Here is a 56,036-nt window from a genome sequence, read left to right on the forward strand (position 1 = left end):
ACAGCATCAGCGCGACCGGCGCCAACACCGGCCCGTTGGTCAGCAACAACGTCGGCACTGCACTCACCAACCTCAATACCGGCCTGACCAACACCGCTGCGGTGGCCGTGAAATACGACGATGCCGCGACGAAAACCCAAGTGACTCTCAACCCGGCAGGCACAGCGGTGAAGTTGACCAATGTCGCTGTCGGTGCGTTGAACGCTGCCAGCACCGATGCCGTGACTGGTTCGCAGTTGTTCGCGAACAGCCAGAACACGGCGACGGCATTGGGCGGTGGCGCGACTGTCAATGCGACAACCGGTGTTTGGACGGCCCCGAACTATTCCACCAACAGCATCAGCGCGACCGGCGCCAACACCGGCCCGTTGGTCAGCAACAACGTCGGCACTGCACTCACCAACCTCAATACCGGTCTGACCAACACCGCTGCGGTGGCCGTGAAATACGACGATGCCACGACCAAAAATCAGGTGACCTTCAACCCTGCGGGCACCGCTGTGAAATTGACCAACGTCGCGGCTGGAACCTTGAACGCTACCAGTACCGACGCGGTGAACGGCTCGCAGTTGTTCTCGACCAATCAGGCCGTCGACAACATTGTCAACAACGGCACCGGCATCAAGTATTTCCACAGCAATTCGGTTCTCGCCGACAGCACCGCGAGCGGCCAGGACAGCGTAGCCATCGGCCCGCTTGCGAGCGCGACCGTTGCCAATGGTGTGGCGTTGGGCTCCAACTCGTCCGCCACTGGCACGACTTTGGCCAATGCGGCTTACGGCGTCGGCGGTGCTGCGACCGGAGGCGAAGTGAATATCGCCAACGGCGCCAACGGCCGTCGCATCACCGGTCTTGCCGCCGGTTCCAACGCAACTGATGCAGTCAACGTCAGCCAGTTGAATAAAGCAGGTCAGGACACGGCGGTCGCTCTGGGTGGCGGCGCTGCCGTGGATGCAACCACCGGTGTGTGGACAGCCCCGAGCTATTCCACCAACAGCATCAGCGCGACCGGTGCCAACACCGGCCCGTTGGTCAGCAACAACGTCGGCGCTGCACTGACCAATCTCAACACCAGCCTGACCAACACCGCTGCGGTGGCGGTGAAATACGACGATGCCACGACCAAAAATCAGGTGACCTTCAACCCGGCGGGCACCGCTGTGAAATTGGCCAACGTCGCGGCTGGAACCTTGAACACTACCAGCACCGACGCTGTTAACGGCTCGCAGTTGTTCTCGACCAATCAGGCCGTCGACAACATCGTCAACAACGGTACCGGCATCAAGTACTTCCACAGCAATTCGGTTCTCGCCGACAGCAGCGCGAGCGGCCAGGACAGTGTTGCCATCGGCCCGCTCGCGAGTGCGACCGTTGCCAATGGTGTGGCGCTGGGCGCCAACTCGTCCGCCACTGGCACGACTTTGGCCAATGCGGCTTACGGCGTCGGCAGTGCTGCGACGGGTGGTGAAGTGAACATCGCCAACGGCGCCAATGGCCGGCGCATCACTGGTTTGGCGGCTGGCAGTTTGGCGACAGACGCTGTGAACGTCAGCCAGTTGAACAAGGCAGGCCAGGACACCGCGACCGCTCTGGGTGGCGGTGCGGCACTCAATGCGACAACTGGTGCATGGACGGCGCCAAGCTATTCCACCAACAGCATCAGCGCAACCGGTGCCAACACCGGCCCGTTGCTCAGCAACAACGTCGGCGCCGCACTGACCAACCTCAACACCAGCCTGACCAACACCGCTGCGGTGGCCGTGAAATACGACGATGCCACGACCAAAAATCAGGTGACCTTCAACCCTGCGGGCACCGCTGTGAAATTGGCCAACGTCGCGGCTGGAACCTTGAACGCTACCAGCACCGACGCTGTTAACGGCTCGCAGTTGTTCTCGACCAATCAGGCCGTCGACAACATCGTCAACAACGGCACCGGCATCAAATATTTCCATAGCAACTCGACTCTCGCCGACAGCAGCGCAACCGGTCAGGACAGCGTCGCGATGGGTCCAGCTGCTGTTTCGGGCGGTGCCAATAGCGTTGCTCTGGGCAATGGCGCCTCGGCCAGCTTCAACAACAGCATTGCTGTGGGCTCCGGCTCATCCGCCACGGGTGCGACTTTGGCGAACGCAGCTTATGGCGTTGGTGGTGCCGCAACCAGCGAAGTAAACATCGCCAACGGCGCAGATGGCCGCCGCATCACAGGCCTCGCTGCCGGCTCCAGCGCAACTGATGCAGTCAACGTCAGCCAACTGAACAAAGCTGGGCAGGACACCGCGACCGCGCTGGGCGGCGGCGCGGCACTCAATACGGCAACCGGTGTCTGGACAGCCCCCAGCTATTCAACCGACAGCATCAGCGTGACCGGTGCCAACACCGGCCCGTTGCTCAGCAACAACGTCGGCGCCGCACTGACCAACCTCAACACCAGCCTGACCAACACCGCTGCCGTGGCCGTGAAATACGACGATGTCGCGACCAAAACCCAAGTGACCTTCAATCCGGCGGGCACTTCGGTCAAGTTGACCAATGTCGCGGCCGGAACCTTGAACGCCACCAGCACCGACGCCGTCAACGGCTCGCAACTGTTCGCGACCAACCAGACCGTCGACGGCCTCGTCAACAATGGCGCTGGCATCAAGTACTTCCATAGCAACTCGACCCTCGCCGACAGCAGTGCAACCGGTCAGGACAGCGTGGCAATGGGGCCGGCTGCCGTGTCCGCAGGCGTCAACAGCGTTGCGCTGGGCAATGGCGCCTCGGCCGGGTTCGCCAACAGTGTTGCGCTGGGCAATGGCTCATCCGCCACCGGCACGACTTTGGCCAACGCGGCGTATGGCGTCGGTGGTGTTGCAACCAGCGAAGTAAACATCGCCAACGGCGCAGATGGCCGCCGCATCACAGGCCTCACTGCCGGCTCCAGCGCAACTGATGCAGTCAACGTCAGCCAACTGAACAAGGCTGGGCAGGACACCGCGACAGCCTTGGGCGGCGGCGCGCAACTTGATCCCGCCACCGGCGTATGGACGGCGCCAAGCTATTCCACCAACAGCATCAGCGCGACCGGCGCCAACACCGGCCCGTTGGTCAGCAACAACGTCGGCGCCGCATTGACCAACCTGAACACCAGCCTGACCAACACCGCTGCGGTGGCCGTGAAATACGACGATGCCACGACCAAAACCCAGGTGACCTTCAATCCGGCGGGCACTTCGGTGAAGCTGACCAATGTCGCAGCTGGAACCCTTAGCGCCACCAGCACCGATGCGGTCAACGGCTCGCAACTGTTCGCCACCAACCAAACTGTCGACAACCTCGTCAACAACGGCACCGGCATCAAGTACTTCCACAGCAACTCCACCCTGGCCGATTCCCAAGCCACAGGTCTGGACAGCATTGCCGTAGGTCCCCAGTCCATTGCCGCTGGCGCCAACTCGTTCTCGGCCGGTTCGGGCGCCAATGCGACGGCAGATGGCAGCCTGGCGCTGGGTCGTTTGAGCCAGGCTCAGGTAGCGGGCGGCATCGCACTGGGCGAAGGCTCGGTTGCCGATCGTGTCCTGGCGCCCACCACCGGCACCATTCCAGCCGGTGGCGGGACGGTCATCTATGACACCTCGGACGCGACCTTGCTCGGCTCGGTTTCGGTGGGCAAGGCCGGTAGCTATCGGCAGATCACCAATGTGGCGGACGCCACCGATGCTCACGACGCCGTTACCCTGCGTCAATTGACCGGTGCGATGGGCTCGCTGAGCTCGACCGGCACGCTGTACTTCCACGCCAACTCGACCAACCCGGTGGACTCGCTCGCCAGCGGTGCGGAGTCGATCGCGGTTGGCCCGGCCACGGTGGTCAACGGTGACAACGGCATCGGGATCGGCAATCAGGCCAGCGTCGGTCAGGCCGCCGCCGGTGGCATCGCCATCGGTCGCAATACTCAGGTGCTGCTGGCGTCCGGCATCGCGGTGGGCAGCGCGGCTCAGGCAGCGGCGGAGCAGTCGGTTGCGCTGGGCGCCGGGGCCAATGCCAGCCATGCCATGAGCGTGGCACTGGGTTCGAGTTCGCTGACCACGGTCGGTGCCGAAACGGGTTACAGCGCCTATCGACTGGCCGCACCGCAGACGTCCGTCGGCGAGATCGGCATCGGAACCGCACTGGGTAGTCGCAAGCTCACCGGGCTGGCGGCCGGCACCCAGGACAACGACGCGGTCAACGTGGCGCAACTGAAAATGGTCGGCGATCAGGTCGATCAGAACACCACGGACATCACCAACCTGAACGGCCGCGTCGGCGGGCTCGAAACCCTGATCGGCTCGGGCGGCGGCATCAAGTACCTGCACGTCAACTCGACCAAGGCCGACTCCGTCGCCACCGGCACGGACGCGATGGCCCTGGGTTCCCAGGCCCTGGCGTCAGGCACCGGCTCGGTGGCGGTGGGCAATGGCGCCACGGCGACAGCCGATGGCAGCGTTGCGGTAGGCAGCGGCTCCAGCGACGACGGGCGCGGTGCAGAAACCTACAGCGGCAAATATTCGGGGGCGAACAACGTAACGTCGGGCACGGTATCGGTGGGCAACGCCACGACGGGTGAAACCCGGACGGTCAGCAACGTGGCCGACGGCAAGAACGCCAATGACGCAGTCAACGTGCGCCAGCTCGACGGCGCGGTCGCCGAATCCAAGCAATACACGGACGACTCGATTGCCAATCTGGGTGCCAATGCCGGTCAACAGGGCGCTCGCATCACCACCGTCGAGGGTGATGTCGCCAACATCAAGAACGGCACCGACGGCATGTTCCAGGTCAACAACAGCGGCGCCGCAGCCAAGCCGAAAGCCACGGGTGCCGACGCTATCGCGGGCGGCACGGGGGCGGTGGCGTCGGGCAAAAACAGCGCGGCGGTCGGCACCCGGTCGCAGGCCTCCGGGGAAAACTCGGTGGCGCTGGGCAACGGGGCCAAGGCATCGGCCAAGAATGCCACGGCGCTGGGCGCCAACGCGGTGGCCGATCGCGACAACAGTGTGTCGGTGGGCAGCGCCGGCAACGAGCGGCAGATCACCAACGTCGCGGCAGGCACTCGCGGCACGGATGCGGTGAACGTGGATCAGTTGAACAAAAGCGTTGCGGACATCACCAGCGGCGCCAATACCTACACCGACCAGCGTTACAGCGAGCTGAAAAATGATCTCAAGGAACAGGACGAAATTCTCAGCGCGGGGATCGCTGGCGCGATGGCCATGGCCAGCCTGCCGCAGTCGTACTCGCCGGGTTCCAGCATGACAACCGTCGCGGCAGGCACCTATCGCGGTCAATCGTCACTGGCCTTCGGCGTGTCGCACATGTCCGCCAACGGCCGGTGGGTGACCAAGTTGCAGGGCAGCACCGACACCCAGCGCAATGTCGGGGTGGCGGTAGGTGTGGGTTATCAGTGGTGACTCGCTGACGGCGCTGGTGCAGGTCTCAATCGAATTTTTCAGGCAACTCTTTCAGGTAAAAGTCTATGAACATGAAATCCATTTTCGTCGCCATCCTGATCCTGCTGGTGGCGCTGGCCGGTTACGACAAGTTTGTGGCCAACAAGCTGACAGATTCCCCACGCGTCTGGCTGCGCGTTCCGGCGTTGCCGGTGATTCAGGATGCGGTTTTTCAGCTCTCGCCCAGGTTCGACGAGCCGCGCAAGGCCTTGATGATGGCGCAGCTGTGCGCATTGGCACGAGGCGAGGTGAAGCAGGATCAGGTCAACGCCGTTCTCAAGCAGCAGGGGATCGACGCGCTGGCATTGCCCAAGCAAGGCAGTCCGTTCTCGTTGTTGGTCAATGGCGACAAGGCCGGTCAGGCCTCGGCCTGTGCGGCGTATCTGGCGACGACCGTGCTGTCGACGGTTAACGTCACCGAATTCATGCGTCCCGTAACCGTACCGGCCACCAATGGACAACCCGAAAAATCTACCCTGCAGATGGACAACACGCTGCTGACCTCGGCGCTGTCGGTAAAGCTGGCCGTGGCCCGGGCCAACGCTGATATTTTCGCCTTGATCGCCGTCGAGTTGCAGCGCAATCCGGGGCTGACGATCCCGCAATTTCGCGAACAGGCCACGCAGTTGTTTACCCGACTGGCCCCGACCTATCTGCAGCACATCAAAGAGCAACTGCCGCCGGCCAACACGCAGTACAAGCTGCTGCAAATGGACGACAGCCGCTTCGCTTTCAGCAGCTCCGTCGGCAGTGTTTTCGAGTTCGGACGCAACGGTCTGGTCCTGAGTCAGGGTGGTATTGTCTGGTACGGCAAGGGGCGGTTGATGGGGCAGGAATACCCGCTGCAGGTGGAGTGCTTTTCGGCGGACGTCAAACGCCTGCTGAAAGCGTCTGCGACGCCACTGACCACTTCAATTCAATGACGACGCGGTCGACCTTGAATTTGTCTAAGGAGGTGGGTGGTGGCTGAGCGCGTCGACAGATTTGTTCTTCGGTTACCTGACGGCTTGCGTCAAACGTTGAAACGCCTTGCGAAGAAGAACCGGCGCAGCCTGAATGCCGAAATCGTCGCGCGCATGGAGCGCTCATTGGCAGGGCTGCATAGCCGGGATCTCGATGATGAAAAAAGACAGGCGTTGATTCGCGAGTTTTTTGGTGTACAGGATCCGCAGGAAAAGGCCTCCTGCGGATCAGATTCGGCGGACACAGGTGCGCCGTAGCGTCACGGCGCGATAAACCCGCTAATCGCTTTGGTGGTTTCCACCGGCGCTTCCTCCATCAGCCAATGCCCCGCGCCGGCAATCACCACTTCGGTGACGTTGTCGGCGGCATTGCGCATCACGATGGCTTCGTTGTTGCCGAAGGACTTCTCGCCGCCAACCGCCAGCACCGGCATTTTCAGTTTGGTTTTCATCGACGCCTCGTTGTCCACCGCGTCCTGGCGGATCGCGCGGAACTGGGCGAACGCCGCGTGCATGGCGCCGGGCCGGGCGTAGAGTTTGGCGTAGTGCTGGCGGGTGGCTTCGTCGACTTTTTTCGGGTCGCCGGCGAACTCGTTCCAGAAGCGGTCGAGGTAAATGCGCTCACGCCCGGCCACCAGCCGTTCTGCATCCGGCCCGCCGAAATCGAAATGCCAGAGCATCGGCGAGCGGACGATTTCGTTCCACGGCGGGATCCCCGGAACGGGCGCGTCCATCACCACCAGGCGATCGGTCTGCTGCGGATACCGCGAGGCGTAGGCGAAAGCGACCATGGTGCCGATGTCATGACCGATCACCACCGAATGCTCGATGCCCAGCGTAGCCAGCACCGTGCGAATGTCACCGGCCTGGGTCTTCTTGTCGTAGCCATCGGGCGGGATCGACGACAGGCCCATGCCTCGCAAATCCGGCACCACCACGGTGTGATCCTTCGCCAGATTTGCCGCCAGAGGCGCCCACATATCCCCGGTGTCGCCAAAGCCATGCAACAGCACCACCGCCGGGCCTTTGCCGCCGATGCGCGTGTGGATTTTCGCGCCGTCCACGGCGATGTCCTGAGTGCGGAACGAGGCGGGGAAGGGCGTCACGTCGGCATGGGCCGGAACACTCAGGGCCAGCAGCAGGGAAGTGGTGAGCAGGGCGCGGATCATGGCGTTCACTCCAGAGGGGGTGGCTGGAGCGTAGACGGCTTTGTCCTGTCCCGACGTGCGTTTTCATCCGAGTTCCGGCGCCGCAGCTTGTTGAACGAAACGCTCGATCAACCAGCGTGCCGCGGGGCCCGGTGGCAGGTCCGAGCGGTAGATGATGCTGAAGGGGTATTTGCCGCTGGTGTACTCCGGCAGGTTCAGTGGCACGAGCCGGCCGCTGTCCAGATCTTCCTGGATCATCGGCGTCGGCATGTTGCCCCAGCCAATGCCTTCACGCAGCAGCATGTGCTTGGCGCCCAGATCCGCCAGCCGCCAGGTGCGGTTGCTGAGTACCGCGAACTCCTTGCCCTTGGTCAATTCCGAGCGATCGGACAACACCAGTTGTGTGAATTCGCGTCCGGCCCCCGGCGCATTCTGCTCGGCCAGGGCCAGCGGATGATTCGGCGCGGCGACGGGGATCAACTCGACGTTGCCGGCACCGACTCTTTCAATACCGTCGATACTTTCATTCATCGGGCCGCTCACGCCAATGACCGCGTTGCGGTTGATCACCCGCTCGGTCACGGCGCCGAGGGCCTCCATGTGCAAGTGCAGGGCGACCGTGGGGAATTCCTCCTGAAAGGCTTTGAGCGCGTCCACGATCCGTTCGGCGGGAAGCATCACGTCGAGTACCACATGAACCTCGGCTTCGAGCCCCTGAAGCAGGCCTTTGACCTTGGCGCGCAGGCCGTGCACGCCGTTGGCGATGGTCCGGGCTTCGGCCAGCACGGTGCGTCCGGCTTCAGTGAGTTGTGGTTTGCGGGTGGTCTGGCGATCAAAAAGCGTCACGCCCAGCTGCATTTCAAGGTTGGCGATCGAATAGCTGATCACCGAAGTGGCCCGGTGAAGCTTGCGGGCGGCCCCTGCAAAACTGCCGACTTCCACGACGGTGAGGAAAACGCGCAGTTGGTCGAGTGTCGGTGTGCCTGGGTCGGAGATCATGCCGGGTTCCTCGAAATTCGATTGAAGTCCTTCGTCTGAGGTGAACAGCTTATCTATTTTGTCGACACTAATGATCTAAATTAGTCGGCTATTCAGATGAGCAGGCCAGGCGCAACATTTCTTCACCCGGGCGGTTCAGGTCGAATCGCACCCTCATTGAAGGAAATGCCCTGATGACGTCTTCTGCAAACCTCACTACTTCCGCCGCTCACCAGAGCCGTTCCGACGTGAAACAGGCTTCGGCCGCACTGATCGGCCGTGTATTGCTCAGCGTGATTTTCATCCTCTCCGGTTTTTCCAAACTGGCCGCGCCCGCCATGATGATCGGCTACATCGGCTCGGTAGGGCTGCCGCTTCCACACGTGGCGCTGGCCGTGGCGATCATTGTCGAAATCGGTGGTGGCCTGGCACTGATCGCCGGATTCCGTACCCGCACCGTCGCTGCCGTCCTGGCGTTGTTCAGCGTGTTCACTGCGCTGGCCTTCCACAGTGCATTGGCCGATCAGAACCAGTTCATCCACTTCTTCAAGAACGTCGCCATGTCCGGTGGCCTGTTGCAGGTCGTGGCCTTCGGCGCGGGCCGCTTCAGCCTCGACGCTCGCCGCGGTTGATATCCGGGCGCGGTGAGAGGACAGGTTCCTTCACCGCGCTTCAGCCTTTTTGTTGACCGCACCCCGCAACAGAATCGAGTAATCATCATGACCGTCCAGCAACAACTCTCTGGCTACACCCGCGAACCCGATACCCTTCGCGCCATCCGCTACCGCACCAGCGGCAACGGGCATGGCTCGATTGTCCGGTTGATGAGCCCTTCGGATCTGGGCCAGTTGATCAAGCCGTTCGTGTTCCTCGATCTGTTTGAAGGTGAAGCCTCGTTCATCAACCGCATGCCCATGCACCCGCACTCCGGGATCGCCACCGTCACGCTGATTACCGAAGGCAACTTGCGTTTCGAGGATGCCGATTCCGGCAAGGGCATGATCGACTATGGCGGCGTCGAGTGGATGCGCGCGGGTGGCGGGGTCTGGCACGGCAAGGAAATGTCGGTCGGTACTTCGCAGCGGATCCAGGGCTTTCAACTGTGGGTGGCGCTGCCGCCAGCGCTGGAAAACGCCAGTGTCGACAGCCAGTACCTGGAGTCCGGCGCGATGCCCGAAGTGGGGCCGGCGCGGGTGATTCTCGGCCTGCACCAGGGTGTCCAGAGCCCGGTTCGGGCGCCGGCGGGAATGAATTATCTGTTGGTCACACTGGGCCTTGGCGAGACCTGGACTTACACGCCGCCCGAAGGCCACGAGTCGTTATGGCTGAGCGTCAGCCGTGGATTGCTCGCGGCGCCGGATCTAGTCAGCGCCGGTGAAATGGCGGTCTTCGAACCCGGCAACGGCGCCGTGACGCTGAAGGCTCTGCGCGAAGACACCGTGTTCGTGATCGGCTCGGCGCAGCCACATCCCTATGAACTGGCGCTGGGGAATTACTCCGTACACACCAATCCGCAAGCCCTGCGAGAGGGCGAGGCGAAGATTGCGGAGATCGGTGGGCGGTTGCGTGAGTATCTCCAGCAGTCGGATGAGTCGGTTGCCGTGCCGGTATTCAAATAACCCGGATCAGGCCTGAGCTGCGTTCAGGCCATGTACCCCTCGACTCCGTCCCACAACAGCTTTAACGCCGTGACCACCAGCAAGCCGTAGCACGCGCGGTACATCTGGCGTTGATCCAGTCGGGCGTGCAACCGCCAACCCAGCCAGACGCCGCTGGGTACGGCGAGCAAGCTGACGAGCATCAGCGTCAGCACATTGCCGGTGGGTTTGGCCAACAGAAGCCACGGTACGGCTTTAAGCAGATTGCCCACCGTGAAAAACATGCTGGTCGTCCCGGCATACATCTGTTTGCTCAAACCCAGCGGCAGCAGATAGATCGCCAGCGGCGGCCCACCGGAGTGTGCAACCATCGTCGTGATGCCCGAGGTAATACCGGCGGCCACCGCTTTGGGCGACGAACGCGGTTTCACATGAACTTCTCCGCCTGCCTTGAACCACAGACCGACGAACAACAGCGTGACCGCGGCCATGACGATGGCGATGGCGCGGTGGTCCAGCACCCGAAAAAGCAGGTAGCCAGCGCCGATGCCGACAATCAATCCCGGCACCAACAACTTCAGGTCCGGTTTTGACCAGGTGGAAGGCTTCCAGTAGCGCAGGCTGAACAGATCCATGGCAACGAACAACGGCGCGAGCAGCCCGCCAGCCGTGATCGGGTCCATCACCAGCGACAGCAGCGGAATTCCGACAATCGCAAAGCCGCCACCAAATGCGCCCTTCATGAAACAGATCAGGAACACACCGGCGAAGGTGACGAGGAGGGTGGTGACGGTCAGGTCCACGGCGTGTGCTCACTTCATTTCGGGCGGGGAGTGGCCTTAATTTCGCTCACGGTCTGCACGATGAACAGTTACAGTTTTGAGGTTGTTCCATGGACCAGTTGCCAATTGGATCTAATGTGGGTCTTGGGATAGGCGTGGTATGGGAAAAGAGGCGCACATGGGGCTTGAAGACATCCTGACCGAAGGCCTGTCCGTGGTGTTCTGCGGAATCAATCCGGGTTTATTGGCGGCAGAGCAGGGCCATCACTTCGCTGGACGCAGCAACCGCTTCTGGCGCACGCTGCACCTGGCCGGTTTCACGCCCCACGAAGTGCGTCCGGAAGACGACCGCTCGATCCTGCAATTCCACTGCGGCCTGACTGCCGTGGTCGAGCGGCCGACGGCGAGTGCGGATCAACTGTCGGCGGAGGAATTCACCGCCGCCGCCGTCAGCTTCGAGCGCAAGATCGCCCGTTACGCACCGCGCTTCGTGGCGTTTCTCGGCAAGGCGGCGTATGCCGGGTTATCCGGCAGGAAGTCGATTGAGTGGGGGCTGCAAGAGGATACGTTCGGCGGCGCTGAAGTCTGGATCCTTCCTAACCCCAGCGGTCGCAACCTGGCGTTCAATCAAGCGCAGTTGGTGACGGCGTATCAGCAACTTCAGCGGGCGTCGAGCGCCACCACATAAGCGCCGAACATGTCGGCCATCCCCTCGGCGCGATCCGTGATTTCCGCATCGGTGCGCGGGCTGAGTGAGAAATCCTTCCCCACCGAACTGAGCGTGGCCAGGATCAGATCGCAGGCCTGCGTGCGAACGGCCTCGCTGGCCTCAGGCAGCAACTCCACCATGAACGTTGCAAAGATCCGCTTGCCCGCCGCCCGCACTTCATGGGCCTCCGGCGCATCGCGATAAAGCGGTGCCGCATCACTCAATGCGCCACGCATCTGTGCCTCCTCGCACTCCGAACGAATGAACGCATGCACCAGCGTGCGCAGGCGCTCCAGCGGCGGCTCGTCATGATCTTCCAGAATCCGCTGCAGCATCCCGGTGGTCTGCAACCACTCATCACTCTGCAAACGAAACAGAATCGCCGCCTTGTTCGGGAAGTACTGATACAGCGAGCCGACACTCACGCCAGCCTTCTCCGCAACCCGCGCCGTGGTGAAACGCGCCGCGCCTTCCTTGGCCAAAACCTGAATAGCCGCCTGCAGAATCGCCGCCACCAACTCGGCGGAGCGTGCCTGCTGCGGCTGTTTGCGTGAGGAAATACGGGCGGTCTGGCGATCAGTCATGGGCGGCTCGGGCGTCGGGGCGGAATGCGAATAGCGAACAGGGCCATTCGCTCGCATCATTTAAATGCGACGAATCATTCGCATATTAGCTCTCAACCCACGGAAAACCATCATGACAACCCTGACCACCGAACCGCTGGCGACCCTGATCGAACGCCTCTACACCCAGGCCAGCGCTGCCACCAGCCCGGCGCTGAACAACGTGTCCGGCGAAGAGCGCGAACGCCTGATGCACAGCAAAACCGAATACCGCGAACTCTACGCCATGCTCAAAGACCTGTGGTTGCCGGTCTCCCGCGACACCGGCAAACTGCTGTACATGTTGGCGCGCAGCACAAAGGCCAAAGCCATCGTCGAATTCGGCACCTCGTTTGGCCTTTCCACCCTGCATCTGGCGGCCGCGCTGCGGGACAACGGTGGCGGTGTGCTGATTGGCAGCGAGTTTGAACCGTCGAAGATTGAACTGGCTCGGCATCATTTTGTTGAGGGCGGGGTGAGTGATTTGATTGAAATTCGCGAAGGGGATGCGCTTGTGACGCTGGCTCGCGATCTGCCATCGACTGTTGATCTGCTTCTGCTCGATGGTGCTAAAGCGCTGTATGGCGACGTGCTGAAAATCGTTGAGAAACACCTGCGGCCTGGCGCTCTGGTGGTAGCGGATAACACCGATTACTGCCCGGAGTATCTGGCGCATGTGCGCTCGCCGGGGAATGGTTACGTGAGCGTGCCGTTTGCGGATGATATTGAGGTGTCGATGCGGTTGGGGTGATAACCGTTGCTGTCCATGCTTCAAAAAAAGGGGACTGATCCATGGATTAATGGATCAGTCCCCATTTTTCGCTACGATCAAGTAATGAAGCGCAAGGAGCGGCCCTTGATGGATTACCTGATTCGAAACGCTACAAATGCAGATGCGCCAGCGATCAGTCGAACGATCCTCAGTGCTTTGCGCGAGTCCAACGTTCAGGACTACTCCGCCGAAATCATCGAGCAAGTGGCGCAAAGTTTTTCTCCCCCGGCGATCCTTCATCTGTTGGCTGAGCGTCAAGTCCTGGTGGCTACAGCCGGCAGCCATATCGTTGCAACCGCGAGTCTGGATCACGACATTGTCCGAAGTGTGTTTGTCGACCCGCGCCATCAAGGAAAGGGTATCGGAAGACATCTGATGGAGAGGATTCAATCACTTGCCATGAATGCAGATCTGAAACGGCTGCGTGTGCCTTCTTCAATCACCGCAGAAGGCTTCTATGCTTCGCTTGGGTTTGAAAAGGTACGAGACGAGTTTCACGGGGCGGAGCGCACGGTCATCATGGCGAAGGCATTGGAGCTGTAGCGCCCCGGAGTGCAGGGCTGCACGAGGCAAAAGAATGGATTACATCCTCGATATCTTGCTCAACCGGTTGGCTCATCGAATCGGTGTCTATGTGCTTGGCTTGCTGAGTGGCGGTCGATTCAAGGGTGAAAGTGGTTTTGCCTGGGGCTGGGCGGTCGCCGTTGGTGGGCTGGTGCTGTTGGCACCGTTCGTGGCGTTCATCGCGTTGCTCATCCAGTCTCCCAGCGGGTAAAAGCCACTGCTCATGGCTCGCCGCGTACGCTTTGCGCCTTCACTGTAAGAAGTAAGGCAGGTCTATTCTCACGCTTTGGATTGATAAATCTTTCCTTTTTTCTTCCGGAAAAGCAGATGATCACCCAGATGAGCTCAATGCTGAAGTCTCGCTCGATACTGTTTTAAGTGCGGGTTTGGGGCATGTTGAACGCAGTCCATCGATATGCTCCATCAAACTATCAGGAATGCTCTGCCACATCGGGTCGAGTATGAAATCAACACCTTCGCGCCGAGCCATCTTCGCCGCAGGTACAAAATCCGCATCACCTGCAATCAGGACGATTTGATCGACCTGTTGTTTGAAAGAAAGTGATGCGACATCGACACCAATTCTCATATCAACACCTTTTTGCCGGGTCTCGATGCTGACATCGGTTTCGGTGAGGTCGGCTATCTGGATTTTTCCCTTGAGTAGCTCGGCAATCCTCGAAGGTTTGATTGTCCATTTCACATCTTTGGAAAGGTGTCCCAGACGCAATGCCAGTTTTCGTTTGCTTCGCAACCGAATGTGCAGCTCTCTTCGAAACACGGCTTCTCTTGATTTGGAGAAATCGACGAGCCTTTTTGTGATGGGGTTGTGTTGCTTAGTGTCCAGAGGAGGGCAGTCGTAAAAGAATATTCTGTAAAGGTCTTTTCTGGAGGGCTGTTGCAGCCTTGAGGCTGGGCAATTTGGACGGGGCGGCATCCTGGCTGTCAGATGCGCCGTCGCCCATCGGTGGACGAGATCAGCGGCCCGTTCGGCATTGAATGCATTATGGGGCTCGATCCTTCGAAATCGCTTGATGAAGTAGGCGCCGTCAACCAGAACTGCTGTGGGCATGCGTTCTTCCTGAAAACAAAAACGCCCAAGGGTTTGGCACGTCCTGGATGATTAGGACGGCTTACTGCCTTGGGCGGGATGTGGGCAGATTAGGGAGCGATGACGATGGCGTCAACCGTTCACTCTTTGAGTCGATCAAGGGATAACCTTCGATCCTGAATGTCTTCTGCGTTCAGTCGATGGGCAGTGACGGAAAAAGGATACGACTTGGGGACGCGTCCTGAAAGCCGGCGCTTTCTGGCAGATTTGTAGGCACTTGCGCAAGGGTTTGTAGGCTCAAGTAGGAAGAATCAGACGTTTAAACGATCGCGTTTAAGTACCTGATGGGGACGGAGCTATTTTCATGTTCAGGATTAATAAGTCGATCCCCATTTTTTCTGATCTGATGCTGACGGCTCCCGATACGCTGCGAGGGTACGCCATGCTTCAGAACAGACCATCGAGGCATTTTTCGATTTGATCCTCCAAACATTCGACAGGATTCGTCTATCGTCTAAAAAATCATCACAGGGTCAAGATCAGGGAGCTGATCATGAATCGTCAGGAAGACCTGAACATCATCTGGAAGCGGATATTCTGGATTTTCATCGCCCTGTTGGTGCTGGCGATCATCGTCACCTACAGTCTGCCCGACTACAAAGTGCCCTTTATCGTTTGTATCGCCGGGAATATCGGGGGCTACGTTGGGTTTCACAGGCGACTGTCGATACTCACTGATCCGGAAATCGAAAACCTCTCCAGATCATGGTTCGCCTTGATCCTGCCTTCATTCATAGGCGGGATATTGGCGGGGCTTCTGTATCTTCTGTTTCTTTCCGGCGTTATCAAGGGCGATCTGTTTCCGGTGATCGTTCCAGACGACGATCCGCAGTGTTTGAGGCAAATCTTCAACGATATTTTTTGCCAGCATGCGGAGGGGTATGCGGCGTATGCCAAGTTGCTGTTCTGGTCATTTGTGGCGGGCTTCAATCAAGACTATGTCGTTGACCTGATCGAGAACATAAAGGGCTCCGACAAAAAGACGGGTTGAAGCAGTAGGGGGCTGTTGCCCCATTTTTAGTACCGCTAAATTCGAGGTCGTTTCAGATTGATCCACTCTTGTACTGTCGGGCGCTGCCATTGGCGCTGCGCGTAATCCTCCAGTTGAGCCGGCACCGTGTCCCCGTTGAGTATCAACCGGTTCAGCATCAAGGCGAGATCAACGTCGGCGATCGACCATTCGCCAAAAAGGTAGTCCGGATTGCCGGTCAACAGCCATTGAGCGACATCAATCAACTTTTGCCTGGCAGCGTCAGCCGACGCTGACAACGGTCCGTATTTCTGACCATAGAACACGACGAGGGTAGAGCGCTCCTGTCGGATCGGAAGCAAATCACTGCGTAGCCACGCTTGAACTTGCCTCGCCGCGGCGCGTTTCTGTGGGTGCCGGGGGTAAACAGCTGTCTGGGGGAACACCTCTTCCAGGTATTCCGTGATCGCCGATGACTCCGACAACGCAAAACCGCCATGCACGAGGGTGGGCACCCTCTGAGTCAGCGAAAGACGGGCGTAATCGCTGGTCTGGTTCTCCAGTTTTTCCAGGTCCAGGGTACTCATTTCGAACTCAATTCCCTTTTCTCGAAGGGTCACAAAGCAGGACATTGCATAGGGACTGGTGAATTGAGCATCGACGTAAAGGCGCAGGTTTGAGTCATTCATGGCGTCATCTCCATATGCAGAATGGACGACGCTAAAAGATTGGGCGCCTTAAATAAAATTCATGTTTTTTATGGGGGCATTCCTGTCAGGAATGCAGTATGGCCGCAGGCGAAAAATGGACGAAAAATGGGGACGGATCTATTTTCACACCACGGATAAACAGATCTGTCCCCATTTTTGATTCATTTTCGACGTACGTCGCGTACAGCTCGTTGATTTGATTTGTACAAGCCTTTGGTCTTTCCATCCAGCGATGAGCAGCGAACGGCAAAACCAAGGTCGAGGACCTTATGAATCATTGTCGCTTCATCAACTTCCTCGCCTGCCTCCAGCGTGTTTCCGTTAGCCCCCCCACGAGAAATTCGATAGGCGACAATTCCGGTACTCCTGCGCTTCATTTGCACTGGAAACAGTTCGGTGCCGTTGTTAAGAACAAAGCTGAACGCGCGTGAAAAACGATCCTGATCCGCAGCCATAGATGACAATCCTTGGAGATGGGTAAAGCAAACTGTAGTTGATCTATGTGCGCGCAGAGGGGGAGTCATTAGTTTGTAGATTCAACCGAGCTTTCGATTCATCGCCGTCATTGAGATTGCGGCAACAGATCCCGAATCTCATACCAGCACGCCTCGGACGCGACCTCGATATGGATTTCGTATTTGATGGCGCGGCAGAGACAACTGCCTTGAAATGTGTCGGCCATGGTGGATGCCGCCTGATCGTGAAAATGAGGCAAACCTGTTATCCCGTTACGGGCTAAAGATCTGCCTCATTCTTATTTGTTCGTATGGGAAATCACACCGCTCATATATTGATTCAAGTCGCGAAAATCGTTAACGCTCCAGGCGTGCGGCGGGATCTTCACGCCATTCTCGCGCAAGGTCTTTGGAATCAAATCCCCGTTGGGGCGAAGAATCACCGAAGACACGATAACGCCCGGGTAATCACTCAGTCGCTTCTTGAACGCAGCGGAGGTCAGGTCAGGTGTCGGGGGATTGCTTTTCCTGGCCAACGGCCCGGTGCCCTTGATATCGGCTCCGTGGCACACGGCGCATCGCTGTGAGTAGAGGTTTTTTCCATTGGCAGTATCCGCGAGGGATATGGCTGTTTGGGGGAGGGCATAGAGCCCTAGCAAGGCGACGAGTAATGTTTTGGCGCTCATGCGCCCCTGCTGGATACCGAGCTGAGCCGCGATGTTTCGACACCGGACGGACACGTCTGCACACGATGTCCCTGTCGCGTAAATCCGCACTTTATTCCTCCATGAATGCACGTCGATTTCGAGGCCGGCACGATATCCCATACCTGCCCGGCTCGCACTTTTTCCTGCAAAAAGTGCGACAGCTCACGCGAGTAGCGCGCTGGCTTTCCCTCATTTTGCGGGGCTGCGTATCGCCCCCTCAATCAACGTGGAAACAAGAACGTCACGGCTGCACGAAAGCCCCAGCCTTGAGGCCCGTCACCCGATCGATCCAGCCAGTACCTCGGGCCTGCCTGAATCGTCAGGGGATGGCCGCCGATCTTCAGCAGTTGGGTGACGTTCAGATTGATCGGCACCGACCACTCGCGCGCCTGCCAGTCGTATGTGGACTCGGTGTTGATGCCGTAAGTGGTGAGCGTTTTGGTGGTGTAGGACAGGAAGGGTTGCAGGAATGTCTGGTTGACCTTTTCCTTGTCGTCCGGCGGGCTGCCGTCCAGGCCCCAGATGTGGTTGGCGAGTATGCCGCGGGTCCAGCCATTGGATTGCTTGAGCGCCACGGCGGTCGGGCCCAGGCCCCATTGCTTGTTGCTCAGCAGGTCGTCACTGCCGGTTGGAATCAACAGGGCAGGGCCGGCCCCCAGAATCCAGCCACTGTCGGTGGGTTTGCGGGGGGAGAAGAAAAAGCTTTGTGTGATATCCCCGACACCCGATTTGTCTGCCGCACCATTGGGGGCCAGGCCGTGCTGGTCGATGACCGGCAGGATGGTGCGCGAAATGAGGTTCCAGTCCTCGTTCAATGTGAACGGCAGCACCGGCTGGATATTGGTCACGCTGTGCATGCCCTCGCCGGTAGGCCCCATCTTCTGATCCCAGTTGTACTGCACCGGCAGGCTGTACATGGCGGCGACCGGGTTGAGCGCTGCCTTGGCCAGTTCTGCGGAATCCTGAGCCTGTGCAATTGCGGCCTGCGTGGCGATCACCATGGCTGAAAAGTGTGCGAGATGAGCGCGTTGCATGGGCTTCCCCTGTTGGCGGGTCTCGAGTGCAAACGATAAAAAGTTGAACCCCTGTCAGCCATTGCCCTTCCTTGTGGGAGGGCAATTGCGAAAGTGCTGGCACTTTGTCTGGCGACAACTTGTAGCTTCTGATCAAGCCTTCACTTCACTTGGACGACCGCAGGGGGTGTCCACTGTCCATTGAGTACCTCTGCCTTTGGCCAGTAGGTGCGGATGGTGACTTCAAACTCGCTTTGCGGGGCCGGCAACCAATTGCTTTCCTTGTCCTTGCCGGGGGAGTTGTGTTGCACATAAAGAGTCAGCGAACCGTCATTGTTGAACTTCATGTTCTTCTCATTCTTGGTACCCAACGAGTAGCGCTTCATGGCGTTAGGGGCGAAGAAGTGTTGAGAGTCGTACAGGGTCAGCGACCAGAAGCCGTCCACAGGCGGTGTTTGCCCCTTGGCGAAGGTCAAGGTGTATTTGTGTTTTCCATCAAGTCGCTGACCACTTTGATCCACCTCCTGGAAGAAATAGCGAGTTTCTTCCGGTTGGTTGGTATACATGTTCGATTTGGAAGTGGCGGTGCGCGTCAAGTAGTCGTTACCCCAACGTGCAACGTTGGTCGGTGAGTTCCAGCCATCGGGCAGGCGCGAACCATTGGTGCGGAAGGAAAACAGCGGTGCGATCACGTCCTTCTCGGTTTGGACTGCGGCCTTGACCAAGACATCCTTGATCGCCGGATCCTTCGCAGCGGCATCAAGCAGTGCGCGCATCATCGCGTAGCGGCTTTCCTCACCCGCCAGCGGTGGCACCTTGTCGAGAACTTCCGGTAGCAGGTCAAAGAATGTGTTCGGGTCCACCCAGCGGGTTTCGGTGGACGAGTTCTGTGCGGCCGGGAAATGTGGCGTTTTGGTCCAGTCCTTGGTAACCGAGTTGCCGGTGTACTTGCTCAATGGATAAACCACGACCTGCTGGAGCAGCTTGACGACTGCCGCATGGTCTTCCTCGCTATCACCCATGAACACCCGTGGCCCCATGGCAACAAGCTCGGTAGGCGAATTGATCACTTCGGTGATGCCCTGAGGGACGGTGCCTTTCCAGTTCGGCCCCACCACCAGATAGTTGCCAGGCTTGGTTCCATATTGCTTGCCAAGTTTGGAGAACTCCTCGCTGCGTGCGTCGTACAACGCATAAACCCAGAATCGGTCGCCAAAGTCAGGCACTTGCAATACGACTGGATCGTCGTCAGTCGCACCGTAACCGAAGCCGTAAACCACGTCCTGATTCGGGTGAGCTACCCATCGTTGTTCCGGCGAGATGTATCCGCTGAGCATGCTCACATAGCCGGTCGGTGCCGCAGGCAGGATCCCGCCCATCAGCCCTGGCTCCGGCGCTTTGGAGAAAGAAGTACGGCGGTTGAACGCATTGACGAGAGGCCAGCCCCACAGATAAGTGTCTTGCGCGATGACCTTCGCACTCGACGGGGTGATCACCGTTCCAGCGGGAATGCCGGGAACCTCCGCAGCCGGTTTGCCAGAGGAGTTACCTCCCGCTTGAACACCACCAATCATTGCCGCGCTCAAAGCCAAAGCCAGCACGGTGTAACGGGAAGGCGACTTCATCATTTGAAAACTCCTGTTTCGAATGGCAATCGGTTGCGGTGTTGCGCTGGTGGAAGGGCGCTCATGGTTCGGTCAAGGCTTGACCACTTCCACGGCAGGGAACTTGTAGCCACCTGCCTGCACTTCCTTGCTCGGGCCGTACATCCTCAGAATTATGTAGACGTCTTTTTCCGGAATGGGCAGGTAGTTGGAATTGCTCGCATCGCCCTTGGCAGCGAGCTCGATTGTGTAGTTGCCCTCAGCGTCGGGTTTCAAGGTGCGGTCGCCACGGCTGTGGCGGTTCATGTCGTTGTGCGCCATGAACCGGTTGTCAGTGCCGTATACGGTGAAGGACCAGAACTCGCTGACGTCCGGTGCCTTGAAGTGCATGCGGTAGGTCTTGCCATTGGAGCCATTGATGTTCTTGCCATCGCTGCCTTTGACGGCTTGCAAGTAGATGGTTTCGTCCGGCGGCAGCCCCCATTGGCCCAGGTAAGTCCCTTCGGCAAACAGTTCGCGCGGATCGTCACTCAACTGCTTGCGGGTGCCCAACAACTTGCCGGCATCGGTCAGGGTCGGCGCCAGTTCCTTGATGCGTTTCATGCCCAGTTCTTCGCCTTTCTTCGCAGCGGCGAGCTGATCCGGGGTGAAGTCTTCCTTGCAAGGTTCAACGCCCACAGCCTTGTATTGGTCCAGCCATTTCTTGTCGGCCTTGCCCATGGTGCCGTCACACAGAACAAAGTTGACCCGTTGCAGCCAGTTGGTTTTCGCCGGGTCCAGATAGGTGCGCGTCTTGGCTTTGGGACCGGGTTCACCCAGGTAGGCGGAGAGCGTCCGCACGTTCCATTCATCCATGTAGTTGAGCGCGGTTTTCTGATCCTCGGGGCCCGTGGCCATGATCCGGCCCATCAGTTTCACCAGGTTGGAGTCGACGCGGATCACTTCGGTAACGCTGCCCGGCACTTCGCCCTTCCAGTCCTGTGCCGCAAACATGAAGTGACCACCCTTCGTCTCGCGCGTACGCGATCCGATCATGGTCACGGTGTAATGGCCCATGTCCATGGTGTGCAGGATCCAGTAACGGCCCTTGTCCATGTCCGGCACGCTGACGATCACCGGTTCGGCAGCCACATCGAGCCAACCCATCAGGTGCAGGGTGTCGTTGTTGATGGTCGGGTGATCGGTGTATTTGTCGTCGGCCAGATGGCGGATGTTCTGGAAGCGATTGAGCGGAGTGTCGGTCTTGACCGCCGTCTCGTAGAAGAACTTATAGGCTTCGTCGATGGAATAACCGTAGGTGTACGCGTCCTGGGCCAGTTTGTCGGAGATCTGGGCAAAGGCCGGAACGGCCAGTGAAAGCAGGGTTGCCGCAAGCGTCAGTCGTTTCATGAGCACTCCAATGAGGCAGGAAAAAAGTCAGGGATTGACCTGCTCGAAGTCAGGCATCTTGAAGCTCTTGTCGTTGAGCGCCTGGGTCGGCCCGTAGAAGCGCATGGTCGGCATCGGACGCTTGCCGGAAGTGGGAATCCAGTTGGATTCCTGTCCCTGCGGGGCATTTGGCCCGACGTAGAGCGTGACGCTGCCATCGGCATTCTTCTTCAATTTGTCGAGGTCGAACGACGACAGCGTGGTGCGGTTGCTGTCGCTGTAAATGAAGGAGAAGGTGGCGCGGTCGTAGACTGTCAGCGCCCAGAACTGCTTGACCGGCATCTGGGCCGGGACATCGACCTTGTAGGTTTTGCCGGCCTCGAGCAGATGCCCGTCCTTGTCAGCCAGCGCCACCATGTAGGCGGTGGCAGGGGAATCGCTGAGTACTTTGGGCATGTAGGTGCACCAGAAGTATTCCGCTGCACGTTCGATCAGATCGATTTTGTCGTCATAGGTGAATTTGAACTGGCGATTGGCATCGGTCTGCAACAGCGAGACGTAATGACGATCGGGCCAGTAGACGCGCTTGACCATTTCCTTGTCGAACCACTCCTGCAGAAAGAACCAGGCGTCGATGGCGGCCTGGTGCATGGCACGTTTGGCGGTTTCGTCCGGGGTGAAGGGTTTGCCTTTTTCGATGCCCAGGGACTTGAGCATGCCCATCATGACCTTGTCGTGCTCCCTGACGGGCTCCACGCTCATGATGTCGTACATGTCCTGAAAGTGCCGCTCATCGTAGAACGGCAGGGTCGGGTAGCGCTCATGGCTGGGGTCGATGAACTTCTGCTGCGGTGGATTCTTCGCCTCGGACAAGGCGTACATGCGCAGGCGCTTGGCGTACACGTAGGCGTCAGCAGCGGTCTTGCCGGCCGGCGGCACCGAGCGGAAAGCCAGGGCGATCCGATAGTTGGGCGAGCTGACGTGGAAGTAGCCCTTGGGAATCGCACCTTTGTAGTCAGGTGCGGTGAACAGGTATTTGCCGCCCTTGCCCTTGTCGATCCCGGCCGGCCCTACGTCGGCGATGGTGAACTGCCAGGCGTCCACCACCTGACCGTAGAGGCTGCCGTCGGCTCCGGCGGGCGGGACCTCCAGCACCACGGGGCCGTTGCGCAAGTCGGTGTAGGCACCGAGGTAAGGCGTGGAGCTGTTGGCGGTCAGGGCTTCGAGTAACGGTGTGGCGGTCGCCGAGTAGGCGATGATGTCGTTGTCCTTGTAACCCAGATCGCTGATGGCCGCGCGGCGGAAGGCGTAGATGGAGATTGCCGGCATGTTCCACAACACGGCCTCGAAGGCGCGCTGGTACTTGATCTGGTAGTCGAAGTCCTTGACCGACGGGCTGGACCCCGGCGGCGGCTGCCCACCCAGAGGGTCCGTGGCGGCCAGTACCGAAGCGGTGCCGCCCACGGTGAGCAACACCGTCAGCAGTCCGGGCAATAGCGCATTGGCAACGTTCGTTCTCGCGAGTGGCGGGGCCACACAGGTCATCAATCCTTTTACAACGCTCATGGTGGCTCCAGATTCGGGGGTGACAGGAGGCAACGCGTCGACAACAACAGCAGGGCAGACCGGATGGTTTCAAGGGCAGGAAACAGGCACCCGCGAAAGTGTAGTCGACCGTGACGACTGCGCTACCCGCGCCCGATCGCACCGGGCAAATCTGACAAGTAATGGGTGCTGGACTAGGCTGCGATCTGAACGCTCAGTCCTCACACCCGTGGCGCAAGGAACCCGGTTATGCGAAGCAGGTTGTTCGCCGTCCTGTTGGTCATTTGCGGTCTGTGCTGGTCTGCACTGTCATGGGCCGTGGACGAACCCAGGGCGGCTGATGATTTCGTCGAGCTGAAACTCGCCAACCGCAGCATCATGGTGTTCCGCGCCACGTTACTGGGCGAGGCACCGGCTTCGCGGGCGAAACGCGCCAGAACCGTTATCAGCGAAGCACTGGATGAGTCGGATGCTCCGACGGTGACTGTCGAGCCTCTTCAGGAAGACTATCTGGTGCTGCTGGGCAACCGGCGTGCATTTATCGTCGCCCCCAAGGACGTTGACGAACTCGAATACAGCTCTGTTCAGCAGGCTGCCCAAGGCGCGGCGGACAAGCTGCGACTTGTTGTGGCGGAAACCCGCGAAGCGCGCAGCTTGCACCTGATGTTGCGCTCGGCCGGTCTGGCCGCCGTCGCGACGGGCATCTACCTGGCGTTGCTGTGGAGCCTCGCCTGGTTGCGGCGCCGGCTGCTGCAGCGCTTGCCCGACCTGATGCATCGGCACACCCGCGCGCTGAAAGTGGGGCAGGTGCAGGTCATTGATGCCAACTACCTTTATCCGCTGGTGATACGCCTGTTCTGGCTGCTGCGCTGGCTGGTCATTCTGTTGCTGACGTATGAATGGCTGGGCTTTGTCCTTTCACGGTTTCCTTACACCCGACCGTGGGGTGAAAGCCTCAACAATTACCTGCTCGAAGTCGCCAGTTATTTGCTGCAAGCGATTGTCGGAGCGATCCCCGGTCTGGGTGTGGCACTGGCGATCTTTTTCATTGCCCGTGGCGCCTCGGCCTTCAGTCGCCGGGTGCTCAGGCGCATGGCGACGCCGGGCACCTTCAGCTGGCTGAATCACGAAACCTTGCAACCGACCCAGCGCCTCACTTCACTGGCGATCTGGCTGTTTGCGCTGGCGATGGCTTATCCGTATTTGCCGGGAGCCGGCACCGATGCATTCAAGGGCTTGTCGGTGCTGATCGGCCTGATGATTTCCTTGGGCGCCACCAGCGTGGTGGGGCAGGCGGCTGCCGGGCTGATCCTGACGTACACCCGCACCTTGCGCCCCGGTGAATTCGTGCGCATCGGCGAATACGAAGGCACCGTGACCGAACTGGGCATGTTCACCACCAGCATCCGCACGGGGCTGGGTGAAGTGCTGACCCTGCCCAATTCGATGATCACCGGCACCGTCACCAAAAACTATTCGCGCACCGTGCAAGGGGCGGGTTATGTGGTCGATACGGTCGTGACCATCGGCTACGACACCCCGTGGCGCCAGGTGGAAGCGATGTTGCTGGAGGCGGCCCGGCGCACGCCCGGTGTCCTGCAGGAGCCACCGGCGCAGGTGTTCCAGACCGCGCTGTCCGATTTCTACCCCGAATATCGTCTGGTGGCCCAGGCCATTCCCAGCCTGCCGCGACCGCGCGCGGAGCTGCTGAGCATGCTGCACGCGAACATTCAGGATGTGTTCAACGAGTACGGTGTGCAGATCATGTCGCCGCACTATCTGGGCGATCCCGAGCAAGAAAAACGAGTGCCCAAAGAAAACTGGTTCGCGGCTCCGGCCAAAGAACCGAAAGATAACTAGTCGGCGTTGAGCGGGAGTGCGTCAGATGCTCGAATTTTTCCTGAACGCCCTGCGCGCCGATCCTGAAATCGCCGTGTTCCTGGCCATTGCTTCCGGCGTGTTCATCGGTCGCCTGCACATCGGCAGCTTCCACCTCGGCTCTGTAGCAGGCGCATTGCTGATGGGCTTGCTGATCGGGCAGATCGGGGTGGAAGTCCCGGCGGGGTTGAAGTCGATCTTCTTCGTGCTGTTCATTTACGCCGTCGGGTTCAAGAGCGGGCCCGAGTTTTTCGGCAGCCTCAACCGAGGCACATTGAAACTGGTGGTGCTTTCCGTGGTGCTGTGCGCGACGGCATTGGGCTCGATCCTGTTGATGAACGCGATCTACGGCTTCGACGCCGGCTTCACCGCCGGGCTCGGCGCTGGCGCGCTCACCGACACCGCGATCATGGGCACCGCCACCAGCGCACTCAACCAACTGCCGATCGACAGCGCCGCCAAGGCCACGCTCAACAGCCACATGGCCATTGCGTATGCGATCACCTATCTGTTCGGCACCATTGGCCTGATTGTCTTCGTCGGCAGCATTGCGCCACGGTTGCTCGGGGTCGACCTCAAGGCCTCGGCACGGGAGTTGGAACTGGAGCTGGGGATCGAGAAAGACGAGGACGCGATCACCGTTTCCTACACACGCATTGTCGTGCGCGCCCATCAGGTGGCAGCGGTTGGCCAGGCCAGCGGACAGTCCATCGCCGATCTTGAAAAGCTGCATGACGCGCTCAGCATCGAGCGCGTGGTGAGGGGAGGAAAGATCATCGAGCGCGATGAAAGCTTCGTGCTCATGGAGGGCGATATCGTTGGCGTGTATGCGTTGCGTGAGGCGGTCGGCACGCTCAGCCACTGGATCGGCCCGGAAATCGATCATCCGCAGTCGTTGTCGTTTCCAACCCGCGAGGCGGACATCGTCCTGACCTCGAAAGAATTCGCCGGCAAGACCTTGCATGAAGTCCGGGCTCAACTGAGAAACACCCAGAGGCTGGGCTGTTTTCTCAACACCATCAGCCGGCAAGGCTACGAACTGCCGCTGCTGCCCAATACCGTCCTGCGCCGAGGCGACGTGATCCGCGTGACCGGGCGCACTGCCAGCGTCGAAGCGTTGGCGCAGCGCCTGGGGCGGATTCGCAAGCAGGGCTATAAAAGCGACATTGCGATGCACACCCTGGGCATGGTTCTGGGGGCATTGCTCGGGCTGCTGTCCACGCACATCGGCATGATTCCGGTGGAGTTGGGCATCGGCGGCGGGGTGCTGGTAGTGGCGTTGGCCATCGGTTGGTACAACTCACGCCACCCGGAAATCGGCGCGCTGCCACCGGCTGCGCAATGGGCTTTTTCCGAATTCGGCCTGACGGCCTTCGGTGCGGTCATCGGTTTGCTGGCAGGGCCCGCCGCGTTTGAGGCGATGAAGGAGCAAGGCGTGTCACTGCTGATCTCCGGCGCAGTGGTGACCATTCTGCCGCCGCTGGTGGCGTTGTATTTCGGCCGCTACATACTGCGCCTGCACCCGATGGTGCTGTTCGGCGGTCTGGCAGGCGCGCAGACCGAAGCCGCGTCGATGAACAAGATCATCGAGCAGTCCGGCAGCAATACGCCGGTGATCGGCTTCACGGTTTGTTATGCGGTGTCCAACGTGCTGTTGGCTGTTTGCGGCCCCATTATCATTTTCGTGGTGGCGGGTTAGGGGCTCGCCGATTCAGCGTTGTATCGGTGGAAGCGGCCCCACAAACATCACCTTCAGCCGGTCACGTCCGATGACACGCGCCAGCTCTGCGATCACGCAATACATGAATATCAGCGTGATGAGCAGGATTTGCACCGCCCAGAACCGGGGCCAGTTCATCGAAGACCACAGCAGGGCATTCGCATCCATGAAGCTCGGGGCTTCCTTCCAGTAGTCGTATAGCCGTTCCAGATAATGGACGATCAGCGCGACCAGGTTATACATGAGCGTTTTCCAGGTGACATTCCAGATCAGCGGCTTATCGGGAAAACGGTTGATGAAGGGCAGCATGTCCGCGACCAATACCGACTTTCCGAGTATGAGCGACGCGATCAGAACAGAGGCTGAAACCGGAAGATCGACCCCCGACCCTTTGATCATGAGCGCACGGATCAAAGCAACGATGTGCAAGATCACGAAAAAGAAGATCGTGGGTGGAAGCGCCTTCATGAACTCATGTTTGATTTTGTTTATCACCGGGCTCATATCGGCGTCCTTTGGAAGTCAGGAAATCGGTTAGCCGAGACAAAAGTGCTTCGGCATTGAAGGCTCAAAAACGCCACGTCGCGCCGCCACCGAGGATGTGCAGCGCGGCGTTTCGGTAGGTGCCGGACAGGGTTTCCCCGGAGCGGGACTTGGTCTGCTCGACGTCCATATCGCCGAGCCAGACAAGGGTGTAGGCCGCGTGGACATCCAGTCCTTCATCGATCTGGTAATTGACGCCTGTCGCCACACGCCAGGCCTCGCCCATGGGGTTGTCGACAGTCCGATCCTTGTCATCCACCGCCGAGCTGTCATACCCCAGCCCCATGCTCCAGCGCAGGCGTGGCGTCATCTGGTATTGCGCGCCCATCGAAGCGTGCCAGGTGTCCTTGTATTTTCGGTCGGCGGTGCGGGTGACGTCGGTCGCATTGGCGTCGACCTCCACGCCGATTTCGCCGAACTGGCTCCAGTCCTGCCAACCGAGACTGCCCAGCAATTTCCATTGCGGACTCAGGTCGTGGGCGACGCTGAGCAGAACGGTTTGCGGCACCGACATGTCCAGTTCCAGTGAGTCGACGTCCAGGCGCCGTAGCGCGGCATTGATGATCGGGTTGTCGACCTTGCGCACGCTCGGACTGTCCTTGAACTCCAGGTCGATCTTGCTCGTGTAGGCCAGGCCGATCTGCGTGCGTTCGCTCAAGCGATAAAGCAGGCCGAGATTGATGCCGGCGCCGACGTCGGTGTCCTTGTATTCGAGCTGGCCGTCGGGACTGTCGCGCAGCCCGAGCAGGTTGTTGTTGATTGCCGTTTCATTCCGGTAATAGGCGTACATGATGCGCGGGCCGATGCCGATCGACAGGTCATCGGTGAACTTGTGCGCCAGGGTCGGCTGAAAGGACACGCCAATGACCGCGGCCTCCTGATTGAAATATCGACCTGCCCAATCGTCGTCGTAATCCAGCGCCAGACCAAAGTTGCCATACATGCCAAAACCGATGGCCGAGCGTTCATCGATCTGGTGACTGACGAAGAAACTCGCACCAGGCAGATACTGCAAGGCATTGCCGCCTTCGTTGCCATCAAATTGATTGTTGCTGTCGCGGGAGAAGCGCATGTCACCCAGAATCAACTGCCCGTTGGCGCTGATTTGCGTGCCTTTGAGTTCGGTGAGCCCGGCGGGGTTGCTCATCAATACACTGGGATCGGTCGCCAGGGCAGCGGCCCCGGCATTGGCCAGGCCATTACCTTCCTGGCCTGCTTCATAGATAAGAATGCCGCCGGCCTGGGCATTGCTGCTCAGCAAACCCACGGCCAGGACAGAAACACTGAGTCGGCAAGCGTATCGGCTTACGGTCATGGCGCGTCCTCTGCGAAATCATCAACACATTGAATGTCTGAAAGGCGACTGCCGGTTTCTTCGAGGTTGTCTTGAAGTCAGATAAACACTAGTAGTGATTGGACGTTCCGGCAGAGAAACGACGAGTGGTAACTTTCGAGTAGCGATTTTGTGAGGTCAGTCGGGTTCTGGGGTTGTTCTTGAACGCCACGCCCGCCTGGAAAATGGGGTCTTGATCCCCGGTCCCCGGTGGCAAACCTCGGTCATCCTTCCACTTAAACGCAAACAGCCCGGGCCGACGCCCTTCGTAATTAACGAGGGTGTCGGCCCGGGCTGTTTTGCATTCCATTATCTCTTGAGTCGTGCTTTTTCCTGCAGCAGCGGGAGACTCAACAAGTCGCGCTGTAGAAGCCGCCGCGAACGGCTACTACAGCCATCGTCGCGTTACGCGACCTCGACGTGATCCAGCGCCTGATTCACCGCCAGCTCGGCAATCATCACCACCTGCGCAATACCGATCGCCGTCTTGCGATGCGACGGATCGAGCGTTGCTGCGAAATTGCTGAGCATCTCACTGGCCGCCCCAAGGTTTTCGCTGGCGTTGGCCAGCAAACATTCAGTGTTGTACTTCGGATTGGCCAGGTACATCCGCTCGGGCTCGTTCAAGGACGACATGATCCCGGCGGCGGGGAAGAGATAGTGATCCAGCGCGCGCTCGGCGGCGTCGTGGAGTTTTTTCGAGTTTGGGGATTCGTAGGGGGAGGTGGGGTCGGTTTCGGGTGGGTTGGGTGTTGGTTTGATCATGGTGAAACTCCTTGTGTCGTCATCAGGAGCCATCACCCACACGCTACCAAACGTTGGGTGGTGGCCATACGCAGGTTGGTAGACCGGGACACAAGGAGACCGGCGCGCCCGAAGACGCCCTGTGCATGGCCACCATAAAACCGGGGCGATTGACCGCCGCGATGGTGTGCTCTGCATCTTGTGTTTGTCTCGGGCTACCAAACCCCATCACTGTTTTTCAGTGACCGGGAAACGATAAGACCCGCGTCGTAGACGCACAAGCCGGCGGATTCTGGCGTAGTCGTAGGCAATGACGCAAGGCGTTGTAGCCTTGGGGAAGTTACGGCGGGTTGTTTTAAACGGAGCTGTTTAAGCGTTCAAAGCCTGGAGGAAATCTCCTTCCAGATGTAGCCATAGTTGTATTGCAGCCAGCGAACCAACGCCTTATCAAACTGCCTGCGAAACCAGCTGTTCTTCCTCGCTGCCAGCCTTTCCTCGATCATTACCCTGAGCGAGTCTGGATCAAAGCCAGTCCATACCGGAGGCACAGCAGCCACAAGGTTGGTAAAGCACACCGGCGCGACCTCTGAATAAAGGATTTCGTAGAGCACGTCAGGATCGATGCCTCTGACCTCCGCCGCTACGTAATCGTATTCGACCGGTAAATCGTTGAAAGGCCAGGAGAGTGCAGCTCTGACGTCGGTCAGTTGAGGCTCAGTCAGAATATGTCCCAAAACCAAAACTCCTTTAGATCGCCACTCAGTGGATGAGGACAAGGGACGGGGATATTTCTTGAGAGATAGTACTGGGCTTTATTGGCAGAAAGGGAATGGGGGATTTTCAGGATTTCGGAGAACGCGGGATTTATGCGAGCCATTCGAAGTGGGCGAGAGCGCTTGGCACGGAACCAAGCGCTGAGGGTAAGGCGGGACACTACGGCTCCACCCTGATGTTTCAGTTTTTGCTGGCGTTCAGCTTGCGCAGTTCTTCGTAGGTCGCCGACTGGACGAACCAGAAGCCGGAAATGATGCACCAGCATAGGGTGCCGGCCACGAAGATACCCAGCGCCGGGAGGAACCCACTGGTGAAAATCGCGACGATAGCGACCAGCCAGATGAATGCCAGGGAGAGGTAGAGGACGGTGTTGTTGACGCTGATGACGAAGTCTTTCACGGGGCGTATTCCTTGCAATATGAAAAAAGTTCCCACTCCGGGGCGCGCGCATGCTATCACATTGCCTTCATTCTTCAAGGAAGAGGGGGACTCATAGTCTGAAATAAATCAGTCTCCCTTAAGCCACAAAAGCAGAGTTGACTACATTCAGAAATAAATTCTATGCACTCAGTTGTGGTCGGCGTTGAATATGCTTCAATAAAACGGTTGTGATGGCAATAGGGCAGCAGAGTAGTGTTTTACTTAATTGATTAGGGATTAACATGGCAGAAACAGCTAATATCGCAAAAATGGCTGAAATTCTATCAAAAGGAATTTTTGGCGAATTTTTATGGAACAGGGTGGGTCCGCATGACAGAAATTGGACGTGTGAGGAAACTGAAAAACATAAAGTACCAACACATCCATCAGATGTGGTTTTTTGGTACGAAGAACCCTATTCACAAGCGCGGACTTATATAAATTGCGACTTAAAAAGTTATAAGAAAGAAACTATAACTAGCGAGAAGGTTAAAGGCGCGATAAAAAGTCTGGCAAATAGCTTGGAGTGTGCAGAGAAAAGTCAGTCTTGGCAGTCAGAATACACACATGAGCACGTTGCGCAAAATATATGCGGGCTTCTTTTTATTTACAATCATGATGGAAGATTCGATGCGGATTTTGCTAAAAGAATTGAAGGTGTTAGAAGTGAAGATCTGAATATCCCTAAAGGATCTAAACTTGTTGTGCTCAGTCCGGCTGATATATTTTGGCTTAATAACGTGAAAGATGAAATTCTTAGGATGCGAGGAGGGGAAGAATTACCCCCTCGTAGTCAATGTAAGTTTTTTTATCCTCACTTGTCAAAAAAGAAAAACGTTAAGTTGGAGAAAGCACCGGCCGCCACGCTTGAAATGTTAACTTCTTCGTGGATTATCATGCAATATTCCATGCTGCCGGATACACCAAAAAATGATTTCGTTATTTTTTATAGAAAGCGTGGGTATGAACAGGCCGAGTTTTTATATCTCATTGACTGCTTGATGCATTATCAAGTTCTGGTTAGCGGAAACAAAGTTATTATAAAAATTCTCGATCCCCATCAGTCAGCAAGCGCTAAATTCAAGTTGGCTGTTGATGAATATACAGAGCGCTGTGGCGGTGGGGAAATAGGGAGGATATTAAGTAATATAGAGTTTTCCCAGATGACAACTGTAACTCAAACATTCTCGGAAGTGGAAATAGGAATGCGTGATGAGTGATAAGAAAAATCCGCTCTACTATTGCGCTACAGATAAGGAAATCTTCGATGTCCTTAAATCAGCTAAGCAGCGACTGACAGAGCACGTTCTACTGGAGCTGACGAAAGATAAAGGGATTTTTTATTCTGCAGATGAGGATCGAGATGAACTGGCAGAGAAGATCTCACTTCTGCCTCATGATTATTATGATTTGAATGTGCTTCTCGCTAGGCGGGAGCAAAATAATAGAAGTGACAAAATAAAGAGTGAAACGCTTAATGTTAAGCTCACGCTGGAGGAAATTAAGGCGATCGCCAAAGAGTTTGAAGAGAATCCTGAAGAGGACGAGAAGGTGAAGGTGGTTCAAGATGGAAATAAATTAACTGTAAAGACCGAGTATTCGGATTTGAATTATGCCAAAAGCAGATTAATGCAGCGTATAAAGAAAGAGGCCGATGTTGAATTTGAAGTGAATGAAGATACTACTATTCTGAGGTTTCCTGCAAATAGCAAGGGTGAGTCTATAGCTAAAAAGCTGACTAATAGAATAGAGGAGAAAAGCAAGAGGGAGATACCGGTTCTTAAGATTGAACTCGTGGATGTTGCGGGGCATCTCGCAAAAACCGAATTTTTTACAAAACTAATTACCTCTCTTTCCGGATTTGTCTTAAGTAATGTGACAAACATAAGAGTTGAATCTAGCCATGAAAGTGGTGATTTAGAAGATGAAGATGATGGGGATGTTGCTGATGAAGCTAGAGATGAGATGCTGGGTGTTGTGAAAAATGCAGCGCTACGGGGAGAGAGTCTTTTAAGTTCTCGACAGTATCAGGATCTAAAGAGTGGTGGGTTTTACATAGCATCTATTGTGTGGCGGTCCGATAAAACCTCGGGTAAAAGAGAGCGTGTAGAATTTTTTGCGGGATTTGAAAAGCCTGAAACGGGCGAAGGGTTTAAATTTAGTGTCAAAGGATATTATAATTTTAATAATCTTGAATATGCAAAAAATATAAGGGCCTTCAAGGATGATGAAAGGCATGAGTATGTCGCACTAATTGAACAGGCGGCGCAGGCTGTTATCCAAGAGCTTAAATCGGAGCAGGCCCAAATAAAGGAGGGCGCTCATTATGATTAGGCTAAAATGGTATAGGTTTGTTTCAAGTCTAGATGCTGAAAGGCTATATGCGGAAATCAATAAAACAAAATTCACTCAAGGTGCCTCTGACGGGTTTCAAGTTTCAAGTTTTCGGAAGGACAAGATAGAGGCTAAATATATCGAAAGAATCGAGTATGATGAGGTCTTCGAAGATCCATTTGGAGATGTCGTTACTACTCGAAGGGTTGTCTATAAGGAAACAAAGTTTAAGATATTTTTTGATAGTGGGGTGTTGGAAGTAGTCAACCCTGGAAGAAGTTTGAGTGTTTTTATAATGAAGCTTGGCGCGATTAGTGGCTTCAGTTTTTCTATAGAGCCAATTGTTTTGGATGTAAAGAGTCTGACTGATAGTGGCGTGTTTTTGAGTTCGAATTTTCAGAATACAGCGATTAGCATATCCCAAGTAGATCTTGGGGGGGGGGCTTCTGCTAAAATTACAGCTGTTGGTGGTAAGAATTTAAAAGAGAGTGTTGAGACGTTTGTGGGGGGGAGGTCTTTTAATGTGTCGTCTTTAACATTTAAATCCACATCTAAAGATTTGGTTGCGAGTTTTGTTATAACAAGAGATGGAGGGCTAAAGGCAGTAGGAAGAGATAGTAACTTGATTGTGGATCTGGTAAGGGTGGAAGTTTTTGCTAATCAAATAAAACTCACGTGATAAGTTTTTTTGGTCAGGGTCGTATCGGTGTGCAGGAGATGTTTGTTCTTGTAAGTTCAAGAAAGGGATGGGTTTTTTATCTAAAAGAAATCCATCCCTTTCGTATATGTTAACAGGTGCTCAAGCTCAACAAATTGTCTGTCCAGACTCCATCGGCGTATGTTCGCAAATAAGGCGATCCTTGAGATGGACGGACAACTCCTACCTCAGCCCGTACTCCAAATGAGTTCTTTACATAAAACGTATCTATCTTTGCCTCTATTCGTTGCACCGCGTCTGCTGTAGTGAGATACCACGGTACTGACGCATTACCAACCCGTGTTATCCGGTCGTGAGACTTAGAGCCGGACAGTGTGATGCAGGTGATTTGACAGTCTCCCAATTTCTTTCTCCTTTATACGTGTGGCTTTCAAAAAATACTCATTGTCATATCAATGTAGCGGAGATTTCTTGTGTGCTACGAATTTTTTTAATATTAGAAAAGGGGGGCAGATTTATTTCTTTTTTGAAGAGTATGAAAAGATCAAATGTTTCTTGATTGATATTCGTGCTCAGGAGAGAAGGATGGAAAACAGGGGGCGGACTCACCTACTTTTCCGAGCGGTACTTAAAAATCAATCCGTATTTTTACTAATTTTTTTGATCTGATCGTTAATTATGAAGCTAGGCCGGATTGAATAAATAGCTTGCAGAGGTTCGTTGGCAGAATTGCACCGCCATCCATTCCGCCATTGTTTTTGCCCAAACCAGCATTCACGAACGCCAGCAATATGAACTCATCCATTTTTATCGACTCTTCAATAGTTATTTTAGAAAACTTCTCCAATTTGTCTATGTAAAAGTGTGGAACGCGCTCAAGTGCAAATAGAATGCGTTGAAGCTCTTCAAATGAAATGTCTCCTTTTGCGAACGCGGCAAAACATTTAGCAGCTAATTCGGGCTTTTTCTCACTTTCCATTCTGTCTAGAATTTCAATCACAGAAGCGCCAACTCTTCCAGAGAATTTCCCATCCTCATTCAAATTTTCCACCATCACAATTCGTTCTTTCTTTGATGTTTCAGATAGTTGGTGAAGAAAGCGGAGTAGTTTGGCGGTCAGAATTTGATCCCTGAAGGTGCCAGCCGCGCTAAATATGCTTACTAGGGTGTTTACAAGCGGAATATCTTTCAAAATTCCAGATTCAAGTGCGGCATCAACTCCCAGTTCCATAAGGTCTTTTCCTACGCTGGCTATTGAGTCGGATTTCAAAACGTTCACTACGGCGGAGCCGCGCTGAGTATCTTTTTTATTCATTTTGTATTCCATATTGAATGCTGCGTGGATGTGTTTATAAAGTAACGGGGGCTTTTTATAAAAGGCTAAGTCCTGTGAGTGTTTCTTCAAGCGATCCTAAGTGGATGGCGGAAAAGCGAGTTTCTATGATTAGCTGACTTTTGGTTTTTCTTTCAGAGCTGTCTGAATGAGTACTGGTGTGGCTAGCCCCAAGTGAATAGCCATAAGAGCGTTCAATTTGATCCCGATGTAGGAGTAAAGTGCGGCTGTGCATCCTCCCAGAAAGATCATGGCGAAAGTGATGAGCCAGTAAAAGTATGATTTAACCCAGCTTGGCTTATCGTTCAGCCAGCTGTGGCGAATGTTGTATAGTGCGTATACTTCTGGAAGTAGCCCCCCAGCCAGGCCGAATAAGAAAGTCTCAAGTGTCGTCATCGGAATTCTCGTACTTGTCTTTACTCATCTTTTTTACTGCCCACCAAACATCGGCTAACGCCGATTTTTGTCTTTTTAAGGCGTAAAGGCTTTCTCCCGTTTTGGTCTTCATTATAGATGACCTTATTTCGCTCTCTGATTCTTGAAGAACTGCGGTTACTACGGATTCTGGTAATTTCGTTTCGGTCGAAATTCCATGGATTGTTCGATAGTCCCATTTTTTATTTTTCATGGCATCAAAGACAAGATCTTTCGGCGTTTTTTTATTTTTGTACTTTTTTGGTGAGTTCATTATTGAACTCCTCTGAAGAATGTTTAAAGTTGCGTAAAATTTATAGCTGAAAATGTGCGAACGCCCCTTGTTTCTATGTGGGGTTTGATTTTGTAGCAACGCGACCGTAGCCAGTTGTTTCTAACTAACATGGTGAAATTATTCCTCTACTACAATGCACGAATTGAGCGAAAGGCTAGCTATGAACGGTCTAAGTTAAGCCTTAACCCACCGCCCCCGACCCCAACCACTCAACCAATCCACCCCCCACACCAAAATCAGCATAGCCAAAATCACCGTCCCCGCCTGCGCCTCCTGAAACAAACTCAAGCTCACATACAACATCTGCCCCAGCCCCCCAGCCCCGACAAAACCCAGCACGCTGGCCATCCGAATATTGTTCTCCCACCGATACAAACAATACGCCAGCAACTGCGGCGCCAGGTTCGGCAGCGTGCCGTAGCAGAACGCCAAAACCGGATTCCCCCCCTGTAACCGAATCGCATCCGCCGGTTCCGGTGGCGTGTTCTCCAGCGCCTCAGCAAACAACCGCCCCAACACGCCCGTGGTGTGCAGGGCGAGCGCAAGTGTCCCGGCATTCGGCCCAAGCCCAGCCGCAAGCACCATCAACGCAGCCCACACCAGTTCGGGAATGGCGCGCAGGGCATTGAGCAGCAGGCGGGCAGGACTTTGAAACAGCCAGCCAAACCGGCCAGCAGCAGGGAGCGCCAGTAACAGCCCCAGCACGGCGGCGAGCAGGGTGCCAAGCGCAGACATGGCCAACGTTTCCATCGACCCGCGCAGGATGGCAGCCAAGTAGTCAGCGCTGAGATCGGGGCTGAGAAAGCGAGCCACATACCGGCCCATCTGTTTCAGGCTGGTAGCGCTGCCGAGTTCTTCAAGGTCGAGACCCAGGTAGATGAACGAGGCAATGACGGCCGCAACAATGGCAAGAATCAGCAACGGATTGATCAGGCGTTTCATGCCAGCCTCCAGCGCAGCAGGCGGCTGAGTTGGTCGGCGCCGAGGACGAGCAGGAGGAAGGTGAGGAGCATGCTGGCGACTTCGCCGCCGGCGAACATGCGGATCGACAGGTCGATCTGCTGGCCGAGGCCGCCGGCGCCGACGAAGCCCATGACCACCGAGGCGCGGATGGCGCATTCCCAGCGGTAGACGGTGTAGGAGAGCAGTTCCGCCGCGACGTTGGGCAGTACGCCGTAGGCGAAACTGGCGAGGCGTCCGCTGCCGGCCTGGAGCAGGGCGTGGGCCGGGCGTTGGTCGGTGGATTCGTAGATTTCGGCGTAGACCTTGCCGAGCATGCCGCTGTAGGTGATCGCGATGGCCAGCACGCCCGCCGCCGGGCCGAGGCCGACGGCGCGCACGAACAGCAGCGCCCAGACGATTTCCGGCACGCTGCGCAGGAAGATCAGCAGCCCGCGCACCGGCCAGCGCAGCAGTCGGCCCAACAGGCTCGGGCGGCCGCCGCGGGAGGCGGCGGTCAGCGACAGGGCGCGGCTGGCGAGCAGGCTGGCCGGCACTGCCAACAGCAGCGCCAGGGCCATGCCGGCGGTGGCGATGGCCAGGGTTTGCAGGGTGGCTTTGAGGAGTAGTTGAAGAAACTCGCGATCATGCTCCGGTGGCCAGAACATCGACACGAAGCGGCCCATTTCACTCTGGCTGTCGGCGTGAAACAGCACGCCCAGATCCAGTTCGCTGAGCTGAATCCCCGGCCAGAGCAAGGCAATCGCCAGCCCGGTCAGCAGCAACCGTGGCAGTGCGGCGGGGTCGCGGGTGTCGGCGCTCAGCATCGGGGAATCTGCACAACCAGCGGCGCGACGGCGGGCGCCGGGGATTGCAGTTGTTCGTTGGCGTAGAGGGTGTCGAGCATCTCGCGGCTGACTTGCGCGGACGGGCAGTCGAACAGGATCTGCCCCTCGCGCAGACCGACGATGCGCGGGAAGTGCGACAGCGCCAGTTCCACCGCGTGCAGGCTCGCCACCAGCGTGACGTTGTGCTCCCGGGCATGGCGCGACAGGATCGACAGTGTGTGCCCGGCCAGCACCGGGTCCATCGCCGAGACCGGTTCGTCGGCCAGCAACACTTCCGGCGCCTGATACAGCACGCGGGCGATGCCGACGCGCTGCAATTGCCCGCCGGACAGTTGCTGGCATTGGCTGAAGAGTTTGTCCGCCAGATCCAGTCGTGCCAGTGCGGCGCGGGCGCCGGGCACGTCGAGCGGATGCAGCAGATTGATCAGGCTTTTGCCCAGGCTCCACTGGCCAAGTTTGCCGGCCAGCACCGCTGTCACCACCCGTTGCCGGGGCGGCAGGGGCGGCGCCTGATGCACCAGGCCGATGCGGGCGCGCAGGCGTTGCCGTTGGCGGGCGGACAAATGCCAGGCGCGCTCGCCCAGCACTTCGATGTCGCCGCTGCTGGGTCGAATGGCGGTTGCCAGCAAGTTCAGCAGGCTAGACTTGCCGGCGCCGGACGGGCCGATGATCGCCACCTGCTCGCCGGCCTCGATCTGCAAATCCACGCCGCGCAAGGCTTCCACACCATTGGTGTGGTGCAGAAAACCCTGTTTGAGGCGCAGCGTCATTTCAGCAAGTCGGCGGCGCGGGCGGCTTCCTCGATGCCTTTGTAATTGTCCGGGCTGGTTTCGATGAAGCGGCTGGCGGCTTGCAGGTCGAGGATTTTCTTGTGCTCAGGGTTGGCCGGGTCGAGGTCGAGGAAGGCTTTTTTGATCTTCGCCGCCAGCGCCGGGTCGAGGGTGCCGCGCACGGTCCAGTTGTAATCGAAGTAGGCCGGGGTGGTGGCGAAGACTTTGACCTTGTTGGTGTCGACCTTGCCGGCGTCCACCAGTTTTTGCCAGACGCTGGCGTTCAGCACACCGGCGTCGACCTTGCCGGCCTGCACCCAGGCGACGGTGGCGTCGTGGGCGCCGGAGTAGCCGACGCGGCTGAAATAGCTTTCCGGTTTGATGCCGTCCTTGAGCATGAAATAGCGCGGCATCAGGCTGCCGGAGGTGGACGACACGGAGCCGAAAGCGAAAGTCTTGCCCTTGAGATCGGCGAGGCTTTTGACGTTCGGGTCGGCGGTGATGAATTTGCTGGTGAACTGGGCGTCTTGCTCACGCTGCACCAGTGGAATGACCTTCGGATCACTTTTCAACTGCGCCTGGACGAAGGTGAAGCCACCGAGCCAGGCCAGATCGAGACGGTTGGTGGCCAACGCTTCGACCACCGCCGGGTAGTCGGCCACCGGCACAAACTCGACTTTCATGTTCAGTTGCTTCTCCAGATAAGACCCCAGTGGCTCGAACTTGCGCAGCAGCTCGGTCGGGGCTTCATCGGGAATCGCGCTGACCTTCAACACCTCCGCGGCTTGCGCCAGCACGGCGGACAGGGACAGGGCCAAACCAGCGGTCAGTGCCAGGGTTCGCTTGAGCATGGAATTCTCCGTTTCGTGGGCATCAAGATCAGTGCGCCGACGATGGGCAATCATCGTCGGGTGCAGAGTCAGGTTAGACGAAACGGCGCGTCTTGCCGGTAGGAATGAAGGTGTCTGGACCGACGTCTTCGCGGGCAAGCCCGCTCCCACAAGGACGGCGCAAACCCTGTGGGAGCGGGCTTGCCCGCGAAGACGTCAGCATGAACAAACCCGTTCCCGGGCGGATCCGAGGCTTAATCAACCTGCGCAAACCGCTCCACCAGCCAATCGATAAACACCCGCACCCGATTGCTCAAATGCCGGTTCGGCGGATACAGCACATGAAACGGATACGCCGGCGGGCGCCAGTCCTCAAGGATCGGCACCAGTTCGCCGCGCTCGATGGCCGTCCTGACCGTGTAGTTGAAGGTGTGGATGATCCCCAGCCCGGCGAGCCCGGCCGCCAGATGCGCGTTGCTCTCGTTGACGCTGATCAGGCCTTTGCCTTCGATCTGATGGCGTTCGCTGTTGCGCTGGAAGTTCGACGGCAGGATGCGTCCGGTGGAGGCCGAGCGGTAGGCGATCACCTGGTGGCTGGCCAGTTCGAGCGGGTGGCTCGGGGTGCCATGGCGTTGCAGATAATCGGGCGTGGCGCAGGTGGTCCAGGACACTTCGCCGAGGCGGCGCACGGCGAGGGTTTGTTCGGTCAGCGGGCCGCCGCGAATCACGCAGTCGACGCGCTCGCTGATCAGGTCCACCGGGCGATCGCTGACGCCCAGATCAACCTGGATGTCTGGATAGCGTTCGAAGAACTTCGGTAGCTCGGGGATCACCAGCATCGTCGCGGTCGAGCCGCCGATGTCCACGCGAATCCGGCCGCGCAGCAGGCCTTGGGCCTGGCTGAAACCTTGGTCGATGTCGTCCAGTTGATGCAGCAGTTGTTGGGTCAGTTGGTAATAGGAGGCGCCGTCGGCCGTGACGGTGAGGCGGCGGGTGGTGCGTTGCAGCAGGCGCACGCCGAGGTGGTTTTCCAGTTGGCCGATCAGCTTGCTGACGGTGGTTTTCGGCAGGTTCAGCGAGTCGGCGGCTTTGGTGAACGAACCGCTTTCCACGACGCGGGCGAAGGTGCGGATCGCCATTAACTGATTCATTGGCTCGGGCTCAGTGGATTGGACTGGGCTGAGTATTGTGCATGTCTGTGTACAAACAAAACCGATTTAGTGGATTTTTCAAATCAATCGATCGGCCTAAAGTCGCTTTCAACGGCTCACCTACGACCCGTCACCTTCCTCGAAACGGTTACTGGAGATTCATCATGAGCAACAGACTTGAAGGCAAAATCGCACTGATCACTGGCGGCACCACCGGCATCGGCCTGGCCTCGGCGCAGGAATTCGTCGCCCAGGGCGCCACGGTATTTATCACTGGCCGCCGTCAGGCCGAGCTGGACAAAGCGGTCGCCGCCATCGGCCCACGGGCCATCGGGATTCAGGGCGATGTGGCGAAGCTGGACGATCTGGATCGCATCTACAGCGAGATCGCCGCGAAGGCCGGGCACCTCGACATCCTGTTCGCCAACGCCGGCGGCGGGGATATGCTGCCGCTGGGCTCGATCACTGAAGAGCACTTCGACCGGATTTTCGGCGCCAACGTAAAGGGCACGCTGTTCACCGTGCAGAAGGCCTTGCCACTGCTGCGCGATGGCGCATCGATCCTGCTGACCTCATCGACCACTTCGGTGCAGGGCACGGAGAACTTCAGCGTCTACAGCGCGAGCAAAGCGGCGGTGCGCAACTTCGCGCGGTCGTGGCTGCTGGACCTGAAACCACGGCGCATCCGCGTCAACGCCATCAGCCCTGGCCCGGTGCGCACGCCTGGTCTGGCGGGGCTGGTGCCGGCGGAACACACGCAGGGGCTGTTCGATCAACTGGCGTCTATCGTGCCGATCGGGCGTCTGGGCGAGCCGAGCGAGATTGCCAAGGCTGCGTTGTTCCTGGCCTCGGATGACAGCAGCTTCGTCAATGGCATCGAGTTGTTCGTCGACGGCGGTACTGCGCAGATCTGATTTAAGTCGCTTGATGCCCCGGCACTTGATCAGTCGAGTGCCGGGGTTCTTCCGTTTCTTCGTCCGGCGCGTTATCCCAGATTACGCGCGGGTCGAAACTCATCGCCGACAACATCGTGAACACGACCACAAGGCCGAAAAACAGAATCCCCGGTCGCGGCTCGATATCCCCCAGCGCCTGGAATTTCACCAGCGCCGCCACCAGCGCGACCACCAGCACATCGAGCATCGACCAATAGCCGATCAGCTCGACGAAGCGGTACAGCTTCGAACGCTCCTTGCGCGCCCAATGACTGTCCCGTTGCACGGTGACCAGCAGCAGGGTCAGCGCAACAAATTTCACCCCCGGCACCGCGATGCTGGCGACGAAGATGATCAGGGCGATGTCCCACGCGCCGTGTTCCCAGAACTCCAGCACGCCGCTCATGATGGTGCTGTCGGCGCCGCTCCCGAGCAGGGTGGTGTTCATCACCGGCAGCAGATTCGCCGGCACGTAAAACGCCAGCGCGGCGAACATGTAGGCCCAGGTGCGGGTCAGCGAGTTGGTTTTACGCCGGTGCAGCGGGGCGTCGCAGCGTGGGCACTGGTGCGGCTCGCCGGTCATGTCGCAGGCCAGCCCGCAGCTGTGGCACAGGCAGAGATTGAGCTCGGTTGCCGTCGGTGGTCGTTTCATAGGATGTCCCACAGTTCGCGCACGTCGCGCCCGGCGATGCGAATCAGCAACAGGCTGAGCACGGCCAGCGCAAACAGGCCGATGCCGGGAATGACGTCGAGCATGCCCGCCAGTTTGAACACCGCGACCATCGCGCCGAGTAAACAAACCTCGAGCATGCTCCACGGCCGCAGCGTTTCCAGCCAGCGCATGCACAGCTTGAAACCCGGCGAACGGCGCGAGGCGAGGGCGAAGCTCAAGACCCAGATCAATAAAACCAACTGAAAGGCCGGGGCGATGATGATCGAGATCGCCGCGACCATCGCCATGAAGGTGATCGGCCCCTGACTCAGGGCCAGCACTGAATCCCACAGGGTCGCGCTGTTTTTCAGGCCCTTCATGCTGATGCTCATCACCGGGTAGAAATTGGCGAACAGCCACAGCATCGCCGCCGTGAAAGTCAGCGCCAGACGTTGCTCCACACTCAGGCCGTTGTAGCGCTGGAGCACACCGCCACAACGCACACAGAGGGTCTTCTGGTGTTTGGCCAGCGTGACTTTTTCGTACACGCAGTCGCAATGCTCGCAGATGATCAGTTGATCGGTGCTGGCCATGGGGCGCTCGACGGGAGGAGGGCTTGAACCCCTTCACTATAGAAGCGTTGGGGCATTCAACAACTGTCATATCCCGAAACGCACCTTTGGTCTGGCCAGCGGGCGCATCGGCAGAACCGCTCCATACTCCTGAGCGCCATTGGTAAATCGACCTTCATGAACAGCAGGAGAAACGCCATGAGTGAAAAGCCGACGATTGTGCTGGTGCACGGTTTCTGGGGCGGTGCCGCGCACTGGGGCAAGGTCATTGTGGAATTGTCGCGCAAGGGCTACGGCGCGATCCGGGCCGTGGAAATGCCCCTGACCTCGCTGGCCGACGACGCCGAACGCACCCGCAAAATGGTCGCCCAGGTGAACGGGCCGGTGCTGCTGGTCGGGCATTCCTATGGCGGCGCGGTCATCACGCAGGCCGGCAATCAGCCGAATGTGGTCGGTCTGGTCTACATCGCCGCGTTCGCCCCGGATCAAGGCGAAAGCCCAGGCGGCATCACCCAGGAACATTTGCCGGCCGCTGCGCCGAATCTGGCGCCGGACAGCGATGGTTTCCTGTGGCTTAAGGCCGACAAATTCCATGAAAGCTTTTGCCAGGACCTGCCGGCGGATGAAGCGCTGGTGATGGCGGTCACGCAGAAGGCGCCGCTGGCCAGCACCTTCGGCGATGAAATCAACAACCCGGCGTGGAAGAACAAACCGTCCTGGTATCAGATTTCCAGCGAGGATCGGATGATCCACCCGGACAACCAGAAGCGCATGTCGGCGCGGCTCAACGCGAAAAAGGTCATTACGCTGAATGCCGGCCATGCGTCGTTGGCTTCTCGCGCGGCGGAAGTGGCGGCGTTGATCGACGAAGCCGCCAAGGCCTGACGACGGCCGCGCAACCGGAGGTTTCACACCGGTTGCGTGGCATCCTCTTCCGCGATGGCAGCCCGCACGCTGGGCCGCTCGGCGATGCGTGTCATGTAGTTCGCCAGCGCTGGCCAGTCTTCGATGGCGATACTGAATGTCGGCAACCACTTCAGCACTGTGAACAGGTAGGCATCCGCTACGCCGAACACTTGCATCAGAAAGGGCTGTGTCGCGAGGATGCGGTTCAGGTAATCCAGTCGCTTGAACAGTTTGTGTTTGAAGATCGTTTTGGTGGTTTCCGGGATTTCGCTGCTGAACAACGGCGCGCTGCCGCCATGAATTTCCGAGCTGATGAAGTTCAGGTATTCCTGCAAGCGTGAGCGTTCCCAGGTGCCATTGGCCGGGGCCATCGAATGGCCGGGTACGAGGTCGGCGAGGTACTGCAGAATCGCCGGGCCTTCGGTCAGCACTTCACCGTTGTCCAGCATCAGCGCAGCCACGTAGCCCTTCGGATTGATCTGGCGAAAGTCCCGGCCGTCGGCGGTTTGCTTGGTCTGGTTGTTGACCCGGATCAGCTCGAACGGCAGCTCCAGCTCGCGCAGCACAATGTGCGGCGACAGCGAACAGGTCATGGGGGCGAAGTACAGTTTCATGGGATCTCCTTGCAGGTAGAGCCTCAGAATCCGCTATCGCTGCGCCGCTTCGCAAAGGACAAATGCAGTGCTAGCGTATGACAAAATCTCATGGACTGAAGAGGTCATATGCTCCCCCGACTGCCATCGCTCAACGGATTGCGAGCCTTCGAATGTGCGGCCCGGCACCTGAGCTTCACCCGCGCTGCCGAAGAACTGAACGTCACGCAAACCGCAATCAGCCATCAGATCCGTCGCCTCGAAGAGGAACTCGGCGTGCGACTGTTCTTGCGCTTGAAGGACGGGTTGGCGCTGACGGAGGAGGGCAGTGCTTATTTTCCCGGTGTGCGTTCGGCGTTTCAGGAATTGCGCCATTCGACCGAGCGTTTGCTGGAGGCGAACGACCACAGCGTCCTGACGATCAGCACGCTGGTGTCGGTGGCGTCCAAATGGTTGTTGCCGCGTCTGCCGTCGTTTCGCGAGGCGTATCCCGAGATCGATGTGCGGATCAGTGCCATGACCCGACTGGTCGACTTTCGTAAGGCCGGGATAGACGCGGCGATCCGCTACGGTAACGGCGAATGGCCTGGGCTGCGGGCTGACTGGCTGATGTCCGACGAGATCTTCCCGGTATGCAGCCCGCGACTGCTGACCGGCGACAAGCCTTTGAAGACACCATCGGATCTGGCCCATCACCCTTTGTTGCAGGTCAGCGGCCTGACCGCCGATGACTGGAACGACTGGCTGCACGCGGCAGGCCTGCCACCGCTCACGGCCAAAGGCCCGCGACTGACCTTCGATCTGGCAATGATGGCCGTGCAGACCGCCATTGACGGGCAGGGCGTGTGCATCGGTCGCTCGACCTACGTCGATGACGATTTGCGCGCCGGGAGACTGGTGGCGCCGTTTGATCTGCGGCTGAAGTCCACGTCGGGTTTCTACTTTGTCACGCCCCATGAAAACGCCGAGTCGAAAAAGATCGTGGCATTCAGGCAATGGCTGTCAGAAGTGCTGTGAGTTGTATGCGCGTGTATCCATCCCGCCGCCGTACACAATCAGGTAACAAACCCCGACCTCACGACACATCCCGCGTACATGCCTCGCCCAAAGTAGTCGCCGACACACCACTACTTCCAAGAGGGCAACACCATGCGCCGCACACTTCTGATGACCGCTGCCGCCGTACTCGTTTCGCTGACCGGCCTCGCCCACGCGGCTGACACCCCATCCGCCGCCCCGGCGAAAAGCTGGCAGCAGGGCCTGAGCCGCACCGATCTGGTCCGTCAGGATCTGGGCGCTGCGGATCGTGAAGTGATCCAGGCCCGCGTCGATTTCGAACCGGGCGTCACGTCGCCCAACCATGCGCATCCGGGTGTCGAAGTGGCTTACGTGATCAGCGGCACGTTTGAATACCGGCTTGAAGGCCAGGCGCCGGTGACGCTCAAGGCGGGGGATTCGCTTTTCATCCCGGCGGGTGTGGCGCATATCGCGAAGAATGTCGGCAACGAGAAGGGCTCGGAGCTGGCGACGTATATCGTCAAGAAGGGCGAGCCGCTGCTGATTCTCAAGCAGTAACGTTCCGCCAGAATGAAGAGGGCCTGCCGATGTGGCAGGCCTTTTTGCGTCTGATGCCCAGCGGCCTGCTCAGCCAGAACGCTGAGCGAGTGTCAGCAAAACCCCGAAGCTCACGAGCAACCCGCCAAACGCCCGGTCAATCCACTGCCGTGCAGCCATCAGTTTCTCCCGCACGCTCCCGGCGGAAAAACACAGCGCAACCAGACTGAACCACGCCACGTGCGCGCCTGCAATGAACAGTCCATAGGCGATTTGCGTCGTAAGGCCGGTGTCCGGTCGCACGACACCCATGAACAGACTGACGATGAAAATCGAGGTTTTCGGGTTCAGCGCATTGGTGAGAAACCCCGTGCGCAGCGCGGCCAGATCCGACAGGGCCGGTGGCGCTGCGTCCAGCGGTTGGGCGTCGGGCCGGGCGCGCAGCATCTTGATCCCCAGATAAATGAGATACGCAGCGCCCGCCAGCTTCAGCGCCGTGAACAGCCACGGCGTTTGTTGCAGAACCCATCCCAGCCCCAGCAGCGTATAGCAGACGTGAACCAGCCCCCCGAGACCAATGCCCACCGCCGTGAGAACGCCGGCACGTCGCGAGAGCAGCAAACCGTTGCGACAGACCATGGCGAAATCCGGCCCGGGGCTGATGCAGGCCAGCAGGGTGATGGTGATTACAGCTATCCATTCGCTCATGGTGGAACCTTGGGGTGGTTGGTGATAGAAAGCGATGTTTACAGATCCTGTGCGCTGGAACTAACGATGATTTCTGACGTAAATGGTGAATTTGACTCACTGTCTTCCGAGGCTCGGTTGCCGTCGCTGCTTGCGCTGCGCTGTTTCGAATCCGCCGGCCGATTCGAGAACTTCGCCCGTGCGGCGGATGAGTTGCATCTGACACCCGGCGCGATCAGCCGGGCCGTGCGCCTGCTGGAGGAGGATCTGGGCGTCGACCTGTTCGAGCGGCGCCAACGCAGGGTTTTCCTGACGGATGCAGGAAGGCGTCTGTTGAAAGCCGTGAGTGAAGGGCTCGGGGTGATGCACCAGGCGGTGCGCGAGATTCGCAGCGAAGCGCGCCGAACCCGGCGGCTGGTCCTGTCCTGCGAGCCGACGCTGCTGATGCGCTGGCTGATTCCGCGCTGGAACGACTTCCTGGCGCAACACCGCGGCCCGGACATTCATCTGGTGGCGGGCGGCGGACTCTTTTCATTCGAGCAGGGGATCGATCTGGCGATTCGGCGCGACGACTTTCCTCGTCCACCCGGTTATCACGCTGAAAGGTTATTTGCGGAGCAGGTCGGGCCCGTCTGCCGACCCGAAAGGGTTGCCCAGTGGTTTGACGGAAAACAGCTTAAGGCCTCGGCCCCGCTGCTTCAAACAACCAGCCGCCCCACAGCGTGGCAAGAGTGGGCAACCGCCAAAGGTCAGCCCGTTCCCGCGACGGAGATGCAGTCTTTCGAACATTTCTACTTCAGTATTCAAGCGGCTGTCGCGGGCTTGGGCGTGGCCATCGGTCCGTGGCACCTGGTTCGCGACGATATCCAGAGCGGCGTGCTGGCCGCGCCCTCCGGATTTGTTGAAGACGGCTCGCATTATTGCCTGCTGTCACCCGCACCTCCCAAGCCCGGCAGCCTTGAGATGGAGCTGCTTGAATGGTTGCGTTCGGTGGGTTGAGGAGGGTGAATGCCGCCGTCAATGCTCCATTCCCTTAACACCTTCGTTTGATTGCCGCGTGTCGGTTTTACTGCAAAGATTTTCGTTGGTTTTTCCCCCTGCATTTCTCTCAGCTACGGTTAGCAATGGTGCCGAACGGCATACAGGTAACGGTGCCCCATGATCCAGCGATTCCCAACGGCTGCGACGGCGATGAATGAAGGCATGCAGATTCTGTGGGACGACGGAGAACGCATTCTCCACCGGGGCAGACGTGCCTCTGGCAGCCGCGAGGTTGATGTCCTGATTGCCTCGCTCGCAGCGGGGCATGCTTCGGGCGCCAGCGTCGAGCGTCTTGCCCATGAGTTTTCCCTGAGAGACCAACTGGACGCCGACTGGGCGGCGCGTCCACTTGAGTTGTTGCATGACGATGGCAGGCTGCAACTGGTGCTCGAAGACCCGGGTGGTGTGCCGCTGGCCCGTTTGCTGACGGCCCCGCTGGACGTTGCGACGTTTCTGCCGCTGGCCATCAGCGTCGCGGTGGCGCTGGGCAAGTTGCATCGGCGCGGTCTGATTCACAAAGACATCAAGCCCGCTCACCTTCTGGTGAATTGCCCCGACGGCCACGCCCGACTCACCGGTTTCTGCCTGGCATCGCGCCTGCCTCGCGAACGCCACGCCGCTGAACCGCCCGAGACGTTGTCCGGGACCTTGGCCTATATGGCTCCGGAGCAGACGGGCCGGATGAACCGCTCGGTGGATTCGCGCAGCGACCTCTATGCCTTCGGCGTCACGCTTTATCAAATGCTCACCGGGTCGCTGCCGTTTACCGCCGCCGACCCGATGGAGTGGCTGCATTGCCATATCGCCCGCACGCCGATGCCGCCGAGTGCGCGGGTGGCGACCGTGCCTGAAATGCTGTCGCGGATCGTCATGAAGCTGCTGGCCAAGACCGCCGAGGAGCGTTATCAGTCTGCGCTTGGTGTCGAGCAGGATTTGCGCCGTTGTCTGGCAGGTTGGCACCAGCAGGATCTGAATGAGTTTGCGCTGGACGAGCAGGGGACATGCGACCGTTTGCTGATCCCCGAAAAACTCTACGGCCGAGAATCGGAAGTGCAGACGCTGATCGCCGCATTCGAACGGATCGTCGTCAGCCGTCGACCGGAACTGGTGCTGGTCTCCGGCTATTCGGGCATCGGTAAATCCTCGGTGGTCCACGAACTGCATCAAACCCTGGTGCCGGTGCGCGGATTCTTCGCCAGCGGCAAATTCGACCAGTACAAACGCGACGTGCCTTATTCGACCCTGGCCCAGGCGTTTCAGGGACTGGTGCGCACGCTTCTGGGCCAGAGCGATTCGCAAATGGCCGTCTGGCGCAACGCGCTGCAGCAAGCGCTGGGGACAGAGGCGCGGCTGGTGACCGACCTGATCCCGGAACTGAAACTGATCATCGGCGATACGCCGCCAGTGGCAGACCTGGAACCGCCACAGGCGCAGCGTCGGTTCCTGAAGGTCATGCGGCGGTTCATCGGCGTGTTTGCCCGTGCCGAACATCCGCTGGTGCTGTTTCTTGATGATTTGCAGTGGCTGGACGTGGCGACGCTCAATTGGCTGGAGGAACTGCTGACGCGCTCCGACTTGCAGCACTTGATGCTGATCGGCGCCTACCGCAGCAACGAGGTGGATGCCTCGCACCCGTTGACCACCCGGTTGAGCGCCATCAAAGCGGCGGGCGGCCGGGTGCAGGAGGTCACTTTGTTGCCACTGGCCGGATCGCATATCGCGCAATTGGTCGCCGAGTCGTCGCGCTCCCAGCAGTCGTACATCGCGCCGCTCGTACAACTGATTCTGGACAAGACCGCGGGCAATCCCTTCTTCGTCATTCAGTTTCTGCAAACCCTCGTCGAACAGGATCTGCTGACCTTCGACCATGAACGCCGGCAGTGGATCTGGGACGCACAACGCATTCATGCCAAGGGCTACACCGACAATGTGGTCGACCTGATGCTCGACAAGCTGGCGCGGTTGCCTGCTGAAACGCAGCAGGCGTTGCAGCAGCTGGCCTGCCTGGGCAACGTCGCCGATGTCGCTTCTTTGGCTACCGTTTTGGATTTGCCTGTCGCGCAGGTTCACGGGGTGTTGTGGCCGGCGGTTCGTCACGAGTTGATCACGCGTCAGGACAGCGTCTATGGCTTCGTTCACGACCGGGTCCAGGAAGCCGCGTATCTGCTGGTTGATGAGGCTTTCCGTGCGCAGCATCACCTGCGGATCGGGCGTTTGCTGGTGGAGAAGACGCCGGCAGACAAGCATGCAGAAAAGATTTTCGAGATGGTCGGCCAGCTCAATCGCGGCGCCGTGCTAATGGAGCGGCAACAGGAGCGCGAACACCTCGCGCAGCTGAATCTGCTGGCGGGCGAACGGGCCAGGGCATCGACGGCCTACGCCTCGGCGCTGACGTATTTCGCCCAGGGCGTAGCGTTGCTGGATGAGGGTGGCTGGGAGCATCAGCGTGAGTTGATGTTTGCGCTGGAGTCCGGCCGGGCCTTGTGCGAATTTCTCACCCGGCAGTTGGGGAGCGCCGAAGCCCGCCTGCGGCAATTGTCACGCCGCGCGCAGACGCTAACCGAACGCACCCATGTTGCCTGCCTGCAAGCGGATCTCTACCTGATTCTGAATCAGAGCGACAACGCGGTGACGGTGTGCCTGGCTTTCCTGCGTTATCTGGGGATCGAGTGGTCGCCTCATCCCGATGACGACGAGGTGCGTGACGAATATTTGCGGATCGGGCAACGGCTGGTCGAGCGCCCCATTGAGGCGTTGATCGACCTGCCGCCCATGGTGGATGAAACCGCGCTTGCCACCCTGGAAGCACTGACCAAGCTGATCGTCACGGCGGTCCACATGGACGGCAATCTTCCGGGCCTGGCCATGTGCCGGGCGATCAACCTGAGCATCGAATACGGCAACAGCGACGCTTCGTGCGTGGCTTATGCCAACGTGTCCCGGGTCGCCGGACGACGGTTCGCGGACTATCCGGCCGGCCTGGCATTCGCGGAGCTGGGCTGTCGGCTGGTCGAACGGCGCGATCTGGAACGCTACAAGGCGCGCACGCAACTGGCGTTCTGGCTGTTTGCCAAGCGCTGGGCTCAACCGATACGCACATGCCTTGAACCGTTGGCGCAGATATTTGAAGTGGCGAACCGCACCGGCGATCTGCCGATTGCCGCGTTTACCGGCAACAGCCGGGTTTCCAACCTGCTGGCCACTGGCGAGCCTTTAGCCGGGTTGCAGGAGGAGGCTGAACGCGGGCTGGCGTACGCCAGAAAAATCGGCTTCGGCGTGGTCATCGACTTTATCGAAACGCAGTTGGCGTTTATCCGGATGCTTCGGGGCCAGACGCCAATCTTCGGCGACATCGGCCCGGGAGCGTTTTCCGAGCGCCACCCCGAGGATCACCAGACTTCGCTGGTTGCCATTTGCTGGCACTGGATTCGCACCTTGCAGGCCGGCTATTTCGCCGGCCAGTACGAGGCAGCGGCAGAGGCCGGCGTAGCTGCTCGACAATTGCTTCGGTCATCGCACTCGTTCCTTGAAGAGGCAGAATATTGCTTCTACCAGGCCTTGACCGTCGCCGCCCTGTGCAGCGCCAAGCCTGCCGGAAAGCGGCACGAGCAACTTGAGGTCATTACCGCGCAATACCGGCAATTGCAGGTCTGGGCCGAACTCTGCCCGGACAATTTCGCCAGCCACGCCGCGTTGCTGGCGGGGGAAATTGCCCGACTTGAAGGTCGGCTGCTGGAGGCCGAGCACTGCTATGAGCAGGCGATCGAACGGGCGCAGCGCAGCGGTTTCCTGCAGATCGAAGCTCTGGCCAACGAGCTCGCCGCGCGCTTCTATCAACAACGTGGATTGCAAAAGATTGCCCGGGTCTATCTGCAGGATGCCCGCTATGGCTACCAGCGCTGGGGCGCCGAGGGAAAGGTTCGACAACTGGAGGCCGAACACCCGTTTCTGCGAGTCGAAAAACCGCTGTCCGGTCCCACCAGCACCATCGCGACACCGGTCGAGCATCTGGACTTGGCCACCGTGTTGAAGGTGTCTCAAGCGGCCTCCAGTGAAATCGTCCTCGAAAAGCTGATCGACATGATCATGCGCACCGCGATTGAGCAGGCCGGCGCGCAGCGCGGCGTGCTGATCCTGACGGAGCAGGGCGAGCAGCGGATCGTCGCTGAGGCGACCACCCGTGATGACACCACGCAGCTGGATCTGCACGATGCGCCGGTGGCGGCGAAGCTGCTGCCGGAGTCGGTCCTCAATCACGTGCTGCGTACCCAGGAAAATCTGGTGCTGGATGACGCGTTGGCCGAACCATCGTTCGCTGCCGATCCGTATGTTCGCCAGCATCGCACACGCTCGGTACTGTGCCTGCCGTTGCTCAATCAGGCGAAACTGATCGGCGCGCTTTACCTGGAAAACAACCTGACGTCACGGGTATTCAGCCCTTCGCGGATCGCCGCGCTCAGGCTGGTCGCTTCACAAGCGGCGATCTCGCTGGTCAATGCGCGCCTGTACCGCGATGTCGCCGAGCGCGAGGTCAAAAGCCGTGAGAGCGAGCAGCGTTATCGCGAGATACAGGCGGAGCTGGCCCATGCCTGCCGCGTTGCGACGATGGGACAGCTCGCGGCCTCGATTGCTCATGAGGTCAGCCAGCCGCTGGCCTCGACACTCGCCAGCGCCCAGGCCGCCCTGCGCTGGTCGGGTGCCGCGCCACCGAATCTCGAAGAGACACGCCTGTGCCTGGAACGCATCGTCAAGGATGCCCATCGAGGCAGTGAGGTGCTGGACCGCATTCGCGGGCTGATTCGCAAGGCGCCTCAGCCGAAGGAGCCGGTCAACCTCAACGAGGTGATTGGCGAGGTCATCGAGATCACCCAGAGTCAGGCGCAGAAGGGTGGAGTGCTGGTGGAGGCGCAGATGGCGTCAGGTCTGCCAAGGGTCGATGGCGATCGCGTCGAGCTGCAGCAAGTGGTGCTCAACCTGGTGATGAACGCGCTGGAAGCTATGAGCGGTGCAGGTGTCGTCAAGGGAGCATTGCGCATCTGCACGCAGACCAATGAGGCGGGGCAGGTGTGGGTTTGCGTCAGCGATTCGGGGCCGGGTTTCGGCGAGCATTCGATCGGGCAGTTGTTCACGCCGTTCTACACCACCAAACCCACGGGGCTGGGCATGGGACTGTCGATTTGCCGCTCGATCATCGAGACCCATGGCGGCCAATTGTGGATCGAGGCCAATCAGCCGTGCGGTGCGGTCGTCCAGTTTGTTCTGCCGGCGGATGCCGTTCTTCTTCCGTGACCAGAAAAAAAGGCGCCCGCCAAAATAACCGTGGCGGGCGCCTGGGAGTGCGCAGCAGAGGGGCAATCGTGAAGCGTCGGGGGATCAGGCCACCGGAATCAACGGGTCGGCAGCGGCCAGTGCGGTTGCACGATCGGCGGCTGGCGGGTAGATCCACACGGTGTTGATCTGGGTCTTGAGGTCTTTGGCTTCTTGCCCGACCAGTTTCAATTGACGGTCCCAGCCCTCGGTGAACACCGCGCCCCAGGCGCCGAGGTCAAGGCAGGTCACGTACTTGGGCTGGCTGTAGGTCATCGGTGCGACCCCAATCAAGTCAGCCGCCACGTTGTTGCCGGCATAACGGCCCAGGCAAATTGCATGCTGGCAGGACATCGCGGCGTAGTTTCCGAGGTCATCCGTGGCGGCATAAGCAACGTCGCCGGCAGCGAAGACATCCACGTGCCCCAGCACTTTCAGGTTGCCGTCGACATGCAGACGACCCTGCGGATCACGGCTGCCAGGCACTTGCTCGGTGAGCGGGCTGGCGCGGAAGCCAACGGTCCAGACGACGGTGCTGGACTCGATACGTTTGCCGTCGGCCAGGGTCACGCCGCCGGCATCGACCGAGGCGACCGAGGCGTCGAGCACCCATTCGATGCCCAATTCTTTGGACGCTTCGACAATGGACGGGCGAATACCGTCACCCATCGTTGCAGCGATTTGTGGGGCACGATCCACCACGATGACTCTGATCTGCGCATCGTCACCCAGGGCGGCACGCAGGCGGGCCGGCATTTCGGTGGCGGTTTCGATCCCGGTAAAACCGCCACCGGCGACCACCACGGTATTTCGCGCAGCGCTCGGCGGCTGGCTCTTCAAGGACTTGATATGGGCTTCGAGGCGAGCGGCTTCTTCGATCTGATCGACGTCGAAGGCGTGTTCGATCATGCCCTTGAGCGGTGGACGGATCACGCGGCTGCCGGCGGCCAATACCAGCCGGTCATAGTTCAGCGTACCTTGCGTGCCGAAGGCATCGCTGTAGGTCACTTGCTTGCTGGCGGTGTCGATGCTGTCGGCGATGCCTTTGACGAATTTCACGCCGACTGCATCGAACAGTTCACCCAGCGGCGCCTTCATGTTGTGGACATCCGGCTCGTAGAAGCGCGGACGGATGCGCAGTTCTGCCTGGGGCGCGAGGACGGTGATCTGCACGTCGTTACGATCATGCTGGTCCAGCAGACGTGCGGCGCTCAAGGCGCTCCAGACTCCACCAAACCCTGCGCCTATCACTAAAATGTGCTGTTTCATCGGATGACTCCTGAGGAAATTCTGATCGTTGAACGGCTTGTCTGTTCACGCGTGACCGTCTCCCGGTCTGCACGAAAATGGCTGTTGTGAACAACCGCAGAACCGGTTCGATTCGCTGGTGTTGATGCTATCGGGGAAGGCGCGCCGGGACACTTCTACATAGGGTCAGTGCCGACATGCTTAGGTGTGAGGTGGGGTATACACAGGTATAGGAAGAGGGCGGTCAAACGGGCCGATTGAACGCACTTTCGATGCAGGTGATGAGTTCGCCGCAAGGGAAAGGTTTGGGGAAGTAGGCGAGCGGCTCGGGAAATGCTGCGTCGACCTGGGGCGGTGGCCCCTGGTAGCCAGTGATGAAAATGATCGGGATGCGGATGCCTCGGGCACACAGCGCGTCGTACATCTGGATGCCGGACAGGCCGGGCATCTGGATGTCCGAGATGATGCAGCCGGGGCGGGGCGGCGCAGTCATCGCCAGAAAAGCCTCTGCGTTCGGGTACAGCTGCACGGTGTAGCCGTGGGAGCGCAACAGGCTGTCCAGCGCCATGCGCACGGATTCATCATCATCGACAACCGAAACAACAGCGGTGTGGGACATTGCTTTACCAGGGCTGATCTCGGGTAGCCCGTCAAGGACGCCCGCCATTCCCGCACGATACGCCGCTCGGTCCGGCGGCGTACTTATACGTGTGTATAGCGACAGTATTTGAACGTCGGCGGGCCCGATGCGATTGCGCCGTGTGGCGTCAGCGCGAGAACCGGCTGCGGTATTCCCGGGGCGAGACCGAGAGGTGACGGTAGAAGGTGTCGCGCATGCGTTCCTCGTCGCCAAACCCGCACAACAGAGCGATCTGGTCGATGTTGCGCTGAGAGTCTTCGAGCATCCGTCGCGCAGCTTCCAGGCGAAACAGCTCGAGCGCCTTCGCCGGCGTGCGACCAACCTTGCGTTTGTAGACGCGGGCGAAATTACGCGGGCTCATCTGCGCCTGCCGGGCCAGCGATTCCACGTTGAGGTGCGTGTCGCCGAGGTTTTCGCTGATCCACAGGTGCAATTCGTCAAAGCAGCCTCGGTCGTCGATCTGCGATTGCAGCAACTGGCTGAACTGCGCCTGACCGCCGGGACGCTTGAGAAAAACCACCAGCTCCCTTGCCACCTGCAATGCCACCGCACGGCCGCAATCGGCCTCGACCAGCGCCAGTGCCATGTCGATCCCGGTGGTGACCCCGGCGGAAGTCCAGACCTTGCCCTGCTGGATGTAGATCGCATCAAGGTCGACCTCGACACTCGGAAAACCACCCTTGAGCATGTCGCACATTCCCCAATGGGTGGTCGCGCGCAATCCTTCCAGCAGCCCGGCCTGGGCCAGCAGAAAAGTGCCGCTGCACACCGAGGCGGTGCGTCCGGCCTTGACCGACGCCGCGCGCAGCCAGTCCACCAGTGCAACATTGTCGACCATGGCCTGACGGATGTTCGGCGCACCGGGCACGATCAGCGTATCGATCACGGTGTCGTCAAAGGTGTGGAGGGGTAGGGTGTCGACCGACAGCCCTTCGGCGGTGGCAATCAATCCTCCGTCGAGGCTTGCGGTGTGCAACGCGTAGCCAGGCAAGCCGCGTTCAGCCCTGGCTTTGGACGCTGCCCAGAACACGGTCTGCGCGCCGGTCAGGTCCAGCAAGCCCATCTGGGGATACGCCAGGAACACCAGGGTGCGCGGTTGCGCGAGCAGACAGGTGAGCGGGGCGGGTTGGAGAAGAATCGAGTTCATGACTGCTTTGAAGGCTGGGTGATCGCCAGTTTTCGACGATTCGGTGTGGCGTAGTGTCCGCGTTTGCGGGCAGGAGCGCGAATATACATTGGTATGGGGCACAGTCTCTTCAGCGCCGGTCGTACTCGCTCAATCCGGCGCAAACCCTATACCCGCGTATGGTGTTGGTCGTCGTGGTCGCGATGCACACTCGATTTCAAGGAGCGCTATTTCGCTCTTGCGGCATTCCTCCGAGAAATCCTGACTCAGCCAAAAGGAAAGCGACCATGTCTACCTATCTGAATCACTCCCAACAAACCAGTACAGCGTCCAGCCTGCCATTCACCTCGAACTTCGGCCAGGCCCAGGAGCTGGTGCCTTCGCGCTACGCACTGCAGGTCGGCGACATCGACGTGGTGGTGATCAGCGATGGCGTGCTGCCGCTGCCGACCTCGACCATGTCGACCAATGCCGATCCGCAGGCTCGCGCCGCGTGGTTCAAGGACATGTACCTGGGGCCGGACGCGTTCGACTGGGCACTCAACGTGCTGGTGGTGCGCAGCGGCGAGCAGATCATTCTGGTCGACGCGGGACTGGGCGGGCAGTTCCCCGGGTTCCCCCGGGCCGGCCAGTTGCCGAAACGGCTGGAGGCGGCGGGCATCGATCTGGCCAGCGTGACCGACATCGTGATCACCCACATGCACATGGACCATGTCGGC

General features: G+C 58.7%; 54 protein-coding genes (1 of these 54 cut by a window edge). 22 read left to right on the plus strand and 32 right to left on the minus strand.

Translation table 11 applies throughout. From position 1 onward, the window contains the following. Positions 1 to 5 precede the first annotated feature (5 nt). From AC1Q9F_RS01230 to AC1Q9F_RS01240, 3 genes are all read left to right on the plus strand, one after another. On the plus strand, positions 6 to 5,435 hold the full coding sequence (locus AC1Q9F_RS01230) for a YadA-like family protein (RefSeq protein WP_492634778.1): 5,430 nt from the start codon (positions 6 to 8) through the stop codon (positions 5,433 to 5,435). Between the two features lie 65 nt (positions 5,436 to 5,500). Beyond that, on the plus strand, positions 5,501 to 6,397 hold the full coding sequence (locus tag AC1Q9F_RS01235) for a hypothetical protein (RefSeq protein WP_492619246.1): 897 nt from the start codon (positions 5,501 to 5,503) through the stop codon (positions 6,395 to 6,397). 39 nt (positions 6,398 to 6,436) lie between these two features. Next, on the plus strand, positions 6,437 to 6,694 hold the full coding sequence (locus tag AC1Q9F_RS01240; RefSeq protein ID WP_492619245.1) for an Arc family DNA-binding protein: 258 nt from the start codon (positions 6,437 to 6,439) through the stop codon (positions 6,692 to 6,694). Positions 6,695 to 6,696: 2 nt separating this feature from the next. Here the strand turns inward: AC1Q9F_RS01240 and AC1Q9F_RS01245 are convergent, their stop codons facing one another. Together AC1Q9F_RS01245 and AC1Q9F_RS01250 are read right to left on the minus strand one after the other, a co-directional pair. Then, positions 6,697 to 7,605 carry an alpha/beta fold hydrolase gene (locus tag AC1Q9F_RS01245; protein ID WP_492619244.1) on the minus strand — a complete coding sequence of 303 codons (909 nt, stop codon included), beginning with the start codon at positions 7,603 to 7,605 and terminating at the stop codon, positions 6,697 to 6,699. Positions 7,606 to 7,668: 63 nt separating this feature from the next. Continuing rightward, positions 7,669 to 8,583: a LysR family transcriptional regulator gene (locus AC1Q9F_RS01250; protein ID WP_492619243.1), complete on the minus strand. Its 915-nt coding sequence runs from the start codon at positions 8,581 to 8,583 to the stop codon at positions 7,669 to 7,671. A gap of 173 nt (positions 8,584 to 8,756) precedes the next feature. Between AC1Q9F_RS01250 and AC1Q9F_RS01255 the strand changes: the two genes are divergently transcribed. Then, the gene (locus AC1Q9F_RS01255) at positions 8,757 to 9,194 is read left to right on the plus strand and encodes a DoxX family protein (RefSeq protein WP_492619242.1); all 438 of its coding nucleotides are present in this window, start codon (positions 8,757 to 8,759) and stop codon (positions 9,192 to 9,194) included. 87 nt (positions 9,195 to 9,281) lie between these two features. Next, positions 9,282 to 10,181, plus strand: a complete 900-nt coding sequence (locus AC1Q9F_RS01260; protein ID WP_492619241.1) for a pirin family protein — start codon at positions 9,282 to 9,284, stop codon at positions 10,179 to 10,181. Between the two features lie 23 nt (positions 10,182 to 10,204). Here the strand turns inward: AC1Q9F_RS01260 and AC1Q9F_RS01265 are convergent, their stop codons facing one another. Then, a complete protein-coding gene (locus tag AC1Q9F_RS01265) occupies positions 10,205 to 10,963 on the minus strand; it encodes a sulfite exporter TauE/SafE family protein (RefSeq protein WP_492619240.1) in 759 nt (252 codons plus the stop codon). A gap of 157 nt (positions 10,964 to 11,120) precedes the next feature. Between AC1Q9F_RS01265 and mug the strand changes: the two genes are divergently transcribed. Next, the gene (gene mug, locus AC1Q9F_RS01270) at positions 11,121 to 11,630 is read left to right on the plus strand and encodes a G/U mismatch-specific DNA glycosylase (RefSeq protein ID WP_492619239.1); all 510 of its coding nucleotides are present in this window, start codon (positions 11,121 to 11,123) and stop codon (positions 11,628 to 11,630) included. Here mug and AC1Q9F_RS01275 read toward each other — a convergent pair. Then, the gene (locus tag AC1Q9F_RS01275; RefSeq protein WP_492619238.1) at positions 11,603 to 12,235 is read right to left on the minus strand and encodes a TetR/AcrR family transcriptional regulator; all 633 of its coding nucleotides are present in this window, start codon (positions 12,233 to 12,235) and stop codon (positions 11,603 to 11,605) included. The genes mug and AC1Q9F_RS01275 overlap by 28 nt on opposite strands. 112 nt (positions 12,236 to 12,347) lie before the next feature. On the opposite strand from AC1Q9F_RS01275, the gene AC1Q9F_RS01280 reads away from it, so the two are divergent. From AC1Q9F_RS01280 to AC1Q9F_RS01290, 3 genes are all read left to right on the plus strand, one after another. Continuing rightward, positions 12,348 to 13,004, plus strand: coding sequence for an O-methyltransferase (locus AC1Q9F_RS01280; protein WP_492619237.1), 657 nt, complete (start codon positions 12,348 to 12,350; stop codon positions 13,002 to 13,004). 108 nt (positions 13,005 to 13,112) lie between these two features. Next, positions 13,113 to 13,568 (plus strand): GNAT family N-acetyltransferase, encoded by a 456-nt coding sequence (locus AC1Q9F_RS01285; protein WP_492619236.1) that lies wholly within the window; start codon positions 13,113 to 13,115, stop codon positions 13,566 to 13,568. A 34-nt stretch (positions 13,569 to 13,602) separates the two neighbouring features. Continuing rightward, positions 13,603 to 13,800, plus strand: a complete 198-nt coding sequence (locus tag AC1Q9F_RS01290; protein WP_492619235.1) for a hypothetical protein — start codon at positions 13,603 to 13,605, stop codon at positions 13,798 to 13,800. Positions 13,801 to 13,920: 120 nt separating this feature from the next. On the opposite strand, the gene AC1Q9F_RS01295 is transcribed toward AC1Q9F_RS01290, so the two are convergent. Next, positions 13,921 to 14,661, minus strand: a complete 741-nt coding sequence (locus AC1Q9F_RS01295) for an NYN domain-containing protein (protein WP_492619234.1) — start codon at positions 14,659 to 14,661, stop codon at positions 13,921 to 13,923. Positions 14,662 to 15,193: 532 nt separating this feature from the next. Here AC1Q9F_RS01295 and AC1Q9F_RS01300 point away from each other — a divergent pair. Continuing rightward, a complete protein-coding gene (locus tag AC1Q9F_RS01300) occupies positions 15,194 to 15,691 on the plus strand; it encodes a hypothetical protein (protein WP_007955240.1) in 498 nt (165 codons plus the stop codon). A 35-nt stretch (positions 15,692 to 15,726) separates the two neighbouring features. On the opposite strand, the gene yfcF is transcribed toward AC1Q9F_RS01300, so the two are convergent. The 7 genes from yfcF to AC1Q9F_RS01335 form a co-directional block, all read right to left on the minus strand. After that, a complete protein-coding gene (gene yfcF / locus AC1Q9F_RS01305; protein ID WP_492619233.1) occupies positions 15,727 to 16,359 on the minus strand; it encodes a glutathione transferase in 633 nt (210 codons plus the stop codon). Positions 16,360 to 16,541: 182 nt separating this feature from the next. Continuing rightward, on the minus strand, positions 16,542 to 16,835 hold the full coding sequence (locus AC1Q9F_RS01310; RefSeq protein WP_207986043.1) for a hypothetical protein: 294 nt from the start codon (positions 16,833 to 16,835) through the stop codon (positions 16,542 to 16,544). Between the two features lie 299 nt (positions 16,836 to 17,134). Further along, positions 17,135 to 17,521 carry a c-type cytochrome gene (locus AC1Q9F_RS01315; protein ID WP_492619232.1) on the minus strand — a complete coding sequence of 129 codons (387 nt, stop codon included), beginning with the start codon at positions 17,519 to 17,521 and terminating at the stop codon, positions 17,135 to 17,137. 242 nt (positions 17,522 to 17,763) lie between these two features. After that, a complete protein-coding gene (locus tag AC1Q9F_RS01320) occupies positions 17,764 to 18,543 on the minus strand; it encodes a transporter (protein WP_492619447.1) in 780 nt (259 codons plus the stop codon). A gap of 173 nt (positions 18,544 to 18,716) precedes the next feature. Beyond that, complete coding sequence (locus AC1Q9F_RS01325) at positions 18,717 to 20,183, minus strand: DUF1254 domain-containing protein (RefSeq protein WP_492619231.1); 1,467 nt, start codon at positions 20,181 to 20,183, stop codon at positions 18,717 to 18,719. A gap of 69 nt (positions 20,184 to 20,252) precedes the next feature. Beyond that, on the minus strand, positions 20,253 to 21,548 hold the full coding sequence (locus AC1Q9F_RS01330) for a DUF1254 domain-containing protein (RefSeq protein ID WP_492619230.1): 1,296 nt from the start codon (positions 21,546 to 21,548) through the stop codon (positions 20,253 to 20,255). A 27-nt stretch (positions 21,549 to 21,575) separates the two neighbouring features. After that, positions 21,576 to 23,093, minus strand: coding sequence for a DUF1254 domain-containing protein (locus AC1Q9F_RS01335; RefSeq protein ID WP_492619229.1), 1,518 nt, complete (start codon positions 23,091 to 23,093; stop codon positions 21,576 to 21,578). 228 nt (positions 23,094 to 23,321) lie between these two features. Between AC1Q9F_RS01335 and AC1Q9F_RS01340 the strand changes: the two genes are divergently transcribed. Both AC1Q9F_RS01340 and aspT read left to right on the plus strand, forming a co-directional pair. Next, the gene (locus tag AC1Q9F_RS01340) at positions 23,322 to 24,932 is read left to right on the plus strand and encodes a mechanosensitive ion channel family protein (RefSeq protein WP_492619228.1); all 1,611 of its coding nucleotides are present in this window, start codon (positions 23,322 to 23,324) and stop codon (positions 24,930 to 24,932) included. 25 nt (positions 24,933 to 24,957) lie between these two features. After that, positions 24,958 to 26,649, plus strand: coding sequence for an aspartate-alanine antiporter (gene aspT, locus AC1Q9F_RS01345; protein WP_492619227.1), 1,692 nt, complete (start codon positions 24,958 to 24,960; stop codon positions 26,647 to 26,649). 12 nt (positions 26,650 to 26,661) lie between these two features. Here aspT and AC1Q9F_RS01350 read toward each other — a convergent pair whose 3' ends face one another. From AC1Q9F_RS01350 to AC1Q9F_RS01370, 5 genes are all read right to left on the minus strand, one after another. Next, a complete protein-coding gene (locus AC1Q9F_RS01350) occupies positions 26,662 to 27,174 on the minus strand; it encodes a hypothetical protein (RefSeq protein ID WP_115077647.1) in 513 nt (170 codons plus the stop codon). Positions 27,175 to 27,238: 64 nt separating this feature from the next. Then, positions 27,239 to 28,528 (minus strand): OmpP1/FadL family transporter, encoded by a 1,290-nt coding sequence (locus AC1Q9F_RS01355; protein ID WP_492619226.1) that lies wholly within the window; start codon positions 28,526 to 28,528, stop codon positions 27,239 to 27,241. 423 nt (positions 28,529 to 28,951) lie between these two features. Next, positions 28,952 to 29,311: a DUF6124 family protein gene (locus AC1Q9F_RS01360; protein ID WP_085690572.1), complete on the minus strand. Its 360-nt coding sequence runs from the start codon at positions 29,309 to 29,311 to the stop codon at positions 28,952 to 28,954. A 356-nt stretch (positions 29,312 to 29,667) separates the two neighbouring features. Further along, positions 29,668 to 30,024, minus strand: coding sequence for a DUF7079 family protein (locus tag AC1Q9F_RS01365; RefSeq protein WP_492619225.1), 357 nt, complete (start codon positions 30,022 to 30,024; stop codon positions 29,668 to 29,670). A 220-nt stretch (positions 30,025 to 30,244) separates the two neighbouring features. Further along, positions 30,245 to 30,463 (minus strand): hypothetical protein, encoded by a 219-nt coding sequence (locus tag AC1Q9F_RS01370; protein WP_011333849.1) that lies wholly within the window; start codon positions 30,461 to 30,463, stop codon positions 30,245 to 30,247. Positions 30,464 to 30,726: 263 nt separating this feature from the next. Here AC1Q9F_RS01370 and AC1Q9F_RS01375 point away from each other — a divergent pair, with 263 nt between their 5' ends. Genes AC1Q9F_RS01375 through AC1Q9F_RS01385 form a run of 3 tightly spaced genes read left to right on the plus strand, consistent with a single transcriptional unit; the run spans position 30,727 to position 33,497 of the window. After that, the gene (locus AC1Q9F_RS01375) at positions 30,727 to 31,704 is read left to right on the plus strand and encodes a PD-(D/E)XK nuclease domain-containing protein (protein ID WP_492619224.1); all 978 of its coding nucleotides are present in this window, start codon (positions 30,727 to 30,729) and stop codon (positions 31,702 to 31,704) included. Beyond that, a complete protein-coding gene (locus tag AC1Q9F_RS01380) occupies positions 31,697 to 32,818 on the plus strand; it encodes a hypothetical protein (RefSeq protein ID WP_492619223.1) in 1,122 nt (373 codons plus the stop codon). Before AC1Q9F_RS01375 ends, AC1Q9F_RS01380 begins: the two co-directional genes overlap by 8 nt. Continuing rightward, positions 32,811 to 33,497, plus strand: a complete 687-nt coding sequence (locus tag AC1Q9F_RS01385) for a hypothetical protein (protein WP_492619222.1) — start codon at positions 32,811 to 32,813, stop codon at positions 33,495 to 33,497. Before AC1Q9F_RS01380 ends, AC1Q9F_RS01385 begins: the two co-directional genes overlap by 8 nt. Positions 33,498 to 33,606: 109 nt before the next feature. Here AC1Q9F_RS01385 and AC1Q9F_RS01390 read toward each other — a convergent pair whose 3' ends face one another. The 8 genes from AC1Q9F_RS01390 to AC1Q9F_RS01425 form a co-directional block, all read right to left on the minus strand. Continuing rightward, a complete protein-coding gene (locus AC1Q9F_RS01390) occupies positions 33,607 to 33,879 on the minus strand; it encodes a DUF3892 domain-containing protein (protein WP_492619221.1) in 273 nt (90 codons plus the stop codon). 273 nt (positions 33,880 to 34,152) lie between these two features. Further along, positions 34,153 to 34,791 carry a hypothetical protein gene (locus tag AC1Q9F_RS01395; RefSeq protein WP_492619220.1) on the minus strand — a complete coding sequence of 213 codons (639 nt, stop codon included), beginning with the start codon at positions 34,789 to 34,791 and terminating at the stop codon, positions 34,153 to 34,155. A gap of 400 nt (positions 34,792 to 35,191) precedes the next feature. Beyond that, a complete protein-coding gene (locus tag AC1Q9F_RS01400; RefSeq protein ID WP_492619219.1) occupies positions 35,192 to 35,497 on the minus strand; it encodes a hypothetical protein in 306 nt (101 codons plus the stop codon). 195 nt (positions 35,498 to 35,692) lie between these two features. Next, positions 35,693 to 36,460 (minus strand): phosphonate ABC transporter, permease protein PhnE, encoded by a 768-nt coding sequence (gene phnE / locus AC1Q9F_RS01405; protein WP_492619218.1) that lies wholly within the window; start codon positions 36,458 to 36,460, stop codon positions 35,693 to 35,695. Then, a complete protein-coding gene (locus AC1Q9F_RS01410; RefSeq protein WP_492619217.1) occupies positions 36,457 to 37,284 on the minus strand; it encodes a PhnE/PtxC family ABC transporter permease in 828 nt (275 codons plus the stop codon). Before AC1Q9F_RS01410 ends, phnE begins: the two co-directional genes overlap by 4 nt. Next, positions 37,278 to 38,075: a phosphonate ABC transporter ATP-binding protein gene (locus AC1Q9F_RS01415; protein ID WP_492619216.1), complete on the minus strand. Its 798-nt coding sequence runs from the start codon at positions 38,073 to 38,075 to the stop codon at positions 37,278 to 37,280. The genes AC1Q9F_RS01410 and AC1Q9F_RS01415 overlap by 7 nt, the downstream gene beginning before the upstream one ends. Further along, entirely contained in the window at positions 38,072 to 38,926 is an 855-nt protein-coding gene (locus tag AC1Q9F_RS01420; RefSeq protein ID WP_102718319.1) for a putative selenate ABC transporter substrate-binding protein, read from the minus strand. Before AC1Q9F_RS01420 ends, AC1Q9F_RS01415 begins: the two co-directional genes overlap by 4 nt. Before the next feature lie 233 nt (positions 38,927 to 39,159). Beyond that, positions 39,160 to 40,056 (minus strand): LysR family transcriptional regulator, encoded by an 897-nt coding sequence (locus AC1Q9F_RS01425; protein ID WP_492619215.1) that lies wholly within the window; start codon positions 40,054 to 40,056, stop codon positions 39,160 to 39,162. A gap of 164 nt (positions 40,057 to 40,220) precedes the next feature. Here AC1Q9F_RS01425 and AC1Q9F_RS01430 point away from each other — a divergent pair, with 164 nt between their 5' ends. Continuing rightward, positions 40,221 to 40,970 carry an SDR family NAD(P)-dependent oxidoreductase gene (locus tag AC1Q9F_RS01430; RefSeq protein WP_007955220.1) on the plus strand — a complete coding sequence of 250 codons (750 nt, stop codon included), beginning with the start codon at positions 40,221 to 40,223 and terminating at the stop codon, positions 40,968 to 40,970. Between the two features lies 1 nt (position 40,971). On the opposite strand, the gene AC1Q9F_RS01435 is transcribed toward AC1Q9F_RS01430, so the two are convergent. Beyond that, a complete protein-coding gene (locus tag AC1Q9F_RS01435) occupies positions 40,972 to 41,643 on the minus strand; it encodes a paraquat-inducible protein A (protein ID WP_492619214.1) in 672 nt (223 codons plus the stop codon). Next, positions 41,640 to 42,236 (minus strand): paraquat-inducible protein A, encoded by a 597-nt coding sequence (locus tag AC1Q9F_RS01440; protein ID WP_492619213.1) that lies wholly within the window; start codon positions 42,234 to 42,236, stop codon positions 41,640 to 41,642. Before AC1Q9F_RS01440 ends, AC1Q9F_RS01435 begins: the two co-directional genes overlap by 4 nt. A 177-nt stretch (positions 42,237 to 42,413) precedes the next feature. Between AC1Q9F_RS01440 and AC1Q9F_RS01445 the strand changes: the two genes are divergently transcribed. Then, a complete protein-coding gene (locus AC1Q9F_RS01445; RefSeq protein WP_492619212.1) occupies positions 42,414 to 43,100 on the plus strand; it encodes an alpha/beta hydrolase in 687 nt (228 codons plus the stop codon). A 23-nt stretch (positions 43,101 to 43,123) separates the two neighbouring features. On the opposite strand, the gene gstA is transcribed toward AC1Q9F_RS01445, so the two are convergent. Continuing rightward, entirely contained in the window at positions 43,124 to 43,735 is a 612-nt protein-coding gene (gstA, locus tag AC1Q9F_RS01450) for a glutathione transferase GstA (RefSeq protein ID WP_492619211.1), read from the minus strand. 108 nt (positions 43,736 to 43,843) lie between these two features. Here gstA and AC1Q9F_RS01455 point away from each other — a divergent pair, with 108 nt between their 5' ends. Both AC1Q9F_RS01455 and AC1Q9F_RS01460 read left to right on the plus strand, forming a co-directional pair. Further along, positions 43,844 to 44,731 (plus strand): transcriptional regulator GcvA, encoded by an 888-nt coding sequence (locus tag AC1Q9F_RS01455; protein ID WP_492619210.1) that lies wholly within the window; start codon positions 43,844 to 43,846, stop codon positions 44,729 to 44,731. A gap of 132 nt (positions 44,732 to 44,863) precedes the next feature. Continuing rightward, complete coding sequence (locus tag AC1Q9F_RS01460) at positions 44,864 to 45,289, plus strand: cupin domain-containing protein (protein WP_007955201.1); 426 nt, start codon at positions 44,864 to 44,866, stop codon at positions 45,287 to 45,289. A 69-nt stretch (positions 45,290 to 45,358) separates the two neighbouring features. Here AC1Q9F_RS01460 and AC1Q9F_RS01465 read toward each other — a convergent pair whose 3' ends face one another. Next, the gene (locus AC1Q9F_RS01465) at positions 45,359 to 45,976 is read right to left on the minus strand and encodes a LysE family translocator (RefSeq protein WP_492619209.1); all 618 of its coding nucleotides are present in this window, start codon (positions 45,974 to 45,976) and stop codon (positions 45,359 to 45,361) included. Positions 45,977 to 46,042: 66 nt separating this feature from the next. Between AC1Q9F_RS01465 and AC1Q9F_RS01470 the strand changes: the two genes are divergently transcribed. Then, entirely contained in the window at positions 46,043 to 46,954 is a 912-nt protein-coding gene (locus tag AC1Q9F_RS01470; RefSeq protein WP_492619208.1) for a LysR family transcriptional regulator, read from the plus strand. Between the two features lie 204 nt (positions 46,955 to 47,158). After that, the gene (locus AC1Q9F_RS01475) at positions 47,159 to 52,285 is read left to right on the plus strand and encodes a trifunctional serine/threonine-protein kinase/ATP-binding protein/sensor histidine kinase (RefSeq protein WP_492619446.1); all 5,127 of its coding nucleotides are present in this window, start codon (positions 47,159 to 47,161) and stop codon (positions 52,283 to 52,285) included. Between the two features lie 84 nt (positions 52,286 to 52,369). On the opposite strand, the gene AC1Q9F_RS01480 is transcribed toward AC1Q9F_RS01475, so the two are convergent. From AC1Q9F_RS01480 to AC1Q9F_RS01490, 3 genes are all read right to left on the minus strand, one after another. Beyond that, positions 52,370 to 53,572 carry an NAD(P)/FAD-dependent oxidoreductase gene (locus AC1Q9F_RS01480; protein WP_492619207.1) on the minus strand — a complete coding sequence of 401 codons (1,203 nt, stop codon included), beginning with the start codon at positions 53,570 to 53,572 and terminating at the stop codon, positions 52,370 to 52,372. 223 nt (positions 53,573 to 53,795) lie between these two features. After that, a complete protein-coding gene (locus AC1Q9F_RS01485; protein WP_007955198.1) occupies positions 53,796 to 54,170 on the minus strand; it encodes a response regulator transcription factor in 375 nt (124 codons plus the stop codon). A 148-nt stretch (positions 54,171 to 54,318) separates the two neighbouring features. Next, positions 54,319 to 55,338, minus strand: coding sequence for a GlxA family transcriptional regulator (locus AC1Q9F_RS01490; protein ID WP_492619206.1), 1,020 nt, complete (start codon positions 55,336 to 55,338; stop codon positions 54,319 to 54,321). 266 nt (positions 55,339 to 55,604) lie between these two features. On the opposite strand from AC1Q9F_RS01490, the gene AC1Q9F_RS01495 reads away from it, so the two are divergent. Then, positions 55,605 to 56,036 carry the 5' end (the start) of an MBL fold metallo-hydrolase gene (locus tag AC1Q9F_RS01495; protein ID WP_492619205.1) on the plus strand. 519 nt of this gene lie beyond the right edge of the window, so the window shows 432 of its 951 coding nt (coding positions 1-432); the start codon lies at positions 55,605 to 55,607; its stop codon lies off the right edge, out of view.

Source organism: Pseudomonas sp. GW823-FHT04A03, assembly GCF_058796615.1.

Coding starts and splice junctions, on each gene's coding strand:
- AC1Q9F_RS01235 (WP_492619246.1), top strand. CDS start 5,501: ATGAACATGAAATCCATTTTCGTCGCCATCCTGATCCTGCTGGTGGCG.
- AC1Q9F_RS01245 (WP_492619244.1), bottom strand. CDS start 7,605: ATGATCCGCGCCCTGCTCACCACTTCCCTGCTGCTGGCCCTGAGTGTT.
- AC1Q9F_RS01250 (WP_492619243.1), bottom strand. CDS start 8,583: ATGATCTCCGACCCAGGCACACCGACACTCGACCAACTGCGCGTTTTC.
- AC1Q9F_RS01255 (WP_492619242.1), top strand. CDS start 8,757: ATGACGTCTTCTGCAAACCTCACTACTTCCGCCGCTCACCAGAGCCGT.
- AC1Q9F_RS01260 (WP_492619241.1), top strand. CDS start 9,282: ATGACCGTCCAGCAACAACTCTCTGGCTACACCCGCGAACCCGATACC.
- mug (WP_492619239.1), top strand. CDS start 11,121: ATGGGGCTTGAAGACATCCTGACCGAAGGCCTGTCCGTGGTGTTCTGC.
- AC1Q9F_RS01275 (WP_492619238.1), bottom strand. CDS start 12,235: ATGACTGATCGCCAGACCGCCCGTATTTCCTCACGCAAACAGCCGCAG.
- AC1Q9F_RS01280 (WP_492619237.1), top strand. CDS start 12,348: ATGACAACCCTGACCACCGAACCGCTGGCGACCCTGATCGAACGCCTC.
- AC1Q9F_RS01285 (WP_492619236.1), top strand. CDS start 13,113: ATGGATTACCTGATTCGAAACGCTACAAATGCAGATGCGCCAGCGATC.
- AC1Q9F_RS01290 (WP_492619235.1), top strand. CDS start 13,603: ATGGATTACATCCTCGATATCTTGCTCAACCGGTTGGCTCATCGAATC.
- AC1Q9F_RS01295 (WP_492619234.1), bottom strand. CDS start 14,661: ATGCCCACAGCAGTTCTGGTTGACGGCGCCTACTTCATCAAGCGATTT.
- AC1Q9F_RS01300 (WP_007955240.1), top strand. CDS start 15,194: ATGAATCGTCAGGAAGACCTGAACATCATCTGGAAGCGGATATTCTGG.
- yfcF (WP_492619233.1), bottom strand. CDS start 16,359: ATGAATGACTCAAACCTGCGCCTTTACGTCGATGCTCAATTCACCAGT.
- AC1Q9F_RS01310 (WP_207986043.1), bottom strand. CDS start 16,835: ATGGCTGCGGATCAGGATCGTTTTTCACGCGCGTTCAGCTTTGTTCTT.
- AC1Q9F_RS01315 (WP_492619232.1), bottom strand. CDS start 17,521: ATGAGCGCCAAAACATTACTCGTCGCCTTGCTAGGGCTCTATGCCCTC.
- AC1Q9F_RS01320 (WP_492619447.1), bottom strand. CDS start 18,543: ATGGTGATCGCCACGCAGGCCGCAATTGCACAGGCTCAGGATTCCGCA.
- AC1Q9F_RS01325 (WP_492619231.1), bottom strand. CDS start 20,183: ATGATGAAGTCGCCTTCCCGTTACACCGTGCTGGCTTTGGCTTTGAGC.
- AC1Q9F_RS01330 (WP_492619230.1), bottom strand. CDS start 21,548: ATGAAACGACTGACGCTTGCGGCAACCCTGCTTTCACTGGCCGTTCCG.
- AC1Q9F_RS01335 (WP_492619229.1), bottom strand. CDS start 23,093: ATGAGCGTTGTAAAAGGATTGATGACCTGTGTGGCCCCGCCACTCGCG.
- AC1Q9F_RS01340 (WP_492619228.1), top strand. CDS start 23,322: ATGCGAAGCAGGTTGTTCGCCGTCCTGTTGGTCATTTGCGGTCTGTGC.
- aspT (WP_492619227.1), top strand. CDS start 24,958: ATGCTCGAATTTTTCCTGAACGCCCTGCGCGCCGATCCTGAAATCGCC.
- AC1Q9F_RS01350 (WP_115077647.1), bottom strand. CDS start 27,174: ATGAGCCCGGTGATAAACAAAATCAAACATGAGTTCATGAAGGCGCTT.
- AC1Q9F_RS01355 (WP_492619226.1), bottom strand. CDS start 28,528: ATGACCGTAAGCCGATACGCTTGCCGACTCAGTGTTTCTGTCCTGGCC.
- AC1Q9F_RS01360 (WP_085690572.1), bottom strand. CDS start 29,311: ATGATCAAACCAACACCCAACCCACCCGAAACCGACCCCACCTCCCCC.
- AC1Q9F_RS01375 (WP_492619224.1), top strand. CDS start 30,727: ATGGCAGAAACAGCTAATATCGCAAAAATGGCTGAAATTCTATCAAAA.
- AC1Q9F_RS01380 (WP_492619223.1), top strand. CDS start 31,697: ATGAGTGATAAGAAAAATCCGCTCTACTATTGCGCTACAGATAAGGAA.
- AC1Q9F_RS01385 (WP_492619222.1), top strand. CDS start 32,811: ATGATTAGGCTAAAATGGTATAGGTTTGTTTCAAGTCTAGATGCTGAA.
- AC1Q9F_RS01395 (WP_492619220.1), bottom strand. CDS start 34,791: ATGAATAAAAAAGATACTCAGCGCGGCTCCGCCGTAGTGAACGTTTTG.
- AC1Q9F_RS01400 (WP_492619219.1), bottom strand. CDS start 35,497: ATGAACTCACCAAAAAAGTACAAAAATAAAAAAACGCCGAAAGATCTT.
- phnE (WP_492619218.1), bottom strand. CDS start 36,460: ATGAAACGCCTGATCAATCCGTTGCTGATTCTTGCCATTGTTGCGGCC.
- AC1Q9F_RS01410 (WP_492619217.1), bottom strand. CDS start 37,284: ATGCTGAGCGCCGACACCCGCGACCCCGCCGCACTGCCACGGTTGCTG.
- AC1Q9F_RS01415 (WP_492619216.1), bottom strand. CDS start 38,075: ATGACGCTGCGCCTCAAACAGGGTTTTCTGCACCACACCAATGGTGTG.
- AC1Q9F_RS01420 (WP_102718319.1), bottom strand. CDS start 38,926: ATGCTCAAGCGAACCCTGGCACTGACCGCTGGTTTGGCCCTGTCCCTG.
- AC1Q9F_RS01425 (WP_492619215.1), bottom strand. CDS start 40,056: ATGAATCAGTTAATGGCGATCCGCACCTTCGCCCGCGTCGTGGAAAGC.
- AC1Q9F_RS01430 (WP_007955220.1), top strand. CDS start 40,221: ATGAGCAACAGACTTGAAGGCAAAATCGCACTGATCACTGGCGGCACC.
- AC1Q9F_RS01435 (WP_492619214.1), bottom strand. CDS start 41,643: ATGAAACGACCACCGACGGCAACCGAGCTCAATCTCTGCCTGTGCCAC.
- AC1Q9F_RS01440 (WP_492619213.1), bottom strand. CDS start 42,236: ATGGCCAGCACCGATCAACTGATCATCTGCGAGCATTGCGACTGCGTG.
- AC1Q9F_RS01445 (WP_492619212.1), top strand. CDS start 42,414: ATGAGTGAAAAGCCGACGATTGTGCTGGTGCACGGTTTCTGGGGCGGT.
- gstA (WP_492619211.1), bottom strand. CDS start 43,735: ATGAAACTGTACTTCGCCCCCATGACCTGTTCGCTGTCGCCGCACATT.
- AC1Q9F_RS01455 (WP_492619210.1), top strand. CDS start 43,844: ATGCTCCCCCGACTGCCATCGCTCAACGGATTGCGAGCCTTCGAATGT.
- AC1Q9F_RS01460 (WP_007955201.1), top strand. CDS start 44,864: ATGCGCCGCACACTTCTGATGACCGCTGCCGCCGTACTCGTTTCGCTG.
- AC1Q9F_RS01465 (WP_492619209.1), bottom strand. CDS start 45,976: ATGAGCGAATGGATAGCTGTAATCACCATCACCCTGCTGGCCTGCATC.
- AC1Q9F_RS01470 (WP_492619208.1), top strand. CDS start 46,043: ATGATTTCTGACGTAAATGGTGAATTTGACTCACTGTCTTCCGAGGCT.
- AC1Q9F_RS01475 (WP_492619446.1), top strand. CDS start 47,159: ATGCAGATTCTGTGGGACGACGGAGAACGCATTCTCCACCGGGGCAGA.
- AC1Q9F_RS01480 (WP_492619207.1), bottom strand. CDS start 53,572: ATGAAACAGCACATTTTAGTGATAGGCGCAGGGTTTGGTGGAGTCTGG.
- AC1Q9F_RS01485 (WP_007955198.1), bottom strand. CDS start 54,170: ATGTCCCACACCGCTGTTGTTTCGGTTGTCGATGATGATGAATCCGTG.
- AC1Q9F_RS01490 (WP_492619206.1), bottom strand. CDS start 55,338: ATGAACTCGATTCTTCTCCAACCCGCCCCGCTCACCTGTCTGCTCGCG.